Source organism: Streptomyces sp. NPDC054872 (assembly GCF_053610705.1).
Genome location: NZ_JBSGYY010000001.1, coordinates 113,884 through 171,554 on the forward strand (window position 1 = coordinate 113,884; position 57,671 = coordinate 171,554).

Sequence of the window (57,671 nt, forward strand, 5' to 3'; positions counted from 1 at the left end):
ACGGCGACGAATCCATAGCCGCGGGGGACGAAGTAGTTGTCGTAGTACAGCGGGAACTGGACGGGGTTGCCGTCCGCGTCGTACGTCTTCTTCTGGCTCTCGTTGCCGCGTCCGCAGCAGGAGTAGTACGGGCTGGCGTCCATGATCACGGGTATTTTCCGGCCGTGCTGCGCCGGTTCGCGGGGGCGGACGATGTCGACGGCGACCCGGTCGGTCTTCCCGTCGCTGTCGCCGTCGATCTTCGTGTCGACCCAGACGGACTCGCGGATCGCGCTCTCGTACGAGTAGACGGGCTTGCTCTCACGCGGGGCGCTCGGCGCCCCTTGGGCGGCTCCCGGGGTCAGGAGCGTGGACAGCAGGGCGGCGATGGCCGCCGCCGGCAGGGATCTCCAGATCAAGCGCGTGCGTCGCGCACGTATCGGCATGGCGCGGAAGGTACACCGGTCAACTCCTGCGCGACAGAGGGCAGTACCTACGCATGACAGGTTCGTGGGGCGTTTTGGCACATGTCGGCCGAATGGCGATCGTGTGACAGCAGCGACCATGGACATGACGCGTGGCCAACGGGCTCAATATGGTCGGACGCAGTTACGGATCCACCCCCTACGACGCGTACGACTTGGAGCTCTTGTGCACCGCAGACTCATCGCCCCGGGCGCGCTCGCGGCCTCTCTGCTGCTGGCGATCCCGGCATCGGCGGCCGACTTCACCCCTGGGGCGCCGGGTATCGGCGACCCCTATTACCCGGCGAGCGGCAACGGCGGATACGACGTCTCGCACTACGACCTGCGGCTGAAGTACCAGCCGAAGACCGACCTGCTCGAAGGCACGGCGACCATCAACGCCACCACGACGCAGAACCTCTCCCGCTTCAACCTCGACCTCGGCCTGAAGGTCAGCGAGGTGCGCGTCAACGGCAAGAAGGCCGCCTTCAAGAAGTCCGGCGAGCAGGAGCTGGAGATCACTCCGGCGGCCGGCCTGCCCAAGGGCACGCCGATCACCGTGGTCGTCCGTTACGCGGGCAAGCCGTCCGAGGTGAAGATCAACGGCTTCACCGCGTGGGCGCGTACGCCGGACGGCGGTGTGGCAGCGCAGGAGCCGGAGTCGGCCGCCTGGTGGTACCCGTCCAACGACCACCCGCTCGACAAGGCGACCTACGACGTCTCGGTCTCCGTACCCGACGGCTCCCAGGCCATCTCCAACGGCGTTCTCCAGTCGCAGAGTTCGAAGCTCGGCTGGACGCGCTTCAACTGGCGCTCGAACAAGCCGCAGGCCAGCTATCTGACGACGCTCGCCGTCGGCAAGTTCGACATCACGACGGACAAGACCGCGGACGGCCTGCCCGTCCTGAACGCCTACAGCAAGGACCTCGGCGACAACGCCGGTGCCGCGCGGGCCAGCATCGAGCGCTCCACCGAGGTCGCGGAGTGGCTGGAGACGGTCTTCGGCAAGTACCCCTTCAACGCGCTTGGCGGGTACGTCCCGAACGTGACGAGCGGCTTCGCCCTGGAGACGCAGACCCGGCCGTTCTACAGCCCGAGGCAGTTCGCGAACGGCTCCAACGTGTCGGTCGTGGTCCACGAGCTTGCCCACCAGTGGTACGGCGACAGCGTGTCCGTCGACGGCTGGAAGGACATCTGGATCAACGAGGGCTTCGCGCGCTACAGCCAGTGGCTGTGGTCGGAGAAGGAGGGCGAGGGGACGGCGCAGGAGCTGGCGGACTACGTGTACGCCCAGCACCCCGCCGACGACCCCTTCTGGAAGGTCAAGCCGGGTGACCCGGGCCCGGAGAACCAGTTCGACATCGCCGTGTACGACCGCGGGGCGCTGGCCCTGCAGGCGCTGCGCAACGAGATCGGCGAGAAGTCCTTCTCGGCGATTCTGAAGGGGTGGCCGAAGGAGCACGCGTACGGGAACGCGAAGGTGGGTGACTTCGTGAAGTACGCGGAGAAGGTGTCCGGCAAGCCGTTGGCGTCGCTGTTCGACGCCTGGTTGTTCCAGCCTTCGCGGCCGGGCGCTCCGGCCGCGAAGGGGGCGGGGATCGCCCGGTCCTCCTCTGCGGGTTCGGCTGCCAAGCCGAAGTCCTGGAAGTCGATCGCTGCGACCAACGGCGTGCACGACCACGGTCACTGATACCGAGCCGCCGCTTCGCGGCGGATGTTTCCCGCCCACCCGCCCGATTACCCGGCAGCGAGCCAGCTGGGGAGGGCGGGTGGGCGTGGGCCGCGCGCGTCGGATCGGGGTGGATGAGTGGGGAATCAGCCCGTCCGGCGTTTGAGGACGAGCTCGGCGGAGCCGGTGATTTTCCTCCGGTGCGCCCGGGCCCTGCGAGCCATCGGGAGATACCGCAGGCGTTCCGGCAGGCGTGGCACCAGGACGCGTATCACCCGGCCGAAGCGGCGCAGCCTCCGCTCCTGGGCGGCAGTCCACGGCAGGCCTATGGCCGCCCTCGCGTCCGGGGGCATCAGGCCGATCGTGATGAAGCGGCGGAAGCGGGCCAGCGGCGGGAGCAGCAGCGGCCACAGGGCGCGCAGCGCCACCCGCAGAAGATAGGGGCCGCGGTCTGGTGGCGGGACCGGGCGGTCCGTGGCGACGAGGTCGCGGACCACCTCGGTCTCCTCGAGCTCATCGGCGAGGATCTTGGCGTAGTACGGCCAGAACTCCTCGATCGTCTGCGGCATGTCCCGCTCGTGTATCCCGAGTATGCGCCCCACCTGGAGCCACTCCGCGTACAGCTGCCGCGCCTGCTCCTCGGTGAAGGGGCGGCCCAGGTACTTCTGCGCGTGGTGGTAGACGGGGAACCCGGTGGCGTGGACCCACGCGTAGTAGGCGGGCGTCAGCGCGTGGTAGCCACGGCCGTGCGCGTCCGTGCCTTGTATGTGTTTGTGCAGGTCACGCAGCCTGCGCCCTTCCTCGGCCGCGCTCTCGCCGCCGTACACCCAGGTCTGCAGCGACCGCAGCGACCGCTCGCCGCGTCCCCAGGGGTCGGTCCGGAAGACGGAGTACGTGTCGACGCCGGCGCCCACCGCGGGGTGCGCGACCTGCATCGTGAGCGCGGCGGGCAGGGCGAGCAGGGCGCGGACGTCGCCCGCGATGTCCCACAGGATCCCGCCGGGCGGGGGCGGCTCGGGAGTCTGGCGGCGGTCTGGCATCACACGGCTCCCTGAGGTCGGCGGGCCCGCCGGTCGGTGCCCGGTTTGTGTGTGTTCCAGTTCCAGTATGCGACGAGTGTTGACGCGACCGGTGAAACAAGTCAATAGTTCTTGTAACTTTGACACACCAGACAGGGAGAGGGCGTCAAATGGCTTGGCACGGGGGCAGGTTGAGGCCAGTGACGGCCGGTCAGGTACTCGTGGATGCCGCCCGGGTCCGCTACACCGTACTGAGGCCAAGTCGGCCCGCAGTGCCCACACCCCGGCCACACCCCTGGAGTGCCGCATCATGACCACCTTCTCCGTACGTTCCCCCGCCACCGGCGAACCGGTCGGCGAGCACCCGGTGCACGGCGCCGACGACATCGCGAACGCTGTCGCACGCGGCCGGGGCGCCGCCGCCGTCTGGGCGGGCCTCGGCTGGTCGGGCCGGCGTGCGCGGCTGCTCAAGTGGAAGCGGTCGCTCGCCGTGCGGATGGACGAACTCGCGGGGGTCGTCGCCGCCGAGACGGGCAAGCCGGAGCACGACGCGCGCGCCGAGGTGCTGCTCTCCCTGGTCCACCTGGACTGGGCGGCCCGGCACGCCCAGGGCGTGCTGCGGGTGCGGCGGGTTCCGTCGGGGCTGCTCTCCGTCCATCAGCGGTCGCTGCTCGGCTACCGGCCACTGGGCGTCATCGGGGTGATCGGCCCGTGGAACTACCCCGTCTTCACCCCCATGGGATCGATCGGCTACGCACTCGCGGCGGGCAACGCCGTCGTCTACAAGCCGTCCGAACTCACGGCGGGCACCGGGGTGTTGCTCGCAGCGACCTTCGACGACGCCGTGCCCGACTGCGCGGGCCTCTTCCAGACGGTGACCGGGCCCGGATCGACCGGGCAGGCGCTGGCCGAGGCCGGTGTCGACAAGATCGCGTTCACCGGATCACCCGGGACCGCACGGAAGGTGGCCCAGGTGTGCGCGCGGTCGCTGACGCCGCTCCTCGCCGAGTGCGGGGGCAAGGACGCGGTGATCGTGGGCGCGGACGCCGATCTGACGGCAGCGGCCGACGCGGTGGTGTGGGGCGCGATGGCCAACGCCGGGCAGACCTGCGCCGGTGTGGAGCGGGTGTACGCGGTCGAGTCCGTGCACGAGAGGCTCTGCGCGCTGATCGTCGAGAGGGCGCGTTCGCTCAGCGCCGGGGACACCTACGGCCCGATGACGCTGCCCTCCCAACTCGGCGTCGTGGAACGCCACATGAAGGAGGCGCTGGCCGCGGGGGCGCGGGCGCCGCTCGGCGGCCCCGAGGCCGTGCGCGGGCCCTATGTGCATCCGGTCGTCCTGGTGGACGTGCCCGAGGACTCGCCCGCGATGACGGAGGAGACCTTCGGCCCGGTGGTCGCGGTGAACCGCGTACGCGATCTGGACGAAGCGGTGCGGCGGACCAACGCGTCGGCGTACGCCCTGGGCGCGGCGGTCTTCACCGGGTCGCGGAGGTCCGGGCTCGCGGTGGCCGAACAGCTGAACTCCGGTGCCGTGTCGGTGGGTTCGGTGCTCGGTTTCGCCGCCGTGCCCGCGCTGCCCTTCGGCGGTACCGGCGAGTCGGGGTACGGCCGGATACATGGCGCCGAGGGGCTGCGGGCGTTCGCGGTGCCGCGCTCGGTGACGGTGAAGCGGTTCGCGCCGTACGCGGACCTGACGTCGTTCACTACGGCGCGGGAGAAGACGGCACGAGCGGTGGAACTGGGGCGCAGGCTGCACGCACGGCTCTAGGCCGCCCGCCGCACCGGCACGGGCTTCTCACCTGCCGAGCAGCGGAACCAGATAGCGGCGCGCGAAGTCCCGTACGTGATCGTCCTCTTCGAGTGCGAAGCAGCTCACCGGGTTGAGCAGGAAGGAGACCGTGATCCGCACCATCAGCTCGGCCACCGGCGTCGGATCACCTTCCTCCTTCCCCTCGGCCCGCTGCGCGCGGAGCAGCCGGTCCGTGAGGTACCCGCGCATGGCAAGGAAGGCGGGGCCACTCTCCAGCGTCAGGAACGGCAGCATCGTCTCCGGTTCGAGGCGCATCAGGCCACCGATGAGCGGGTGCTCGCGTATGTGCCGCAGGACCACGACGAAGCCCTCGACGATGCGGTCCTCCATCGTCGGGAGCGGGGCGACGACCTCGTCCACCTCCCCCACGAACCGGCGGTACTCGCGCAGCAGGCAGGCGGAGACGAGCGCTTCCTTGTTGCCGATGCGGCGGTACACGGTGACGCGCGAGACCCTGGCGCGCTTGGCGACGTCGTCGACGGTCGAGCGACGCAGGCCGAACGTCATGAACTGCTCGCGCGCCGCGTCGAGTATCTGCTCGGTCAGGGCGTCGGGCGGCGGCGCCGCGTCCAGCGCGCGCTCCATCATCGAATCCATGAGCCCTCCCCGTCGTCCCCACGCACTCAACCACAGCCACGGCGCCAACTCCCCATGGCTACATGGACACTAACGCAATCTCTTTGTAACTATGCCCAGACCAGGAGGGTTCCATGACGCAGCGGCTCAGCCCGGAGCAGCTCGACTTCACCGCCGCGCTCCGCGACTTCGCACAGCGCGAGTGCGGCACCCGGGAGCAGCGCGACGCCCTGACCGCGGAAACCGGCGGCCCGCACTCCGCCGCCCTCTACGCGAAGCTGGCCGAACTGGGGTGGCTTGGCGTGTGTCTCCCCGAGGAGTACGGCGGGTCGGGCGGCGGCATGACGGACGCCTGCCTCTTCCTGCGTGAGACGGCGCGCGGCCTTGTCCCCGCGGGCGGCTTCGTCACCTCCGTCATCACGGCGAAGGCGTACGACAGGTTCGGATCGGCGGCGCAGAAGAAGGCGGCGGTGGGCGGGGCCGTCGCCGGGCAGGTCCTCTCGATCGCGATGTCGGAGCCGGACGCCGGGTCGGACGTGGCGGCGCTGCGGTGCCGGGCCGAACGATCCGACGACTCGGGCGGCGGCGGCTGGTTGATCAACGGGCACAAGACATGGATCTCCAACGCGCACCTGGCCTCGTACATCCTGCTGGTCGCCCGCACGGACGCGAGCGGGCCCAAGCACGAGGGCCTGACCATGTTCCATGTGCCCGCGGACACCCCGGGGATCGAGATCCGGGGCATCTCCACGATGGGCGGCCGCGAGGTCAACGACGTCTATTTCACGGATGTCCGGCTGCCGGCGGACGCGGTGGTGGGTGTCGAGGGCAGGGCGTGGCCGCAGCTGATGGCGGGGCTCAACGCGGAGCGGCTGTTCCTGGCGGCGAACATGCTGGGGCTCGCGGAGCGCATCCTCGACGACACGCTCACCTATGTGCGCGGGCGCGAGCAGTTCGGGCGGCCGGTCGGCTCCTTCCAGGCGCTGCGGCACCGGATCGCGGACCTGGCGACGGAGATCGAGTGCGTACGGCTCCTCGTCCTCGACGTGGCGGCGAGGTGTGACGCCGAGCCGGAGCGCCTCTTCCCGCGCGAGGCATCGATGGCCAAGCTCAAGGCCACCGAGACGGCCAAGCGCGCGGCGCTCGAAGGCATGCAGATGATGGGCGGTTACGGCTACGCGACCGAGTACGACATGGAACGGCATCTGCGGGCCGCGGTGGTGTCGACGGTGTACGGCGGCACCAGCGAGATCCAGCGGGACATCATCGGGAAGAGCTACGGGCTGTGAGCGGGTCCCCCGCCGGCCCGCTCAGCCGGCGGCCGCGTACGCCTCGATGATGAGGTCGGTGACCGCGTCGGGCTCGCGCAGGGTCGGGAAGTGGTCGCTGTCCCGCAGCCGCACGAGCCGGCAGCCCGGGATGCGTGCCGCCATCTGCTCGTTGCAGCGGACCACCTCGGGGTCGTCGTGCTCCCCCAGGGCGAGCACGCACGGAACGTGCAGCTCACCGAGGCGGTCGAAGGCCGGCGGGTCGGGCACGTGGTGGGGGTGGACGGTGAACCAGGACGGGATCACCGCCCTGACGAGCGCCGCCGCGGGGTCGTCCCCGGCCCCCGCGGCGGCCGACGTGCGCCTCACCAGAGCCACGATGCCGTCCATGTCGCCCGCCTCCGCGAGCCTGCCCACCTCGGCGGTGAACTCCGCCATGACGAAGTCCGGGTTGCCGGTGATCCCGGGGACCAGCAGCGCGAGCCCCGCCACCCTGGCGGGGTCGGCGAGCGCCAGGCCGATGGCGGTGGCACCGCCCATGCTGGACCCCGCGAGGAACGCCCGTGCGACGTCGAAGTGGTCGAGGAGCGCGCTCAGGTCCTCGACGAGCGAGAACGACGCGGTGGGTTCGGGAGACCTGCCGTAACCCCGCGCGTCGTAGCGGATGACCCGGCGGCCCTCCGTCAGGCGCGGCAGGATCCCGTCCCAGACGCGGGAGTCGGCGACGCCGGGATGCAGCAGGACCAGCGGCATTCCGTCACCGCCGAAGTCCTGCGCCCACACTTCGCCGTCCTTGACCGGCACCATGAGTTCCATGGTGCGAGCGTGCCGTGGGTCGGGCCCGGTGGCCAGACAGAACTCGGCCTGTCTGCGGGGTCTAGCGGCCCGAAGCCGTCGCCGTCGGGAGCGGCTCTCCCACGATCCTGCTCGCGAGGACCGTCGCAAGGTCGGGGACCTGCGCGCGCAGTTGCGCCTCCGTCGACGCACGTTCCGTCGCGATCGCGGTCCGGCCCGCGGCGGAGATCTCGTCGCGTTCCCGCAAGCCGTCCTCCCGGGCGGCGGCGATCAGGGCGGCGCCTTCCTCCCGGGCCTGCTGCCGCGTCTGCGCGGCCTCGCGGCGGGCCTGGGCCAGCATGTCCTCGCGCTCGTCGCGTATCCGCTCGGCCTCGCGGCGCAGGTCCGCCGCCGGTCCGCCGGTGACGCCCTCGAGGATCGTGGCGCGCTCTTGGAGTACGCGGTTGACGCGGAGGATCATGCGCCTGACGAAGAAGTAGAGGGAGCCGAACAGCACGACTCCGACAGCAAGATTCTCGACGTCCGGGTTGATCGGCCCTAGCGGCATGGGAATGAGCTGCATGCCGCTGATCTACCCGCTCGTGTGTGCCCAACAACGCGCATCCGCACGCCAGTTGAGTGACGCCCGCCACTTCCCGGCCGACCGGTCACCGGCTCAGTCCCCGAAGTCGTACACCGTCACGGCGATGCCGCGCTCCACCAGACGCCGGGTGATCAGCGGCTCGACGCGGGACCACTTGCCGCCCGCGAGCCCGCAGCCGATGCGCGGCATGTGCACGGAGGCGCCGAGTTCGGCCGCCTTGTCGGCGAGCGTGGCCAGGGCGGTGTCGATCGCCTCGTACCGCACGGGGACGCCCTTGCTGCCGGTGCGCATGCCGTGCTGGCCGATCATGTTGGCCACCCAGGTGTAGGGACCGACCTCGACGAACTGGACGGCTCCCAGGCCGAAGTCGTTCTTCGCGCGCTCGCGGTGCCACCGGCGGTACGCGGCCTCCGGCTCGGGCCAGCGGCGCGACACCGCGACGACGAAACCCTTGCCCCAGCCGCCGAGGTCGTTGCAGACATGGCCGATCAGCTTGACGCCCTTGCCGGACGGCGCGGTGGCGTCACCTCGGATGTAAGTGATCTCCGACATGACGCCACCGTAGGCGCTGCCACTGACAGTGGCGATCGACCTGTTGTTGCGTGCGGCTACTTGGTGAGGCTCGCCGCCTCGCGGTCCACCCTGCGGCGGATCCCGTACCAGCCGGCGACCAGCGCCGCGGCGATGATCGGGATGAGGTAGAGCGTCTTGCGGCCGATCTCCGGGTCCTTCCACATCAGGCCGAGCACGGAGAGCAGGAAGACGATCGTGACGATCTCGGTGACCGGGCTGCCGGGGAGCCGGAAGGCGGGCCGGGTGATCACGCCCTCCTTGGCGCGGCGGACGAACGCCAGGTGACAGATCATGATGATCACCCAGGTGCTGATGATGCCGAGGGACGCCACGTTCAGGACGATCTCGAAGGCCTGGCTCGGCATGAGGAAGTTCAGGCCGACGCCGAGCACGCACACCGCGGAGGTGAGCAGGATGCCGCCGTAGGGGACCTGGCTCTTGTTCATCCTGGCGGTGAACTTCGGCGCCGATCCCGCCATCGCCATCGAGCGCAGGATGCGGCCCGTGGAGTACAGGCCCGAGTTCAGTGACGACAGCGCCGCCGTGAGGACGACCAGGTTCATCACGTCACCGGCCGCGGGGACGCCGATCTTGGAGAGGACCGTCACGAACGGGCTCTGGTCGGCCGAGTACACCGATCCCGGCAGGAGCAGCGCGAGCAGGACGACCGAGCCGACGTAGAAGAGGCCCACGCGCCACATGATGGAGTTCACCGCGCGCGGGACGACCTTCTGCGGCTCGGCGGTCTCGCCCGCCGCCACGCCGACCAGCTCGAGGGAGGCGTACGCGAAGACGACACCCTGCATGACGATCACGACCGGCATGATGCCGTTCGGCAGGAAGCCGCCGTTGTCGGTGATGACGCTCAGGCCCGGCGTCTGCCCGCCCACGTCCTGCTGGGTGACCAGCAGGAAGATACCGATCAGCATGAAGGCGACCAGGGCCGCGACCTTGACGATCGCGAACCAGAACTCCATCTCGCCGAAGTACTTCACCGAGATCATGTTGATCACGAGGACGACGGCGAGGGCGATCAGCGCGAGCACCCACTGGGGGATGTCGGTGAAGAAGCTCCAGTAGTGCGTGTAGAGCGCGATCGCGGTGATGTCGGCGATGCCGGTGGTCGACCAGTTGAGGAAGTACATCCAGCCGGCGACGTAGGCGCCCTTCTCGCCGAGGAACTCACGCGCGTAGCTGACGAACGAACCCGACGACGGCCGGTAGATGACCATCTCGCCGAGGGCGCGTACGACGAAGAAGGCGAAGATGCCGCACACGAGGTACGCGACGGCGAGCGCGGGGCCCGCGGAGTGCAGGCGGCCGCCCGCACCGAGAAAGAGTCCAGTTCCGATCGCGCCACCGATGGCGATCATGTTGACGTGACGGGCCTTGAGGTCCTTGCTGTAACCGGCGTCGCCCGCGTCCGCGGGGGCCTGGGACGCATCTGTGCGGGATGCGTCCGCAGCGGCCGTGTCTACGGCTTCCTTGCTCACGTGGGGGGTCTACTCTCTGGTGCCCGGAAAGCTCCGGTGTCCGGATGTGCTCCGGTCCACGACACCCCTGACGTGCGTGGACCGACGCGACACCTTCCCCCAGAGATCGCCCGACATGCGGTGGCGCACGTCACATAGCGGCACTTCTCACATGGTGGGCAGGGGGTGTACACCTCATGATCACAAGGTGTACAGGCCGTGCATCACTGGGAGTACAGCCCGTCGATGGCCTCCGCGTACTTCTCCCGGATGACCCTGCGGCGCAGTTTCAGGGACGGCGTGAGCTCGCCGGTCTCCGGTCCCCACTCCTGCTCCAGGAGCCGGTAGCGCTTGATCTGCTCGGTGCGGTTGAGGCGCGCGTTGGCCGCCTCGACGGCCCGCGCGACCTCGTCCTGTACGGCCTCGCTGGCCATCAGGTCGCCCGTGATCCCGTGCCCCGCGGCCCATACGGGGGCCATCTCGGCGTCCAGGACGAGCAGCGCGACCAGGTAGGAGCGGCCGTCGCCGTGCACGAGGGCCTGGCCGATGAGGGGGTGCTCCTTGAGGGTGTTCTCGACGAGCGCGGGCGACACGTTCTTGCCCGTCGACGTGACGATCAGTTCCTTCTTGCGGTCGGTGAGCCAGAGGAAGCCGTCCTCGTCGATGCGCCCCACGTCGCCGGTGGCGAACCAGCCGTCCGCGTCGCAGGCCGACTCCACACCCCCGTCGGGCAGGAGATAGCCGTCGAAGACCGTCGCGCCGCGCACCAGGATCTCGCCGTCGTCGGTGGTGCGGATCTCCAGGCCGTCCAGGGGCTTGCCCACGGAGCCGAGCCGGAAGGCGTCCGGGGTGTTGATGGTGACGACCCCGGTCGTCTCCGTGAGTCCCCACGCGTCCATGATCACGATGTCGAAGCCCGCCCAGAAGCGCACGACGTCCAGGGGCATCGACGCCGCCGCGCTCGCGGTCCACACCAGGCGGTCGAACCCGGCCAGGGAGAGCAGCGGGCCGATGACCTTCTCCTTGGCCTCGCGATACGCCCTCTCCAGGTCGGCCGGCGGTTCCTCGCCGCGCTCGACGCGGTCCACGCGCGCGCGTGTCGTCTCGTTCGCCGCCTCGATCGACTCCCGCTGCTCCTGCGGCAGCCCGGCGAGCACGGCCTTGACGGACGCGGCCAGCTTCTCCCACACGCGCGGGACCCCGAAGAACTGCGCGGGACGCAGCTCGCGCGCGGTCGCCGCGACGGCGGTCGGATCCGCGCACAGATACACGTGCGAGGCGCGGAACACGGGCAGGTAGATGCCGAGCATGCGCTCCGCGACATGGGCGAAGGGGAGGTAGCTGATGTGCTCCACGAAGTCGGGGAGCTCGACGACGGCGTCCAGGGCCACGCCGTTCAGGACGACGTTGCGGTGCGTGATGCGGACGCCCTTGGGGTCGCCCGTGGTGCCCGACGTGTAGACGACGGTCAGCGGATCGTCGGCCCGGGACTCGCGCCAGGCCTTCTCGAAGCCGTCCGGGTCGAACAGCCGGCTTCCGGTGGCGTGCAGCGAGCCGTACGTGCGGTGCCGGCCCGCTTCCGCCGCCTCGACCACCACCAGGCTCTCGATCGGCGCGTCGGGGTCGGTCAGGAGCGGCTCCCAGCGTTCCAGCTCGCGGGCCCCCTCGATGATCGCGAAGCGAGCTCGGCTGTGCCGGGCGATGTGCGCGATCTGCTCGGGGGCCGATGTGCCGTACACGGTGATGGGGACCGCGCCGATGTGCACGAGGGCAAGATCGCTCAGCCAGTGTTCGGGGCGGTTGCCCATCATCATGAGGACGTGCTCGCCGCGCCGTACGCCGAGTGCCGTGTATCCGGCGGCGAGGACCGCGACCTTGCGGCGTGCCTCGCGCCAGGTCAGTGTCGTCCACTCCCCTTCGGGGGTGGCGCGCCAGGAGAGTGCGGGGCGGTCGCCGTGGTCCTCGGCGTTGCGGAGCAGCAGCGCGGGGAGCGTGATGTCGGCGGGTTCCCCGGGGAGTCGCAGGATCGTGGTCATGACCGCCTCCTGGCGTCATCGACGAAGCAAGTGACTGTGCGGGACGCTTTCACAACAGTGGTGAGACAGCAATACTGTTGCACCTGATCGGTGCACAACCAGGTGCCCGGCCACGGATGTACGACTGGGGAGGCGATGCGCTGCCATGACGATGACGACGGCTTCGGACACGGACGAGCCGACGCTCACGGTCGACGAACTGGCCGCGCGCGCGGGCGTCACCGTCCGCACCATCCGCTTCTACAGCACCAAGGGCCTGCTGCCGCCACCGGTGATCGGCCCGCGCCGGGTCGGGCACTACGGCCAGGAGCATCTGTCCCGGCTCGGGCTCATCGAGGAGCTGCAGCACCAGGGCATGACGCTGGCCGCGATCGAGCGGTACCTGGAACAGCTGCCGCCCGATCTGAGCGCCCACGACCTCGCCATCCACCGCGCGGTGGTCGCTTCCTGGGCCCCCGACTCGGCCGAGGACACCGACCGCGCGGAGCTGGAACGCAGGGCGGGCCGGGCGCTGACGGACGGGGATCTGGACCGGCTCTCGGCGATGGGCGTCGTCGCGCCCGCGGAGGACGCGGGGGCGTACCGCGTCGACCCGGGGCTGCTGCGCCTGGGGGTCCAACTGCTCGACGTACCCATCGCGCACGAGACGATCCTGGCGGCGCGGACGGTCCTGATGGAGCACACCCGCTCGGCCGCCGTCGAGCTCTCCCGGCTCTTCCGCGACGAGGTGTGGAGCCCCTACCGCGACCGGGAGTCGGACCCCGAACACGTGGCCGCGATGCGCTCCCTGTCGGCCCACATGCAGCCGATGGTGGTGCAGGCCCTGGTGACGGCGTTCCAGCGCTCCCTCAAGGAGGAGCTGCGGGAGTGGCTCGCGGAAGGCTGAGCCACTCCCGTCCTCCTGCTGTCAGGCGTCGCTGAACTTCTCGCCCCGGTCGGCCTTCTCGACCAGCAGCGCGGGCGGCGTGAACCGCTCGCCGTAGCGGTCGGCCAGCTCACGGGCGCGGGCCACGAATCCGGGCAGGCCGCCTTCGTAGCCGTTGATGTACTGGAGCACGCCACCGGTCCAGCCGGGGAAGCCGATGCCGAAGATGGAGCCGATGTTGGCGTCCGCGACGGAGGTCAGGACGCCCTCCTCCACCAGGCGCACGGTGTCGAGCGACTCCGAGAAGAGCATCCGCTCCTGCATGTCCTTGAACGGGATCTGGGTGCCCGGCTTGGTGAAGTGCTCGCGCAGGCCCGGCCAGAGCCCGGCGCGCTTGCCGTCCACGTACTCGTAGAAGCCCGCTCCCCCGCTCCTGCCGGGGCGCTCGAACTCGTCGACCATGCGGTCGATGACGGAGTCCGAGGGGTGCCCGGCCCAGGTCCCGCCGGCCTCCTCGACGGCGCGCTTCGTCTCGTTGCGGATCTTGCGGGGCAGGGTGAGGGTCAGCTCGTCCATCAGGGACAGGACCTTCGCCGGGTAGCCCGCCTGGGCGGCGGCCTGCTCGATGGACGCGGGCTCGATGCCCTCGCCGACCATCGCGACACCTTCGTTGATGAAGTGCCCGATCACGCGCGAGGTGAAGAAGCCGCGCGAGTCGTTGACGACGATCGGCGTCTTGTTGATCTGGCGTACGAGGTCGAAGGCGCGGGCGAGCGCCTCGTCCCCGGTGCGCTCGCCCTTGATGATCTCCACGAGCGGCATCTTGTCGACGGGCGAGAAGAAGTGCAGGCCGATGAAGTCGACGGGCCGTGTGACGCCCTCGGCGAGCTGGGTGATCGGCAGCGTCGAGGTGTTGGAGCACAGCAGCGCGTCCGGCTCGATGACGTCCTGGATCTCCTGGAACACCTTGTGCTTGAGCGAGGTGTCCTCGAAGACGGCCTCGATCACGGCGTCGCAGCCCGCGAGGTCCTGCGGGTCCGCGGTCGGCGTGATGCGGGCGAGCAGCGCGTCGGCCTTCTCCTGGGTCGTACGCCCCCGCTGCACCGCCTTGGCGCACAGCTTCTCGGAGTAGGCCTTGCCCTTGGCGGCGGCTTCGGCGGAGACATCCTTCAGGACGACTTCGATGCCGGCGCGGGCGCACGAGTAGGCGATGCCCGCGCCCATCATCCCGGCGCCGAGGACGGCGGCCTTGCGGACCTGGCGCGGCTCGATGCCCTTGGGGCGGTTGGCGCCGGAGTTGACGGCCTGGAGGTCGAAGAAGAACGCCTGGATCATGTTCTTCGCGGTCTGGCCCGTGACCAGCTCGGTGAAGTACCGGGCCTCGATGGTCAGCGCGGTCTCGAAGTCGACCTGCGAGCCCTCGACGGCGGCCGCGAGGATGTTGCGCGGGGCCGGGTAGGGGGCGCCGTTGATCTGCTTCTTGAGGTTGGCCGGGAACGCGGGCAGGTTCGCCGCGAACTTCGGGTTGGCCGGGGTGCCGCCGGGGATCCGGTAGCCCGGCTTGTCCCAGGGCTGCGCCGACTCGGGGTTGGCGTCGATGAAGGCGCGGGCCTTCTCGATCATCTCCTCGCGGGTGGCGGCCACTTCGTGGATGAGCCCGTTCTCCAGGGCGCGCTTCGGGTTGTACTGGGTGCCCTGGAGCAGCACCTTCAGGAGCGCGTCCGCGATGCCCATGAGGCGTACGGTGCGGGTCACGCCGCCGCCCGCCGGGAGCAGGCCGAGGGTGACCTCGGGCAGGCCGATCTTGGAGCCGGGCGCGTCGAGCGCGACGCGGTGGTGGCTGGCCAGGGCGATCTCGTAGCCGCCGCCGAGGGCCGCGCCGTTGATGGCGGCGACGACGGGCTTGCCCAGGGTCTCGATGCGGCGCAGGGAGCTCTTGATGGCGACGCCCGCCTCGAACGCGTCCTGCGCGTTCTCGGGACCGGCCTGCATCATGTCCTTGAGGTCACCGCCCGCGAAGAAGGTCTTCTTGGCGGAGGTGTAGATGATGCCGCGGATGGAGTCCTTCTCGGCCTCCGCGCGCTCGGCGATCGCCGCGATGGAGTCCTTGAACCCCTGGTTCATGGTGTTCGCGGACTGGTTGGGGTCGTCGAGGACGAGGGTGAGGATGCCGGTGGCGTCCATTTCCCAGCGGATGGTGGTGCTTTCTTGCGTCATGACGTTCTCCGTGAAGTCTGTTGTGGGCGGGGGGGGGGCGGGGGGGGGGCCGGGGAGGATGGCTGCGGTACGTGGCCGACTGAACGCCGGTGGGGGCTGGTCGCGCAGTTCCCCGCGCCCCTGAGGCAGCGGCTTCGCCGCGCCTCATGAAGGCGCGCACGCAGTGCGCCCTTCAGGGGCGCGGGGAACTGCGCGACCAGCCACGACGCACCCGCAGTCGGCGTCATAGGGCAGCCCCGGCGGCGCTACACCCGTTCCACGATCGTGGCGATCCCCATGCCTCCGCCGACACACAACGTGGCGAGCCCGTACCGCAGGTCCCGCCGCTCCAACTCGTCCACCAGCGTCCCCAGGATCATCGCCCCGGTCGCGCCCAAGGGATGGCCCAACGCAATCGCTCCGCCGTTGACATTGACCTTGTCCAGGGACAACCCCATGTCCTTCACGAAGCGGAGCACCACCGCCGCGAAGGCCTCGTTGATCTCGACGAGGTCGATGTCGTCGATGGTCAGACCGGCCTTGGCGAGCGCCTTGCGGGCGGCGGGCGCGGGGCCGGTGAGCATGATGGTCGGCTCGGAGCCGGAGACGGCCGCGGAGACGATCCGGGCGCGCGGCGCGAGACCGTACCGCTCGCCGACCTCCTTGCTGCCGATGGCGACGAGCGCGGCGCCGTCCACGATGCCGGAGGAGTTGCCCGCGTGGTGGACGTGGTCGATCTTCTCGACCCAGTGGTACTTCTGCAGCGCGACGGCGTCGAAGCCGCCGAGGTCGCCGATGTCCTTGAAGGACGGCTTGAGCTTGGCGAGCGAGTCGGCGGTGGTGCCGGGGCGCATGAACTCGTCGTGGTCCAGGACGACCAGACCGCTGCGGTCCTTCACCGGCACGACGGACTTCTCGAAGCGGTTGTCCTTCCAGGCGGCCGCGGCACGCTCCTGGGACAGGGCCGCGTACTCGTCGACGTCGCGCCGGGAGTAGCCCTCCACCGTGGCGATGAGGTCGGCGCCGATGCCCTGCGGCACGAAGCCCGTCTCGTAGTTGGTCATCGGATCGGCGAACCAGGCGCCGCCGTCCGAGCCCATCGGGACGCGCGACATCGACTCGACACCGCCCGCGAGGACCAGGTCCTCCCAGCCCGAACGCACCTTCATCGCGGCCATGTTGACCGCTTCGAGACCCGAGGCGCAGAAGCGGTTCTCCTGGACACCCGCGACGGTGTCCGGAAGCCCGGCGGCGATGGCCGCGACGCGCGCGATGTCGGAGCCCTGGTCACCGACGGGGCCCACGACGCCGAGGACGATGTCGTCGACGGCGGCCGGGTCCAGGTCGGGGAACCGCGCGCGGATCTCGTGGATCAGGCCGACGACGAGGTCGATCGGCTTGGTGCCGTGCAGGGCGCCATTGGCCTTGCCGCGTCCGCGCGGGGTGCGGATCGCGTCGTATACGTACGCTTCGGTGGTCAAGACAGCAGCCTTTCGCAAAGAACTGTGCAGGTGAGGGTGGGGAAGGCTCAGGCGAGCAGGGAGCGGCCGATGATCTCCTTCATGATCTCGGTCGTGCCTCCGTAGATCGTCTGGATGCGGCCGTCGGTGAAGGCCTTGGCGACGCGGTACTCGGTCATGTAGCCGTACCCGCCGTGCAGTTGCAGGCAGCGGTCGGCGACGCGCTTTTGCAGCTCGGTGGCCCACCACTTGGCCATCGAGGCGTGTACGGCGTCGAGTTCGCCGTTCGAGTGATCGGCGATGCAGCGGTCGAGGAAGGTGCGGGTGACCGCGCACTCGGTGGCCATCTCGGCGATCTCGAAGCGGATGTGCTGGAGCTTGGAGAGCGGGCGCCCGAAGGCCTCGCGCTCCTTGACGTACGTCGTGGTGATCTCCAGGAGGTACTCGGCGGCGGCGATCCCCGCGACGGCGATGCCCATGCGCTCCTGCGCGAGGTTCGTCATCAGGTGGATGAAGGCGCCGTCGAGCTCGCCGAGGAGGTTCTCCTTGGGGACGCGTACGTCGTTGAAGAACAGCTCGGCGGTGTCCTGGGACTTCTGGCCGATCTTGTCGAGGTTGCGCCCGCGCTCGAAGCCGTCCGTGCCGCGCTCGACGACGAGGAGGGACAGGCCCTTGGCGCCGCCCTCCGGGGAGGTCTTGGCGACGACGATCACCAGGTCGGCGAGGATGCCGTTCGAGATGAACGTCTTGGAGCCGTTGAGCAGCCAGTGGTCGCCCTGGTCGGTGGCGGTGGTGCGGATGCCCTGGAGGTCGGAGCCCGCGCCCGGCTCGGTCATCGCGATGGCCGTGATGATCTCGCCGGAGCAGAAGCCGGGCAGCCAGCGCCGCTTCTGGTCCTCCGTGGCGAGGGAGGTCAGATAGGGGCCGATGATGTCGTTGTGCAGGCCGAGCGCGAGCCCTGACGCGCCCGCGCGGGTGAACTCCTCGGCGAGGACGGCGCTGTAGCGGAAGTCGGTGTTCCCGCCGCCCCCGAACTCCTCGGGCACGGCGAGCCCGAGCAGCCCCTGCTTGCCCGCGGCGAGCCACGCGTCACGGCTGACGATGCCGTCCTTCTCCCACTCCTCGTAGTGGGGCAGCACCTCCTTGGCGAGGAAGGTGCGGACGGTCTCGCGGAACGCCTCGTGTTCGGCGGTAAAGATCTGTCGCTTCACGTACGGCCTCCTGGAGCCCTAGAGCCAGCCCTTGACGGTTTCGATCGACTTGGCCGGCTCGGGGCCGACGGGAATGACGTTGAGCATGGTGACGCCCGCCTCACGGAAGGCCTCGACACGCTCGCGGACGTAGCTCTCGGGTCCGCACAGCGACATGAGTTCGCAGAACTCGTCCGGGACGGCGGCCTCGGCTTCCTTCTTCTTGCCCGAGAGATACAGCTCCTGGATGAGCTTCGCTTCCTTCTCGTAGCCGTACGCGACGGCGAGGTCGTTGTAGAAGTTCTTCCCCGGAGCACCCATGCCGCCTACGTAGAGGGCGATCTGGGGTCGGGCCAGATCCCGTACGGCGGCCGCGTCGTCACCGATGGCGAGCAGTCCGCCCGCGACCGTCTGCAACGGGCCGAGCGCCGGATCGCGCTTCTCCTTGCCCTCGGCGAGCGGGGCGCCCCACACCTGGTGGGCCTTCTCCGGGATGAACAGGGTGGGCAGCCAGCCATCGGCGATCTCGGCGGTCATGCGGACGTTGGCCGGGCCCAGGGACGCTACGTAGAGGGGCACTTCGGAGCGGACCGGCTTGGTGAGGATCTTCAGCGGCTTCCCCAGCTTGCCGCCCTTCTCCGCGGGCAGCGGCATGTCCGTGACACCGTGGTGGTCGATGACCTCGCGGCGCAGGATGCGGCGGGTCAGCTCGATGGCCTCGCGGGTGCGGGCAAGGGGCTTGTCGTACGGCTTCCCGTGCCAGCCCTCGACGACCTGCGGGCCCGATGCGCCGAGCCCGATGATCGCCCGGCCGCCGGAGATCGCGTCGAGTCCGGCGGCGGTCTGGGCGATGAGGGCGGGGGTGCGCGAGTAGACGTTGAGGATCGCGGCGCCGATCTTCATACGCTCGGTGCGCGCGGCCAGGTAGCCCATGATGGTGGGCGAGTCGAAGCCGTACGCCTCCGCCACCCAGACGGCGTCCAGACCGGCGGACTCCAGGGCCGCGACGTCGTCGGCGGCCTGCCGCGGGTCGCCCGCGTAGGCGAGAGGTGCGGAGATCTCCATCAGCTGTCTTCCCTCGTGGTGGTGTCGGAATGCTGGACGAGCGCCGGTACGTCCCAGTCGCGGGCCACGGCCTCGGTGTCCGCGCCCGGTTGGGCGGGGCCGCTCCTGATGTCCGTGGGCGTCGTGGAGAAGCGGGGTGCGGGTGCGGGCTGGGTGATGCCGCCGTGGTCCACGAAGGTGCCGCGGGCGGCGAGGTGGGGGTGTGCGGGGGCCTCGCGCAGCGAGAGCACGGGCGCCACGCACGCGTCGGAGCCCTCGAAGACGGCCGTCCACTCCTCGCGCGTGCGTGACTTGAAGCGGGCGGCGACCGCGTCGCGCAACTCGCCCCAGCGGGCGAGGTCCCCCCGCGCGGGCGCCTCGCCGGTGAGGCCGAGGAGCGCGATGAACTCGTCGTAGAACTGCTGCTCAAGGGCGCCGACGGCCATGTGGCCGCCGTCCGCGGTCTCGTAGTTGCCGTAGAAGGGGCAGCCGCCATCCAGGAGGTTGGCGCCGCGCCGGTCCTGCCAGCCGCCGGCCGCGAGCATGCCGTGGATCATCGACGTGAGGTGCGCGGTGCCGTCGACGATCGCGGCATCCACGACCTGCCCCGCACCGGTCGCACGCGCGTGGTGCAGGGCCGCGAGGATGCCGACGACGAGGTAGAGCGAGCCGCCCGCGTAGTCGCCGACGAGGTTCGCGGGGACGGTGGGCGGCTCGCCGGGGTTGCCGATCATGCCGAGGGTGCCGGTGATCGCGATGTACGCGATGTCGTGCCCGGCGCGCTGGGCGAGCGGCCCCTCCTGGCCCCAGCCGGTCATCCGGCCGTAGACGAGCTTCGGGTTGCGGGCGTGGCAGGCGTCCGGCCCGACGCCGAGGCGCTCGGCCACGCCGGGGCGGTAACCCTCGATGAGGACGTCCGCGCGGTCGACCAGGTCGAGGACGCGGTCCGCGCCGTCCGCCGCCTTGAGGTCGACGATCACGGAGCGTTTGTTGCGGTTGGTGACGTCGTACTCGGGATTGATCGCGAGACCGCCGCCGCCCGGCCGGTCGACGCGTACGACGTCGGCACCCAGGTCGGCGAGGAGCATGGCCGCGAACGGGCCGGGGCCGATGCCCGCGAGCTCGACCACCCGCACCCCTGCGAGCGGTCCGTGAACGCCCTTGTCCGGAACTGCCATGGAGCCCCCAGCGTTATGACACAACTGATGTAACACCAGTGATGCTAAGAACGTGTTCCACTCCGCACAAGACCCTAGCAAGCAAGCGCTTAGACAAATCGGGGGACGGGCCTTGCGCCACGACTCCCTTCGCACGCTAGCCTCGGCCGCCGACATCGGCGTGGGGCGCACGGCAGAGAGGTGCCATGACCAGTCAGAACGGCAACGGCAAGAAGCGTGCGGCGGACCGCACGTACGACATCGTGCTCTTCGGGGCGACCGGTTTCGTCGGCGTGCTCACCGCGGAGTACCTCGCGGCGCACGCCCCCGAAGGGGTGCGCTGGGCGATCGCGGGGCGTGACACCGGGAAACTGGAGCGGCTGCGGGACAAGCTCGCCGAAGCCCACCCGGCCTGTGCGAAGCTCCCCCTCGTCCGCGCCGACGTGGCGGACCCGGCGTCCCTGCGCGAGATGGCAGGGCACGCGCGCGTGGTGGCCACGACCGTCGGCCCCTATCTCGAGTACGGGCAGGAACTCGTCGCCGCGTGCGCCGAGGCGGGCACGGACTACGTGGACCTCACCGGTGAGCCGGAGTTCGTCGACCTGATGTACGTGCGGCACGACGCCCGCGCGCGGGAGACGGGCGCACGCCTCGTGCACTCCTGCGGCTTCGACTCGGTCCCGCACGACCTGGGCGCCTACTTCACGGTGAAGCAGCTCCCGGAGGACGTGCCGCTGCGCGTGGACGGCTTCGTGCGCAGCAACGCGACGTTCTCGGGGGGCACGTTCGCCTCCGCGCTCGCCCAGTTCGCGCGGGGCCCGCAGATGCTGGCCGCCGCACGGGACCGGCGGCGGCACGAGGCGCGCCTGGTGGGCCGCAAGGCGTACGCGCCGCCGAGCGCGCCCCGGTACGCGGGCGAGGTCGGCGCCTGGGCCCTGCCCCTGCCGACGATCGACCCCCAGGTGGTGCAGCGCTCGGCCCGGGCACTCGATCGCTACGGGCCCGACTTCCGCTACCGCCACTACGCGGCGGTGAAGACCCTGCCCTTCGCGGTGGGCGGCGCGGTGGCCGTCAGCGGTCTGGTGGCGGCGGCCCAACTGCCGCCCGCGCGGCGGTGGTTGTCGTCACGTCTGAAGCCGGGCGAGGGGCCGAGCGAGCAGCGGCGCGCGGACAGTTGGTTCTCTGTGCGGTTCGTCGGCGAGGGCGGCGGCAAGCGGGTCTACACGGAGGTCTCGGGCGGCGATCCGGGGTACGACGAGACGGCGAAGATGCTGGGCGAGGCGGCCCTGTGCCTGGCCGTCGACGACGATCTGCCGGACGTGGCCGGGCAGTTGACCACCGCCGTGGCGATGGGCGACGCGCTGACGGCGCGACTGACGGCGGCGGGGCTCAGCTTCCGGGTGGCGGCGACACGGTAGCGGTCGCCTCGCGCAGGGCCGCGCGGCAGAGGGCGTCCGCGCGGCGCGTGGACTCCGGGAGGCGGTAGCGCGGTGTCAGACGCAGCGTGTGGGCACAGGCGTTGTCCAGGCTCACGCGGTGGCCGACGGAGACGAAGACCGGCTTGACGCCCTCGCGGGTGCGCAGGGCGCGGCCGATCTCCTCGGCGCCGTCCAGGAGCGGGGCCGCGCTCGCCCGCGGCGCGTCCGGAGCCTCGTACGTGAACGTGAAGGGGTTCTTGGCCACGCCGATCGTGGGCAGTCCCGTGAGGACGCCGAGGTGGCTCGCGAGGCCGAACCTGCGGGGGTGGGCGATGCCGTAACCGTCGCAGACGACGAGGCCCGGCGCGGCCGTGAGCTCCCCCAGGGCGGCCAGCACGGTGGGAATCTCACGGAAGGCGAGCAGTCCCGGCACGTACGGGAAGGTCACGCGGCCCACCGCGGTGGCCTCCTCGACGACGTCGAGTGTCGCGGCGTCCAGGACGACGACCGCGGCCGCGACGATGTCGCGCTCGTCGTCGTAGGCGACGTCGACGCCCGTGACGTGTCCGGTGCCCGGCTCGGGGCCCGCCTCGTCGAGCACGACCCGGGCGCGGAGCCGGTCCTGGACCGCTCGGGCGGTCGGCTCGTCGGTGGGCCAGTTCGCGGGCGCGTGGCAGGGAGCAGTCGTGTGCGTCGTCATCGTGCGGGCAAGCCTAGGCGGCCGTCCGGCTCACTTGGCCGCCGGGAACTTCCAGATGAACGTCCGGCCGCCCTGCTCGGACCAGTGGACCTCCAGGTCCTTCGCGCCCTTGGGGACCAGATAGGTCTCGCACAGGACGTGCGTCTCGCCCCGCTTCCAGCCCTTGATGGACGACGGGGCCTCGCACCCCGGCGCGTTGTCGGCGGCGCCGACGATCAGGGTGCCGCGCCTGCCGTCCGCCCAGATCGTGGTGGGCTGGCTGGCGCGCGGGCGCTGCGTGAGGGTCGGGCCGGACCTGTGCGTGTACTTCACGTGGGCGATGGCCGGGACCAGGCCCTTGGCCAGCTTGGGTTCCGAGACCATCTTCGCGGTCTCGGCCTCCGTGCCCAGTTCGACCTTCTGCGCGGTGAGGTCGTAGGTGACGAAGACGTCGCCCTCCTTCGCCTCTCCGGTGGCGCTCTCGCCGGTGCCGCGCGCGACCCGCTTCCGGTCCGAGGCATCCTTCTTGCCGCCGTCGTCGCCGCAGGCGGTCAGCGCGAGGGCGAGCACGGCCACCGTCGCGACCACGCGCGAAGTGGTCTTTCTGTACAGCAAAGTGAACTCCCGGCAGAAATGGGGCAGCCGCGCGGCACGAAATGGCCCCATGGAGCGGCAGGTGGAGCCGTCAGCATAAGAGTCGGTCGGGCGAGGGACCGCGACCGCCCCGGGCCACCGCCACGTATGGCGGCGCGCGGCGGTAGCCTCGCGATCATGTTCGTTCTCGAGTTGACCTACACCGCGCCCGTGTCCGCCGTCGACAAGGAGCTCGATGCCCATGTCGCCTGGCTCGACCAGCTGTACGCGCAGGGCGTCTTCATCGCCTCCGGGCGCAAGAACCCGCGCGACGGCGGCGTGATCCTCGCCGTGGCCGACGACCGCGCCGCGATCGAGGAGATCGCGGCGGGCGACCCCTTCGTGCTCGCGGAGGTCTGCGAGTACCGCATCACCGAGTTCATCGCCACGAAGACGGCCCCGGCACTCGCCCCCTACCGGCAGCAGCTGCCCTAGTTCCGCTCCCAGCGCGCGATCCGGCCCTTCTCGCCGGACGCCCAGCAGGCCCGGTCCCGCGTGCAGTCGACGGTGTCGTACGACCCGGGGTCGACCGTCCGCCAGCTGCGCCCGCCGTCCGCCGTGACGTCCGTGCCGGTCGGCCCGACCGCGAGCGCGCCCCGGCGGCTCCCGGGCAGCCAGGCCACCCCTGAGCGGTAGGCGGGCGGGGGCCCGTCGGCCGTGGTCCAGGTGCGGCCGCCGTCGCGGGTGGTGGCCGCGGCCCTGGGTGAAGGCCGGCCCGCGTTGTAGTCGCCGCCGACCGCGATGCCGTGCGCCCGGTCGCGGAAGGCCAGGCCGAAGACACCGCGGGCCGGGTCGCCCGCCGGGATCGGCGTGTCCGTGGCCGTCCAGGTGCGGCCGCGGTCGGCGGAGTGCAGGACACGCGCGCGTGCCCCTCCCCCGGTGGCGAGCCACACGTCGCGGGAACCGGAGCTCACCAGGCACTGGCCGCTCGCCGCGAAGCCCGCCTCGCCCTCCTGGGCGGCGGGCATGCCGTCGCTGGGCAGGACCTTCCAGGAGCGGCCGCCGTCGGCGGTGGACAGGATGCGGTACTTGCCGTCCACCGGGTCGCTCATCGCCAGGCCGTGGTGCCGGTCGAAGAACGTCATGCAGTCGTAGAAGGCCTTGGGGTCGGTGTTGCGGAAGGACTCCGTCCAGGTCGCTCCGCCGTCCGACGTCCGAAAGACCCGTGAGGCCTCGCCCTCGCCGATGGCGAGCACCACCGCGCGGCGGCCGTCGAAGGCCTCGATGTCCCGGAACTCCAGCCCCTCGGCCCCGGGCGGAGAGACGTTCCGCCAGTTCTCGCCGCCGTCCGACGTCCGCAGGACGGTGCCCTTGGCGCCGGCCACCCACGCGGTGTGCCTGCTGACGGCGGCGAGACCGCGGAAGCGCACGTCGGTGCCGCCGGCCTTGAGGTCCCAGCCGCCGCCCCGCTGCGACTGGCTCCCGGCGGCCGCCTGGGCGGGGCCCGGCGCGGCGAGCGCCGTCGCGGCGAGCGCAGCCCCGCACAGTCCCACCGACACCGCACGACCCGTGGACCGCGCCCATCTCGTCTTCCCCAAGGACTTCATGGCGGGCGAAGTTACCACCGGAACGCAGGATTCCTTCCGGGGATTCCGTGAAGAGAGTGAAGAGGACGCGGTGACCGAGGTCACTCCGTGTTCGCGTGCACGGATTCCGTCATTCCGACGTCTATCAAAGTGCCGACCCGAGTCGTCCAGCTGTAGTTGAGGGAGCAGGCGTTGTCCACCAGCATCGAACAAGCCGTAGAGGCCCGCCTCGTCGCCGCCGCACCGCGGATGTCGACCATCCCCGCGACGCTGCACTACGACCCGAACGATCCGTTCGCCGTCCGGATGAGCTTCCCCGCCCCGGCGACCCTGGAGGGCATCGAGGTCTACTGGACCTTCGCCCGCGAGCTGCTCGCCCAGGGCTTGGAGCAGGCGGTGGGCGACGGCGACGTCCGCGTGCGGCCCTATGGCTTCGACCGCACGGTCGTCGAGTTCCACGCCCCCGAGGGCATGGCGATCGTCCACATCCGCACCGGCGAGCTGCGCGGCTTCCTGCAGCGCTCGCTCTCCCTGGTGCCCATGGGTGACGAGCATCTGTACGTCGACCTGGACCGGGACCTCGCCGACCTGATGCGGGACGCCTGCTAGCACCCTGCCACGGGCCGGGCCGACCCTCAGCCGCCTCCGCCGCTCGACCTGGCCGCCTCCGCGGACGACACCGACGACGCCAGGGCCTTGCGCAGCCCGCGCATCAGCTCCGGGAGGTCCGGGGCCGGGCCCCGCCGCGGTCGGTGAGCGCGTCGAGCCGGTCCTGGCATGGGGCCTCCTCATCTGCGCTCACAAAAAATCGTTGACAGCCCGCGGGCCGGTTCCTACGGTGTATAGCGGTTCTGTTGTCGCCGATAGGAGTAGGACGTTGCTCGTCTGAGGTCTGGTGTCACCGCGTCACACGGCTCGGCCGTGTACGTAGCGTGCGACCTCGGCGTACGAGCCGTCCCTGGGCGCAGGGCCCTTTTTTCTGCCCTTCTCCTCGCCTCCTGACGACGCTGCTCCCGTCCCCCTGTCGCACCTCGCGGTGTCCCGAAACGCGTTGCCCCTGACCGCGCTTCATCTCACGCAACCGCGAGGACCACATGTCTACCCACCCCACCTCCATCACGTGCACGTCGCTCGACTTCACCTGGCCGGACGGCACCGGCGTCTTCGACGGTTTCCAGACGGCCTTCGGCACCGGCAGGACCGGCCTCATCGGCGTCAACGGGTCGGGAAAGTCCACCCTGTTGAAGCTCGTCGCCGGTGAGCTCACGCCGACCGACGGCACCGTCCGCGTCGCCGGTGACATCGGGTACCTGCCGCAGAACGTCACCCTCGACACCACGCTGCGCGTCGAGGAGGTGCTCGGTATCGCGTCAACTCGCGCTGCTCTGCACGCCATTGAGTCGGGTGACGTGGCCGAGGAGCACTTCACGGCGGTCGGTGACGACTGGGACGTGGAGGAGCGCGCCGTCGCGGCCCTCGATCAACTCGGCCTCGGCCACATCGGCCTGGACCGCACCACCGGCGAGGTGTCCGGCGGCGAGTCCGTGCTGCTGCGCCTGGCCGCGCTGCTGCTCGGCCGGCCTGACGTGCTCCTGCTCGACGAACCCACCAACAACCTCGATCTGTACGCCCGTCGGCGCCTGTACGCGGCCGTCGAGGCCTGGTCCGGAGTCCTGGTCGTGGTCAGCCACGACCGTGAACTCCTCGACCTGGTCGACCAGATCGCCGATCTGCGGGACGGAGAACTCAAGTGGTACGGAGGCAATCTCTCCGCGTACGAGGAAGCGCTGGCCGCCGAGCAGGAGGCGGCGGAGCGCATGGTGCGCGTCGCCGAGTCCGACCTGAAGAAGCAGAAGCGTGAACTGGCGGACGCACACGTCAAGTTGGCTCGCCGCAAGCGGTACGGCCAGAAGATGTGGGACACCAAGCGCGAGCCCAAGGTCGTCATGAGCGAGCGCAAGCGGCAGGCCCAGGTGTCCGCGGGCAAGCACCGCATCATGCACGAGGAGAAGCTCACCGAGGCGAAGGAGCGTCTGGACGACGCCGTCGAGGCGGTGCGCGACGACGACGAGATCCGCGTCGACCTGCCGTTCACCGCGGTCCCGCCGGGCCGCACGGTGCTCACGCTGCGCGAGCTGACCCTGCGCTACGGAGTCCGTGTGCGGGGCGAGTTCGAGCTGCGCGGCCCCGAGCGGATCGCACTGGTCGGCCGCAACGGCGCGGGCAAGACCACGCTCCTGCGGACCATCGCCGGAGAACTGCCGGCCGTGGAAGGAGAGGCGCTCGCACATGTCCCGCTGCGTTTCCTGCCCCAGCGCCTCGACGTCCTCGACGAGGAGCTGACCGTCGCCGAGAACGTGGCACGCCACGCGCCCGGGGCCACCAACAACAGGATCAGGGCCCGCCTGGCCCGCTTCCTGTTCAAGGGGGCGCGGGCCGATCAGCGGGCGGCGACCCTGTCGGGCGGCGAGCGGTTCCGTGCGGCGCTGGCCGCACTGCTGCTCGCGGAGCCCGCGCCGCAGCTCCTGATGCTCGACGAGCCGACGAACAACCTCGACATGGCGAGCGTGAAACAGCTGGCCACGGCCTTGGAGTCGTATGAGGGGGCGCTGATCGTGGCCAGTCACGACGTGCCGTTCCTGGAGTCGATCGGCATCACGCGGTGGCTGCTTCTCGACGGAGAAATGAAGGAAATCACGACAGAAGCTGTCGGGTATCCCGGCTAGCTTCGCGTGTATGCACCAGTTCATCACCATCACAGGAGCCCGGGAGAACAACCTCAAGGAGGTGGACCTGCGCATTCCGAAGGGTCGGCTCACGGTGTTCACCGGCGTGTCGGGATCGGGGAAGTCGTCGGTCGTGTTCGACACGATCGCGGTCGAGTCGCAGCGCCAGCTGAACGAGACCTTCACGTGGTTCGTCCGCAACCGGCTGCCGAAGTACGAGCGGCCGCACGCGGAGACCATCGAGGAGCTCTCGCCCGCGATCGTCGTCGACCAGCGGCCGATCGGCGGCCACTCGCGCTCCACCGTGGGCACGATGACGGACATCTACTCGGTGATGCGCGTGCTGTTCTCGCGGCACGGCACACCGAGTGCGGGTCCGGCCACCGCGTACTCGTTCAACGACCCGTCGGGCATGTGCCCCCGGTGCCACGGCCTGGGCAAGACCGTGCGGCCCGACTACGACCGCATCCTGGACCCTGCCAAGTCCCTGGCGGACGGCGCGATCCTCTTCCCGCCGTTCGCCGCGGGGACCTGGCAGGGCCAGACGTACACCAACACCCCCGACCTGGACACACACAAGCCGGTGGGCCGATTCGGCGCGCGGGAGCGGGAGTTCCTGATGCGCGGCGGCAAGCAGGGCCGCAAGGTCAACGTCGACAACACCGGCGGCGCGCGGGACATCGACTACGAAGGGCTCGCGGACCGCTTCGAGCGGCTCTACCTCAACCGCGACCTGTCGACGCTCTCCCAGAAGACGCGCGACCTCGTGCAGCGCTTCCTCGTCGAGGGTGAATGCGACCTCTGCGCGGGGGCACGGCTCAACGCGGCGGCGCTCGCGACCCGTATCGACGGCCTGAGCATCGCCGACTGCTCGCGCATGGAGGTCACCGACCTCATCCCCGCGCTCGCGCGCATCGACGACCCGGTGGCGGGACCCGTCGCGTCGGCGGCCGTGGCGGCGCTCGAACGGATCGAGGCGATCGGCCTCGGCTACCTCAGCCTCGGCCGCGAGACGTCCACGCTCTCCGGCGGCGAGGGACAGCGCCTGAAGACGGTGCGGCACCTCGGCTCCAGCCTGACCGGCATGACGTACATCTTCGACGAGCCGAGCGTCGGCCTGCACCCGCGTGACGTGGGGCGGCTCAACGACCTGCTGCTGCGCCTGCGCGACAAGGGGAACACCGTCCTGGTCGTCGAGCACGACCCGGACGTGATCGCCGTCGCCGACCACGTCGTCGACATGGGCCCCGCGGCGGGCACGGGCGGTGGTCTGGTCGTCTTCGAGGGGACACCGCAGGAGCTGCGCCGCGCCGACACGCTCACGGGCCGGCACCTGCGGCGCTCGACGGGTGTCAAGGCGAGCCCGCGCGAGGCGATCGGCGGACGGTGGGTCAAGGGCGCCGATCTGCACAACCTCAAGGACGTCAGCGTGTGCGTGCCGACGGGGGTGCTCACGGCGGTGACGGGCGTCGCGGGGTCGGGCAAGAGCACCCTGGTGTCGCGGGCGTTCGTCGCCGAGCACCCGGACGCCGTGGTCGTCGACCAGTCGGGCATCGGCATCTCCGGCCGGTCGACCCCGGCGACGTACCTCGGGATCATGGACTCGCTGCGCAAGCTGTTCGCGCGCGAGACCGGCCGGGAGGCCGCGCTCTTCAGCTTCAACTCGGCTGGCGCGTGCGGGAGTTGCCAGGGCCGCGGGATCATCTACAGCGACCTGGCCTTCATGGATCCGGTGACGACGACCTGCGAGGCGTGCGAGGGGCGGCGCTTCAAGGAGGAGGTGCTCCGGCTGACCGTCGGCGGCAGCTCCATCGCCGACGTCCTCGACATGACGGCCGAGCGCGCCCTCGACTTCCTCGCCGCCGTCGACGACACGGCGATGCGGCGCAGGCTGCGGGCCCTGCACGACGTGGGGCTCACCTACCTGACGCTCGGGCAGCCGCTGAGCACCCTGTCGGGCGGTGAGCGGCAGCGCATCAAGCTCGCCACGCAGCTGCACCGCACCGGCACGACGTACGTCCTCGACGAGCCGACGACCGGTCTGCACATGGCGGACGTGGACGGTCTGCTCGCCCTCCTGGACCGGCTCGTGGACGCGGGGAACACCGTGCTGGTCGTCGAGCACAACCTGGAGGTCGTCAAGCACGCGGACTGGGTGATCGACCTCGGCCCCGACGGCGGCAAGCACGGCGGCCGGATCGTCTTCGAGGGGACGCCGGGACAGCTCGTCGACGCGGCCGGATCGTTCACCGCCGATCATCTGCGACGAGCCCTGGGCCTGGACCCCTCGCACGCTGCATGATGTGCGGAAAGACCCCGGCCCGGCGCTCACCGGACGGGGGCGCCCCCGCCGTTCCACCCCTACGGAGAGCATCCCGTGCCCAGCAGGAAAGCGCTGATCCGCCGGCCAGGACCGCGCCTCGCCGAAGGCCTGGTCACCCATGTCGAGCGGACCCCGGTCGATGTGGGGCTCGCCCTCGAACAGTGGGAGGCCTACGCCGACGCGCTGCGGGCGCACGGCTGGGAGACGGTCGAGGTGGAACCGGCCGACGACTGCCCGGACGCGGTCTTCGTCGAGGACACGGTCGTCGTCTTCCGCAACGTGGCGCTGATCGCCCGCCCCGGCGCCGAGTCGCGGCGGGCGGAGACGGCCGCCGTGGAGGAGGCCGTGGCCCGGCTCGGCGCCTCCGTGAACTGGGTGTGGGAGCCGGGCACGCTGGACGGCGGCGACATCCTCAAGGTCGGCGACACGATCTACGTGGGGCGTGGCGGGCGCACGAACGCCGCAGGGGTGCGGCAGCTGCGGGCGGTCTTCGAGCCGCTCGGGGCGCGGGTCGTGGCCGTACCCGTCAGCAAGGTCCTGCATCTGAAGTCGGCGGTGACGGCGCTGCCGGACGGCACGGTCATCGGCCATCCGCCCCTTGTGGACTCCCCCTCGCTCTTCCCGCGCTTCCTGCCCGTGCCGGAGGAGTCCGGGGCCCACGTGGTGCTGCTCGGTGGCGCGAAACTGCTGCTCGCGGCGAGTGCGCCGAAGAGCGCGGAGCTGCTCGCGGACCTCGGTTTCGAACCGGTGGTGGTCGATATCAGCGAGTTCGAGAAGCTTGAAGGCTGTGTGACATGCCTCTCAGTGCGCCTCAGGGAGCTGTACGCCTGAGCAGTCCTGGGGCGGGCGGGGCACGAGGGACTCCTGGGCCCCTCTGTCTCAGCCACTTTACGGAGGGCTTAACCTACGGCAACGTAACCTACGAGACCGTAGGTAGGTAGCACCCGCTCGTGCTACCGCGTAACCCCTACGCACGTAATCCGTAAAAAATCTCCCGTCCCCCCTGGAGCCCCCGTGACGATCACCTCTCCTCATCTCGGCAGCACGGACGACTGGACCGATGCCCGGTTGCTGTTCGCCCTGGAAGAAGTGGTCGAGAAGGAGCTCAACCGCCACCTGAAGGTGGCGAAGGACTGGATGCCGCACGAGTACGTCCCGTTCTCCGACGCCCGGAACTTCCCCGGTTACTTCGAGGACGGCGAGGCCTGGGAGCCCGAGCAGTCCAAGGTGACGGACATCGGCAAGATCGCCCTCGTCGTCAACCTCCTGACCGAGGACAACCTGCCCAGCTACCACCACGAGATCGCCTCCCTCTTCGGCCGCGACGGCGCCTGGGGCACCTGGGTGCACCGCTGGACCGCCGAGGAGGGCCGCCACGGCATCGTGATGCGCGACTACCTCCTGGCCTCGCGCGCCGTGGACCCGGACAAGCTCGAGCAGTTCCGCATGGCGCACATGGCCGAGGGCTTCGAGTCCGACAACCGGCACTCGATGCTGCACTCGGTCGCGTACGTGGCCTTCCAGGAGCTCGCGACCCGCGTCTCGCACCGCAACACCGGCCACCAGTCGGGCGACCCGGTCTGCGACCGCATGCTGGCGCGCATCGCCACCGACGAGAACCTCCACATGGTCTTCTACCGCAACCTCCTGGGCGCGGCCTTCGAGCTCGCCCCCGACCTGACGATGCAGTCCGTGCGTGACGTCGTGGTCAACTTCCGGATGCCCGGCCACGGCATGCCCGGCTTCGAGCGCGCCGCCGCCCAGATGGCGATCGGCGAGATCTACAACATGCGCATCCACCACGACGACGTGATCCAGCCCGTCCTGCGCTACCTGAAGGTCCTGGAGATCGACGGGCTCGGCCCCGAGGGTCTCAAGGCGCAGGAAGAGCTCGGCCTGTACATGAACGGCCTGGACACCGAGGCCTCCAAGTTCGACGAGAAGCTCGCCGCCCGCAAGGCGCGAATGGCGGCTCGGGGCAAGTAGGCCCCCTGGCCCGCGGGCTGCCGGGTGGGCGGGTTTTTTCCCGCCCACCCACCTGATCGCCCCGCGGTCACTCGTACGACGTGCACACCGCCAGCGCGGCGTCCCGTACGTCCGGGACCCCGTGGGCCCGCAGTGACGCCAGCAGGTCACGCCACGGGGCCGCCCAGCCGTCCCGCTCCCCGCAGGATTCCACCGCCGCCACCGCGAAGAGGCCGGACGCGTGGCTGCCGTCCCCGGCAAGGCCGCGGGCCACCGCGAGGAGCGGAGCCACCTCGCCCGACAGCTCCGTGTCGGAGAGGCGCGCGCCCAGCGTCGACGCCGTCCGCACGGCGAGCGCGGGCCGCCCCTCGTGCAGCCGGGCCAGTCGCGACAGCGTGGCCGCCACCTCCGCGGGCTCAGCGTCCAGCGCCACGGCGCCGGCGAGCACCTCGGCGGCCTGCGGCACGAAATCCCCGTACCCGGCGAGCAGCTCGGCCGCCCGCAGGGCCGCGGTCCGGTACACCTCACCCTCGTCGGCCAGCGTCCGGGCCACGTATTCGATCCGCCGCCGCGCGGGCAGATCCCGGTCCGGTGACTCGGGCACATCAAGGCCCGCCAGCGCCGCGAGGGCGCCGCACAACGCCTCGGTGCCTCGGGGCGCGGTCGCCGCCGCCGTCACGAGCCCCCGCGCGGCCACCTGCCAGGTGACCCGCCGGCCGAGGTCCGCGGTCGCGTGCGCGAGGACCGAGGCCGCGTCCGGCGACCACGGGGCCCACCGCGCCAGGGCGGCCAGCGCCCGGCCCGCCGCCTCGTCGTCATCGGCCCCGACCGCCTCGTGCACCAGGCGCGCGTACCGCTCCCGATGCTCCTGCGCCAGGTCGAGCGGCCGGACCCGGAGCACCGCCGTTCGCAGCGCCGCCTCCCCTCCGGCCGCGTCCCTCAGGAGCTCCCACACCCGCTCCTCGCCGAGCAGCCCGCCCGCGAAGGCGACGCACGCCGCGCGTACGTACCGATGGGCGTCCGGCCTCTCCCAGGCGTCACCGAGCAGCGCCGCCGCCTCCGGCGCGGGCAGCCGTACGGCGGCGAGACGCGCGGCCTCCTTGCGACTCGTGACCTTTTTGCCGGGCCCGCACAGCACGTCGCGCAACAGCACCGCGAGCCGGGACGGCGCGAGGTGCCGCGACGCCCGCGTCGCCGCGTACATCGCGACCCGCGCCCGCTCGCCACCCGCGTACGCGAGCAGGTCGGGCAGCGCGCCCCCGGGCCGCGCGGTGTGGGCGAGGGCGCCGATGGCCGCCTCGGCGAGCACGGTGTCGGACGATCCGGTCCAGCGGTGTACGAGCTCCTCCCCCGCGCCGGGGATGCGGGCGCCGCACGCGATCGCCGCCGCGCGGTCCCACTTCCGGAGCCCCGTGTCACCGGCTGCTTGCTCCAACTGCCGTGCCAGCGCTTCTTGTTGACGCGGCAGCCAGCGGCGCATCTCCCGGGCGCCGGCCGGCACGGTCCAGGCCGCGCCCTTGGTCAGGAACCGCCCGTAGGGCGGCGTGGCGGAAAGGAGTGGGTCGAGCAGGTCCGTGCGGCGGGAGCACAGCACGGTGTGGACCGGGGTGAGTACACCGGTCGACTGCTCGTGCGCCAGGACGCGGGCGACGCGTTCGTCACGGGTCGCCGGCGGCCGCAACCACAGGTCGACCGCTCTCGACACCGTGGCGTTGCCGCCGAAGCGGATGGCCTGCCAGAGGAGTTCCTGCAGTTCCCGCATTCCCGCGGCACGCCGGCCGACCGCGCGGGCCAGCGCGAAGGTGAGGCTGTAGTCGGCCTTCTCCGCGCCCGCCTCGATCCATGGCCGCAGCGCCTCGAACACCTCGTGCTCCTGGCCGCGGCGCAGGGTGTGGTCCAGGCGTCCGAGGTCGGCGCCGCCGGTGTTACCGGAGATGCGGACGAGTGTGCGCAGCGACCAGTTCACCAACTCCCGCCGCCCGTCCGCCGCGTGCTCCCGCAGGACGGCGACCGCCAGGCGGCTGAGGCTGCCGCGGGTGGCGTGCGAGGAGTCGCGGGCGGCGACGGCGTCGGCCGAGATCCGGTCGAGGAACGGTTCGGCGTCGGCCCCGAAGAGGGCGGGGCGGGTCTCGGCGAGCGCGGTCAGGGCGGCGGCCCGGACGGGGTCCTGTTCGTTCGCGAGCCTGGTCATCTCGCTGAGCGCGGCGGTGACTTGGTCGGTGTCGCCGGAGCGGGCGGCATTGCGGACGAGCAGCGGCCAGGCCTGCGCGCGGTCGTCGGCCGCGGGTCGCCGGGTGGCCGCCACGAGCCGGTCGCGCACCTCGGCACAGGGCAGGAAGGACTCGGCGAGCAGTACCGCGCTCCAGTGTTCGCCGTGCCGCTCGGCCCGTGCCGCCATCCGTCGCGCCTCCTCGGCCACGGCGCTGCGGGGCAGGGCGCCGAGGATGGCCCCGTCGACGGTGACGCTCCCCGCGCCGCGCCCCTCGACGGCGCGCGCGTGGACCGCGGCCCGTTCGGCGGGCGGGTGGGCGAGCATCAGCCGGGCGAGGTCGGCGGAGTCGTCGGCGACGGTTCGGGTGTAGGTGTGGAGTTCGGGCGCGCCGGAGCGGGCGAGCTTGCGCAGCACGGGGGCGGTGAGCGCACCACTGCGCCGCAGCGTCCACCCCCAGGGCCCGGAGAGGATCGCGAGGACACGACCCGGCGCGGCGTCGGCCAACACACCCAGACGCGGGCGGAGTTGCCGGGGGAACACGCTGGGCGCGTACCGTTCCAGCAGGTCGAGCACCCGGGTCGGTTCTGCCTCCGTGACGGCCGCGACGGCCGCCGCGTACCGCTGCCACCACGCGTCCCGCAGCGCTTCGGGCAGCGCGTCCAGTTCACGTCCCGCGACGTCGAGCAGGGCTCCCGCGTGCCGTCGGGCCAGCGAGCGCCAGCCCCGTACGGCGTGGAACAGCCCGGGCAGCAGCCGTTCGACCACGGGGCCCGAGCAACCGGGGAGCAGTCCGGCCGCCTCGGCGTCACCCCAGTGCCGGCGCAGCGGGCCGATGACGCGATCGGCGAGCGCGGTGCGGCGCCCGGCGACGATCGCCCGCAGCAACTGCCTCCGTACCACTTCGGGGGCGTCGTCGAGCGCGGCCTCGAAAGCGGCGTCCGGCACCCCGTGGCTCTCCGCGACCCGCAGCGCGTGCCCCCGGACGAAGGGGTCGGGGTCGACGATCCGCGCCCCGGTCCACTCGGCGTCGCCACCGGCACAGGCCAGCAGGACCGCCACCCCGCGTTCGTACGGGCCGCCGCGCTCGAGCTCCTCGATGACGGACCGCAGCGCCCCGCGCCCCGCGAAGTCCCGGGCGCTGTCGGCGATCTCCCGCACCCGCCGCGGATGGGGCAGGGGGTCGAGGTCGGAGAGCAGATATTGGGCGGCGGTCTTCTCGTGCGGGGCCATGCGCGGATTCTGCCCGGCGGGACCGGCTCGGGGACAGCGAATGGCGAAGGGGGCGGGGCGGCTGGAATCGAACCAGCGTGTTCCGGTTTTGGAGACCGGCGCGACAGCCCCTGCGCTACGCCCCGCCTTGAGGTGAATCGTATCCCCGGTGCGGTCCGGGGGATGGGGAATCGGGGTTGTGAGGGGGGCCGCCTCGCGGGCTCAACGGTGAACGCTGCGTACCGCCGCCACGTCCTGTGGAGTCGCCGGTGCCGGGATGTGTGCGCTGAGGGCGGCGAGACGGCGTTTGATGCTCGCCGCGATGCCCTGGCCGAGGACGAACCGGGTGTTCGTGTGCGCGTGCGCCGCGGTGTCGAGCAGGCGGTGGGCCTCGCGACTGCGCAGGCCGGTGTGGCTGAGCACCAGGTGCGCCATGCGGTGTTCGACCGCGGCGAGGCTTTCCGCGATGGCTCCGGCCGCCGTGTCGTCGATGTGGTTGTCCGCGGCCCCGAGCGTCCCCGCGGCACGCACCCGGCCGAGGTCGAGCAGCCGCACCCCGGCGGTCACGGAGGCCGCGACGAGGCGGGCGGCGGCCCGCGGGCCGATGCCGTTGCCGGCGAGACTCAGGCGGTCGAGCCCTCGCGGCTCCGCGCGCTCCAGCGCCTCCGCGATCAGGAACGCTCCCTCGTCGCCCAACCCCGCCGCCGATACGTACAGTTCACGCACTCCGCCCCGCGTGATCAGCTCGGCCAGCGCGGCCGCTCCCGACGGCCCGAGCGGGTTGCCGCCCAGGAAGACCCGCTCGACACCCCGCCCAGCACCGGCCGCCGCGAGCAGGGCGTCGGCGAGGACCGCCGTACCGGCCGCGTCCAGGCCGGTCTGGACGAGGTCGAGGGTGCGCAACGTGCGTACGGATTCAATCAGTTCGGTCGCGGCCGTTCCCGCGCCCGGGCCCAGCGGATTGCGTTTGAGCCAGAGTCCGGTCACGACCTGCGGCGAGGCCCGCAGCTGGTCCGCGATGCGGCAGGCGCCACCGGCGGTGATGCCGTTGCAGCCCAGGTAGAGCGTCTCGACGCCGGTGGGGCCCGCCTCACCGGTCGCGGCCGCCGCCGCGACGGCCGCTCCGTCGTCGCCCAGGCCGTCCGTGCCGAGCAGCAAGTGCCGTACGGGGTAACCCTTTTCGGAGCGATCGGCTCGTAGCGCCTCGGCGACCAGCGCGGCGCCCTTCGCTCCGATCGACTGCTTGCACAGGTCGAGCCGCCCGTCCGGAAGCGCCGTACCGGCCGCGAAGTCGAGACGCTCGCTCGCCGTCCTGCCCTCTCGCAACCAGGCGATGAGCGGCGCCAGTTCGGCGATGTGGCGGGGCTCGACGCGGGGCACTCCGGCGAACCGTGGTGCCTCGCCGGGGTCGTTCACCACGCCGCCTCCCGGTAGTCCTTGAGGAAGACTCCCGAGACCGGCGCGCCCGCCTCGCCGCGCACGATCGGGTCGTAGATACGGGCCGCGCCGTCCACCACGTCGAGGGGCGTGCGGAAGCCCGCGCCGGCGATGCGGTCCTTCTTCGGTGCCGGGTTCTCGTCGGTGATCCAGCCGGTGTCGACGGCGCACATGTGCACGCCGTGTTCGGCGAGTTCGGCGGCGCTCGTGCGTGTGAGCATGTTCAGGGCGGCCTTGGCCATGTTCGTGTGCGGATGCCCGGCCGTCTTGTTGCGCACCGCGAAGCGGCCCTCGACCGCGGTGACGTTGACGATGTACGTCAGGGGGCGCGGCGAGGCGAGCAGCAGGGGCAGCAACCGGTCGCAGAGCAGGGCGGGGGCCAGCGCGTTGACCAGCTGGGTCTCCAGGACCTCGGCCGGGTCCAGGTCACCGAGCCGGGCCGACCAGGAGTTCTCCGGCGAGGGATCGCGCAGCAGGCCCGCCTCGTCGGCCGCGCGCAGGGCGATGGTCCCGATCGGGAGGCCGGTCTCGCCCAGGGCGTCCGCCCCGCTCAGGACGCCGGACTCACTCAGGGCGTCCGCCTCGCTCAGGACGAGGGCGAGCGCGCCCCGCGTCGCGGCGGAGCCCTCCTGGAGGGCCATCGGGCTGAATCCGGGCGCGCCACGGGCCCCGGCGGGCAGTCGTGCCGACTCCCCCGCGGTGAGCGCCGCGTATGACTCGGGCGGCCTGCGCACCGTCTGCGCCGCGTTGTTGACCAGGATGTCCAGCGGTTCGCCCTCCTGCCGCAACTCATCGCACAAGCCGAGCACTTGACGCGGATCACGCAGGTCGACGGCGAGCACGGTGAGTCGGTCGAGCCACTTCTCGCTGCCCGGCACGGCACGGAAGCGCCGCTGCGTGTCGTGCGGGAAGCGGCTGGTGACCAGGAGTTCCACGCCGTCGCGCAGCATCATCAGGGCCAACTGGAAGCCGATCTTCACACGGCCACCGGTGAGCAGCGCACGACGCCCGCTCAGATCGGTGGCGAGCCCGCGCCGGGCCCGATTGTGGGCGGCGCAGTCGGGGCAGAGCCGGTGGTAGAAGGAGTCGACCTGTCGATACGACGCCTTGCAGACATAACAGGGCCGGGGCCGCCGGAAGACACCCGCGACGCCTGCGGCAGCGCCCACGTCACCCGCAGCCTCATCGGCGACCAACGGCGCGTCCTCACGGCGGTCGTCGGCCCCGGTCGCGGTGGCGGCCATCACGGCCGCGTCGGCAGCGGACAGTTCGGCTCCGCGCGCCTTGCGCCTGCGCAATCGCCCGTCGCGGGCAAAGGACGCGGCGACCTGCTCGGCGCGCAGCCGCGCGGGGTCGTCGACCGGCAGCGCGCGGAGCCTGCCGACCACGTCGTGGAAGACCGCGAGGTCGGCCTCGCTGATCACCTCGCCGGTCCCGCCGCTCCCACTCATCCGTCCCGCCCCGCCCGTGCCGTCCGCTCGTGGTCCCGACCGGATTCGAACCGGCGTATCCGCCATGCCATGGCGGTGAGTCTGCCTCTGCTCTACAGGACCCCGCACACGCGCGGACCAGGAGTGTTCGGTCCGCCCGCGCTCCCGGATCGTAACCGCACAAGACCCCCGTGCCGAACCGATTTACGACCGCCCGCCCCGGTGCAACGGTGGGCAAGGGGGTGGAACCCATGGCACAGACCCATGAATGGATGTTCTACGAGGTCATGTGGCGCGGCTGGACGGGACGGGCTCAGGTGCCCTACCCCGTTCCGTGGTGGGCCCAGGCGGCCTTCCGGCGCTGGAGCGACGACTTCGACTCGGGCACGTACGAATCCAAGGAGGCCGCCTTCGCCTCCAACGCCCTGTACCGCTACTGGCACATGGTGGGCGTCAAGGACCACCGGCAGGAGTCCCTGATCGGACAGGCGGGCGAGATCGAGCCGGTCTACGACAAGTACTGCCTGTCCTTCTTCTTCTACTCGCCGTCGACCGGCGCCGTCCGGCTCCCGCAGCTGACGGACGCCGGGGCCCTCGGCCAGCGCATGGAGGCACCCCATCTGCCGGTGGTCCTGACGACGTTCCGCACCGCCGACGGCACCGAGTTCGTGCAGCGCACCTTCGGGACGGTGATCGGCCCGCGGCAGCGGGACCTCGTCGTGACCCGCCTGACCGTGGGCAGCGCGACCGGGCAGCCGCGCGAGGGCTGGCTGTGCGCGGCCGTCATGCCCGCGGGGCCGAGCGGCTTCCAGCGGCATGACCGCAACGGCCGCCAGATCACCGACCGGCGCCTGACGTTCCTGCGCCATCTGCCCGAGGAGGGCCGGGTGGAGACGAACTCGGGCTGGGGCCCGGTGTTCGACACGCCCCCCGAGCAGTACGGCGTGTACGGCAACCCGGACTTCACGTACGACCCGGGCTCCTATCTGACCCGCAATCCGTTCCACGACCTGGTCACGGGCGGCAAGCTGAACGGCGCCCTGCAGGCGCAGGACCAGATCGCCGGGCTGTGCAGCGCGGCGTTCGCCTGGCCCTACCGGATCACCGACGACGAGCTGTTCGAACTCGACGTGCGGCTTCCTGTCGACCTCTACAGCGGGCCCGCCGATCTGGCGGAGATCAGGGCCACGCCCGCCGCCGACCTGGAGGAGGCCAACCGGGTGTTCTGGACGGGCAAGCTGATCGACCAGGGTGTGCAGCCACAACTGCCCCAGCCGGTGTCGCACTTGGCCGATCAGTTCCGCCAGTGCCGCTCGCAGCTCCTGATCCTCTCGGACCACGGCGAGATCCACCCGGGGCCGACGGTGTACGACTCCTTCTGGATCCGTGACTCCTCCGTCGAGGCCACCGCGTGCTCGCTGGTCGGCGACGCGTCGCTGGCAGAGCGCCAGTTGGGCACGCACTACCCGCTCAAGTTCAACCGCGGCTCGGGCCGCATCGGGCCGTGCGCGGAGTACGGCTTCTACGGCGGGCCGCACGAGAAGGACGACCGCGAGTGGGACAGCAACGGCCAGGCGCTGTGGGCGATCGGCCGATTCGACCGGACTCATGGCCGCTCCACCGCGTTCGGCGCCAAGCTCTACTCGCCCTACGTCATCGACGGCGCCCGATGGCTGCGGGACAACCGCGACCAGAACGGCCTGCTGCACAGCGGCTGGAGTGCCGAGCACCTCGGCGAGCGCCACAAACCGCACTACTGGGACGACTTGTGGGGCCTGGCGGGACTCTACGAGGCAGCTCGGCTCGCGGAGCGCCTCGGGTCTCCCGACGTACCCGAACTCTGGGGTGCCTTCGACGACTTGAAGCGCGCCACTGCCGCCTCGATCCGCTGGGTTCTCGAGGAGCAGCGCAGGCAGGGCGCGTGGGAGACGTACATCCCGACCGGGCCCGCCGACGTCGGGCGGCTCGACTCGACGATGATCGGCACGGCGGCGTTCTTCCACCCGCTGCGGCTGCACATGGGCAGCAAGCTGGGCGAGGACATCGACCGGGCGGCCCGCTGGACGCTCGACACGATGTACGCGCACTTCGTGACCGGCGGGTATCGCCACGAATCGGCCTGGAACACGTACGGCCCCTATCTGACGACCCAGTTGGCGCACGCCTGTCTGCTGGCCGGTGACACGGCGCGGATGGACGCGCTGCTCGGCTGGATCGTCGGCGCGTCGCTGCCGCGGACCGAGGAGCGAGCGGTGGCGCTCGGCGCGTGGAACGAGCAGCACGCCTTCCCCATCGCCTCCGACTACCGCGAAGTCCCCGACCGGCACTGGTACATGGGGGACATCCCGCACGGCTGGGCGGCGGCGGAGTATCTGCTCCTGATCCGCGACATCCTCTTCTTCGAGGCCGACGAGGACCGCGACCCGCATCTCTACATCGCTCCGGGCATACGCCCCCACTGGGTGCCGGACGGCGCCACGGTGGCCGTCGACGACGCCCCGAACCTGTTCGGCGCGCCATTCGGCTACCGCCTCACCCATGACGCGGGCGGGCGGGAGGTGACCGTGGACATCACGCGGGCGCCGAAGCGGGTGCGGTACGTCTATCCGTGCCGGTTCGGCCCGGTGCGGGCGGTCACGGCGGACGGCCGCGGCCTGACGGTGACGGGGGACGACGTGCACATTCCGGCGGGCACGAGGAGGTTCACGGTCACCTATGCCTGAGGTCCGCCCTACCTGAGGTCCGCACGGCCGCGTACGCCTGACGCGTGCGCGGCCGTCTGCCCGTGAGGGGTCAGGTGCGTCTGAGGCTGAGCCGCTCCTTCTCCGAGAGGCCGCCCCAGACGCCGAACCGCTCGTCGTGGGCCAGGGCGTATTCGAGACACGCGGGACGCATCTCGCAGAGCCGGCAGATGTACTTGGCCTCGCGCACCGAGCTGCCCGGTTCAGGGAAGAAGAACTCGGATCCGGTCTGGGCGCACAGGGCCTGCTCCTGCCAGGCGAGTTCCGGCTCGGCTGTCATGTCGATCTGCATGCGGCCGATGCTGGCAGGGCGCGCGAAACAGCAGATCAACGAACGATCAACGCCGCGCCGTGTGCCGTTTCAGGCGCCTTCTGCTTGCCCGCGTGGATGGTGGCGAAACGTGCACGCCCGCGTTCATGTGCCGGAGTTGGGGCCGAAGATCGGACGTCACTCTGCCTCGGCCCCCCGTCCGCTGTTCTCGACCCGTGTTCTCAACCCGTGGTCTCAACCCGTGGTCTCAACCCGCGCCCGGCGCCTCCGGCTGCATCAGCGCGAACCGCGCCCCCGAGGGATCGGCGAGCTTGGCGAAGCTGCCGACGCCCGCGAGGTCCATGCGCGGCGTCCGCACCGTGCCCCCGGCAGGCTCGACCTGGGCGAGCACCGCGTCGATGTCGGTCACCTGGAAGTACGGGGTCCAGTACGGTCCCGCCTCGGCCTCGTCCGGGGCGGCGGACAGCGGCCACAGGCCGGCGAACATGTCGTCCGCGGTGCCGCCCGCGGGGTGCACCATCGTGTACGAACCGCCCTCGAAGGCCTGGGTGGTGGCGCCCCAGCCGAACACGGCGGCGTAGAACTCCTGGGCCGCCGTGACGTCCGGGGTGTAGAGCTCGGTCCAGCACATGCTGTTCGGGGCGTCGACCAGGTCGAGGCCCTTGTTCGTGCCCGGCTGCCACACCGCGAAGCCGACGCCCTGGGCGTCGCTCAGGACGGCCATGCGGCCCAGGTCGCCTACGTCCATCGCCTCGTACACCGTGCTGCCGCCGGCCTGCTCGACCGCCTTCACCGTCGCGTCGGCGTCCGTCGTCCTGAAATAGATCGTCCAGGCCGGAGGCGCCTGGTCGGCGGGAACGGTCATGGCGCCCGCCACGGTCTTGCCGTCAGTCTGGAACATGCCATATCCACCGAATTCCGGGCCGCCGGACAGGAACTCCCATCCGAACAGTGCGCGGTAGAAGGCATGGGCGCCTTCAAGATCCGGGGTGCCGAGGTCCACCCACGTGGGAGCGCCCACGACATAACGGGTATTGAGCATGATCGACTCCTTTGTCGTATCTCTCTGCCGTCCTCCTGAGTCTGGCACCCGGCACTGACAGTGGGCGGGCTCTGCCACCTTGTGAAAGAAACGAGATTCTGAGAGCGCTCTCAGTCACAACTCTTGACGACCGAATGGGCCGCCGCGACAGTGGTCGCACCACGCGGCCACCACCCCCCACACGGCCGTATGCCATCCCCCCACACATCCCGGGAGACCTTCCGTGATTTCGCGTCGAGTGTTCCTGTCCACTGCCGCCGGTGCCGCCGGAGCCCTCACCTATCCCGTCTGGGGCAGCGCCCTCAGCCCCGGCGCCAAGGCAGCCCCGGCGACCTGTGAACTCGCCCTCCAGAACAAGTCGTTGCCCGGTGAGGTGCGCGCCTACGTCACCGGACACGAGCAGGGCACCGACCGCTGGGTCCTGCTCAAGCCGGACGGGGGCGTCTACCGGGCCGACTCGCCGTCGGCCCCACAGACTCCGCTGCCGGTCGACTGCGCGATCCCGCTGGGCGCGGCGGGCTCGGCGCCGAAAGTACTGACGCTGCCTCAGATGTACGGCGCGCGCGTCTACTTCGTGCGCGACGACAAGCTGGACTTCTTCCTGAACCCGGGCCCTTCGCTGGTCGAGCCCGCCTTCGCCACCAAGGAGGACGCCAACTACGGGCGCACCTGGTCGTTCTGCGAATTCACCTTCAACAGTTCGCAGTTGTACGCCAACATCAGCTACGTGGATCTCGTCACGGCCCTGCCCATCGGCCTGACCCTGGAGGGCGACGGCACGCACACGGTGGCTCCGCTGCCGGACGGCGCCGTCGACAAGATAGCCGCCGACCTCGTGGCCCAGGGCGAGAAGGACGGGCAGCCCTGGGGTGATCTGGTGATCCGCGGGGACGGCGGGGACGTGCTCCGGGTCATCTCGCCGCAGAACCTCATGGCGCCCTTCTTCGACCGCCCCGCCGAGATGCCGTTCCGGGACGTGTGGAACAGCTACATCGACCAAGCGTGGGAGAAGTACCGCAGCACCGACCTGAAGATCGACCTCCAGGGCGGCCGTGGCGTGTTCACGGGCCGCGTGAGCGGCGACACGCTGACGTTCAACGGCGGGCACACCTTCCCGAAGCCGACGTCGAAGGACATCTTCACCTGCAACCACGGGCCCTTCACCAACAACCCCGGGGACTCCGACGACAAGAAGGGCCTGCTCGCCCGGCTCGCGGCGGGCTTCAACCGCAGCATCATGCTGTCGCACCCGGAGCAGCCGAACGGGGCCGGCGCGGGCGACTACTACAAGGGGGACGTGACCAACCACTGGGCCCGTGTGGTCCACGCGAACTCGCCCATCGGCTACGCGTTCCCCTACGACGACGTCCGTCCGGACGGCGAGCCCGATGTGTCCGGGGCAGCGCACGACGGCAACCCGCGCCGGTTCACGGTGAGCGTCGGCTCCTGACATCTGCACCCCCACCGCCGCCCCGGCGGGCCCACCCCCCACGCATACGCCGCCCCGTCGCGCACTGGTCGCGACGGGGCGGCGTGCCGTCCGGCAGGGATCGCCCGCCGGTCCGGAGACCTACTTGCAGTTGTTGCCGGCGGCCGGGTTGAGCAGACCGACGACGTTCAGCGAGTTGCCGCAGGCGTTGACCGGAACGTCCACGGGAACCTGGAGGACGTTGCCGCTGAGGACGCCCGGCGAGTTATGGGCCGAGCCCTCGGCGTAGGCGCCGGAGCCGGGGCCGGGGTCGGCGGCGGCGGCCGTACCGGCACCGCCGATGACGGTGACCGCGGCGAAGGCCGCTGCTGCCAGGATCGCGCACTTGCGCATGGTGTTACCTCCGGATGAGTGGAAGTGCTGAAGCGAGCCTCACCCGGCCACGACGCGACAAAAACGCGGGTGGACCGTGCGGGGGAACGAGGGCACTCGTTCGTGGGACGGAGGGGCTTGCGGGCCTGGGCTACAGGGAGGGGGGGTGGGCTCGCGGGGGCGGCGGGGCAGGGGATCAGGGGGGCAGAGGGCCAGCGGATCAGAGGGTCGGCGGGTCAGAGGGTCGGCGGGTCAGAGGGTCGCGGCACAGCCGGTCAGCGGGCTAGCCGGTCAACGGGACAGCGGGGCGGCGGGTCGGCGGGTCGGCGGGACAGCCGGTCAGCGGGGCGGCGGGTCGGCGGGTCGGCGGGACAGCCGGTCAACGGGACAGCGGGGCAGCCAGTCAACGGGTCGACGGGACAACCGGTCAGCGAGCCAGCCGGCCAGCCGGTCGGCGGGTCGGCGGGTCGGCGGGTCGGCGGGCCAGCCGGCCAGCGAGTGGACGGGCCAGCCGGACAGCGGGGCAGCAGGTCGACGGGGCAGCGAGACAGCGGGCCAGCCGGACAGCGGGGCAGCAGGTCGACGGGGCAGCGAGACAGCGGGCCAGCCGGACAGCGGACCAGCGAGACAGCGGGACAGCCGGCCAGCGAGGCCAGCGGAGTGAAGCCCCCCCCGGAGCCCCCGCGACGTGCCTACGCCGACGTCCTTCGGATCAGCTTTGTCGGCAGGACCACGCTTTCCGGGGGCAGGTCGCCGCGTGTCAGCAGCATGCGGGCCATGAGGCGGCCCATCTCCTCGATGTCCTGGCGCACCGTCGTCAGCGGTGGGTCCATCTGTTCGGCCACCGCCAGCATGTCGTCGAAGCCCACCACCGCGACGTCCTCCGGCACCCGCCTCCCCCGCTCCCGGAGCACCCGCAGCGCTCCCGACGCCGTCAGGTCGTTTGCGGCGAAGACCGCGTCCACGTCGGGGACCCGGTCCAAGAGCTCACGCATCGCCCGCTCACCTCCCGCCGGGGTGAAATCGCCGTGCGCGACGAGCCTCTCCCCCGCCTCCGGCAACACGTCGCGGAAGCCGTCGAGGCGGTCCACGGCCGATGTCTGGTCGAGCGCGCCGGTGATGTGCGCGATCCGGGTGCGTCCCAGCGAGACGAGGTGGCGGACCGCCTCCCTCGCCCCGCCGCGGTTGTCGCAGTCGACGTACGGAGTCGTCACCGTCCCGTCCGGCCACCCGGGTCGGCCGCCGAAGACCGTAGGAACCCCCGCGCCCTGGATGATGCCGGGCAGCGGATCGTCCAGGTGCAGGGAGAAGACGAGGGCGCCGTCCACATGGCCGCCGGCCAGGTAGCGGCCGACCCGCTCGTGATCGTCCCGCCCCTCCGTGAGCAGCAGCACCAACTGGACGTCACGCGACGTCAACTCCTTGCTGATGCCCCGGAGTTGCAGCGCGAAGAAGGGGTCGGCGAAGACCCGGGTCTCCGGCTCGGCGATCACCACGGCGACCGCGTCATGCCGACGGGTCACCAGACTGCGGGCGGCGCGGTTCGGGACGTAGCCGAGTTCGTCGACCGCCTGCCTGACCTTCTCGGCCAGCACCTCACGTACGCCCGTGTCGCCGTTGACGACACGGGACACCGTGGCCCGCGAGACTCCGGCTCGGGCGGCCACGGCCTCCAGGGTGGGGCGCGGGGCGGCGCTCGACGGCTCGGTCACGTGGGGCTCCTCGGGGGCGGCTGGCTGGTGCGCCGGTCAGGATACGACCGGCGGGCGGGGCGGGGAGATGTCCCCCGCTCTCGTCACCCGCGCGCGTCCGCCCTGATCAGCTCGGCCGCCTTCTCCGCGAGCGCCACCGTGGGTGCGTGCGTGTGCCCGCGCGTGATCCGCGGCATGACCGAGGCGTCCACGACCCGCAGCGCCGACGTGCCCCGCACCCGTAGCGCCGGGTCGGTGACGGAGGCGTCGTCGAGGCCCATCCGGCAGGTGCCGACCGGGTGGTAGAGGGTCTCGGAGGCCCCGCGGATCGTCCGGGCGAGCGTCGCGTCGTCGACCGTGCCCGGATGCGGCGCCAGCGGCCCCGACGTGTACGGGCCGAGGGCGGGTCCCGCGAGCAGTTCCTCGGCGCGGCGCACCCCGGCGACGAGCGTGCGGATGTCGGCCTCGGCCGACAGATATCCGGGGTCGATGAGCGGCGCGTTGCCGACGCCCGGGCCCCTCGGCGTGATCCGGCCCGTGCTCTCCGGCTGGAGCAGCACGACACCGATCGTGACGCCGTGTTCGGTGGGCGGGGTCAGGCCGTGCTGGACGAAGGGGACGGGGGCGTAGACCAACTCGATGTCGGGGGCGGTCAGTTCCGGCCGCGTCTTGATGAAGGCGACGGCCTCGCCGACGTTCGACGTGAGCGGGCCGTGCCCGCCGAGCAGGAAGCGGCCGACATTGGCGAGGGAGTCCGCGCCGGTCAGCGTGACGGGCTCCGGGCAGCGCATGGTGACCGCGTAGGCGAGATGGTCCTGGAGGTTGCGGCCCACCCCACGGGACTCGATGCGTGGTTCGATGCCCGCCTTCGCGAGGTCGTCCGGGTCGCCGACGCCGGAGGCCTGGAGAAGCTGCGGGGAGCCGATCGCGCCCGCGCACAGCAGCACCTCGCGGCGGGCTATCAGTTTCCCGGGGACGCCGTCGGCGATGACCCCGGCCACGCGCGTCCCGTCGAACTCCAGCCTGCGGACCCGCGCTTCGGTCAGGACGTCCAGGTTGCGGCGCCGCCTGGCCGGTTTCAGGTAGCCGTCCGCGGCACTCCACCGGCGCCCGCGGCGCTGGTTGACCGGGGTGAGCGCGAAGCCGCTGTGGTCCGGCTCGTTCAGCTCCGTCAGCTCGCGCAGGCCCGCGTCGCGGCAGGCGTCGAGGAACGCGCCGGTGGTCGGATTGACGGCGCGGGGCGGTGAGATCCAGAGCGGCCCGTCACTGCCGTACACGCTGCCGGCGCCCGCCACGCCGGAGCGACCCGCCCCGCGGGAGCCACCTGTTCCTCGGGAGCCGCCGGTTCCGCGGGAGCCGCCCGTCCCACCGGAGCCGCCCGTCCATCGCTCCGCTCGCCGGAAGTACGGTTCCAACGCGTCGTAGGACCACTCGGGCCCCGCCGCCTCGCCCCAGGCGTCGTAGTCGTCGCGGTGGCCGCGCACCCACATCATGGCGTTCATCGAGGACGAGCCGCCCAGCGTGTGACCGCGCGGCCAGTACAGTTCGCGGCCGTCCAGCGCGGGCTGCTTCACGGTGGAGTAGTCCCAGTCGTAGGGCGTCTTGAACAGCTTCGGGAAAGCCGCGGGGATGCGGATCTCGGGCTTCCGGTCGCGTGGCCCCGACTCGACGAGCGCCACCCGCACCGCGGGGTCCTCGGAGAGCCGCGCGGCGAGGACGCATCCCGCGGAACCGGCACCGACGATGACGTAGTCGTACACGCTGTCCTTGCTCAACTCGACTCCCTTGAATGGCAGTTCACGAGGGGATGCGCACAGGGGACGTACGGGTGCTGCGCATGGATGACGCGTACAAGGAGTACACCCAAGGTGGACCTCTGGGTAAAGGGATGGCGCGAGGATCGGCCGGTCCTACACGATCTCCACATGACGAACAGAAAGGGCGACACCGGACCCAGCACCCGGCCGACCGCTGAGCGCGCTCGAACCGGCTCTCTGCCCCGTACTCAGGACACGCCGCTCACCCCGTACGCACGACTGCCCCGCCGCTTTCACGAGCGCCACATCGCGCACAGCACCGTCGACGCCTTCGGACAGGCCCACTGGCTGCTCACCCCGCGGGCGCCGGGCCCCGGACGTGGCGCGATGAAGCCGTACGACGCGGTGGTCGTCACCGTCGACACCGACGGCAGGGACCACGCGACGGAACTCAGCGCGCTGCGGGCACGCTTCCCGCAGGTCGACGCGCTGCCCGACGGCGGCTTCGTCGTGGCCGACGCGCGCAGCCGCCGGTCCGAGCAGCACGTGCAGATCTTCGACGCGCTCGGCCGGGAGTCCTGGGCCTTCCGCGTCGGGGACGGCATCGAGACCCTCCTGTCCGATCGGGCCGGGCGGCTCTGGGTCGGCTACTTCGACGAAGGGGTCTTCGGGGACGACGAGCTCAGCCATCCGGGCCTGCGCTGCTGGAGTGCCGAGGGCGAGCCCGTGTGGGCGTACGAGGCGGCGGAGGGCGCGAGCCAGATCTACGACTGCTACGCCCTCAACGTGGCCGAGGACTCCGTCTGGGTCTGCGCCTACGACGACTTCTCCCTCCTGGAGGTCCGCCCCGGCAGCGCGGTCCGGCAGCGCGCGAACGACCGTGCGGGAGCCACCGCGCTCGCCGTGCACCACGGCCGGGTGACGTTCTTCGGCGGGTACGACGGCGAGCGTGACCGCCTCGTGCACGCCGAGCTGCGACACGAGGAGGTCCGGCTGTACGGCTCCGGACGCCTTGTCGCACCCGACGGAGGCACGCTCGGGCCCTGCAGGACCGTCAGCCGTGGCCCGCGGATCTACGTGCAGGAGGAGCCGTACACCGAGTGGACCGTGCTCGACATCGGCACGCTCGGCGTGTGACGCTCCGGCCGCCGCCGCCGAGGGTCTCGACCCGTTCGCGCCGGGCTCTGGCGCGGAGGGCCGGGCCGTGGAGGGGCTCGTCGATCTTCTGGAGAATGACCCGGAGATGGTGGTCCGCCGTCACGCCGCGACCGCGCTGCGATGGATGCAGTACAACCCGCAAGACGCTCGTCGAACGCCTGGAAGCCCTGCGCGACTCGGGCTGGGCGGACCAGGAGGCGCCGGGGCCACGGTCCCAAGGCCCCCAGGTCACGACTCCCTCATCAAGGCCCTGCGCGACCTCTAGCCGTGATCATGCCCGGACGCGCCGGACTTGGCCTCGCCGGAGTCACCCGACTTGCCGGAGTCGCCCGACCCGCCGGACTTCTTCGCTGCCGAAGGGTGATGCGGCTCGTAGTCCGGGATGGTGCCGTCCGCCTTCTTCACCAAGAAGTACCCCGCCATCCCCATGTCGGAGTGGCTCTGCACATGGCAGTGGTACATCCAGGCGCCCGCTCCCACCCCCTCACCCGCGATGACCTGGAAGCCGAAGGAGTCGCCCGGCCCAGTGATCTTGTCGTCGAGGACCTGGCTCGGGTCGTCGGGGCCGGTCAGCAGGCCCGTGCGGTTGTCCGCCCAGCGGTGACCGTGGACGTGGAACGTGTGGTAGTACTCGCCGTGCGTGATCGAGATGAACTCGACCCGATCACCCACCGTGGCCTCGAAGTTGGGGCTGTCGTGGCCCGCCTTGTTGTTGATCGTCATGTCGTTGAAGACGATCGTGAACGTCTTGTCCGGCAGCAGATCGCCCTTGCGGCGCACGACCAGCGCGCCGTAGAGCCCCTTGCGCACGCCGCCCGTCCCGTGATCGGTGCCGACGACGTGGTCGTGGTAGTGCCAGTAGCCCGCCGTGCCCGGCCGCCAGGTGCCGTCCTTGCGGCGGCCCGGGGCGTGGGTGCGCCAGGTGTAGGTGCGCTTGCCGCCCGGCTCGACATGGCTCTTGGTGTGTCTGGTGCCGTCGCTGGAGATCTCGTAGTCCATGCCGTGCACGTGCAGGCTGGCGTCGACGTCCATCGTGTTCTCGAACTCGATGTGCAGGGTGTCGCCCTCGTTCAGCTCGATGAGCGGGCCGGGGATGGACGCCTTGCCCTTCTCCAGGCCGTACCCCATCTGCCCGTCCGGCAGCTTCTCGGCGTACATCTTGATGCGGCGCACCTCGCCGCCCGCGGGGGCGGTCTTCGGCCCTTCGGCCGTGCTCGCCTCGGGCGCGGCGGCCAGCGACAACGATGTCACACCGGCTGTCGCGGCCACGCCGCCCACGAGCATCCGCCGGTTGAAGCTGCGTCGGTCCATGCCGAACTCCCCACTGCGGTACGGAGACTGACGGGGCGCAGGTGGGCCCCGAGACGGCCACACGGTATCGGGGGGATCTTCGTTTATCCACACGCAGGACAAAGTTCGCGGTATTCCGTCCGTACCTATTGGCGCGTGGCAAAAAGAGGTCTAGCTTCGTCCGCGCCTGTTGCTGTGACCGACGAGGGGTGGGTGTACTCATGCGGCTCACACCGCATCAAGAGCCCTTGGCTGTAAGAGGGTTGAGCAGAGCCAGACGCAGACCGAACCGCAACGACCGGAACCGGAGCCGCACACGCCGCGCCTGGGCCGCCGCCCTGATCTCCGGGGTCATGGTCACCGGCGCGCTCTCCACACAGGCCGCCACCGCGCGGCCCTATCCCGAGCCACCGTTGACAACGATGTCCCTGCCGTCGCCGCCCGGCCAGGCGAACGTGCGTGTCCTCGTCTTCCACGGGTCGGCGGCGGACGGCGACGAGTCGCCGGTCGTGAACGCCGGCATCGAGGCCATCGAGAAGATCGGGCAGTCCGGCCCGACCGCCCAGCGGTTCAAGATCGAGGCGACGGACGACCCGGCGGTCTTCACGAACGAGGCCAAGCTCGGCAAGTTCAACGCGATCGCCTTCCTGACCGGCGGCGGTGACGTCCTCGACCCCGAGCAGGAGGCGGGCCTCGAGGCATACATGGAGGCCGGCGGCGGCTTCCTCGGCATCCACGACGCGGCGCGCGCCGAGCCGTACTCGACCTGGTTCACCGGCCTGATCGGTGCCCGCCCGGCCGATTCGAGCCCGACGAACGTACAGCGCGCCACCGTCGAGGTCGGCGACCGGGAGAATCCGGCCACCAAGGACCTGCCCCTCGAGTGGAAGCGTCCCGACCAGTGGCTGAACTGGACCAAGAACCCGACCGGCGAGGTCCACACCGTGGCCCGCGTCCGGGAGTCCACGTACCAGCCCGGTGAGAGCAAGAACGGCGCGGACCACCCGATCTCCTGGTGCCGTGACTACGACGGCGGGCGCGCCTTCTACACCGGCATGGGCGGTACGGCGGCCTCGTACGACGAGACGGACTTCCGCCAGCACCTGCGCGGCGCCCTGAACTGGACGACCCGCATCTCCCGCGCCGACTGCAAGTCGACCATCACCGCCAACTACAAGGCCTCGCGCCTGACCCAGCCCAACCAGCCGGGCCAGAACGACCAGATCGGCGAGCCGCACGGCCTGGTCACCGCGCCCGACGGCCGCGTCTTCTACATCGGCCGCGGCGGCGCCGACTCCTCCCAGCCGGTCGTCACCGACTGGAACAACCCGGACATCGGCAAGGGCAAGGGCGAGATCCACGTCTATGACCCCAAGACGAAGAAGACGACCCTCGCCGGAGCGCTCACCATCTTCGGCAACAAAGGCGGCGGCGATGAGCTGATCAAGGTCGAAGAAGGCCTGCTCGGCATCGAGCTGGATCCGAAGTTCGAGCAGAACGGCTGGGTGTACCTGCACTACACACCCCACTCGAAGATCAACCGCGAGACGCACATGGCCGAGCGCTACGTCTCACGCTTCACGCTCGACCAGACCACGAACAAGCTGGACCTCGCCAGCGAGAAGGTCCTGCTCAAGTGGCCGGTGCAGATCCACAGTTGCTGCCACGCGGGTGGCGGCATGGCCTGGGACTCCAAGAACAACCTCTACATCGCGACCGGTGACAACAACTCGTCGGGCTTCAGCAACGGATACTCGGGCAACAACCCGGAGCCCAACTTCAAGGGTGTCTCCTTCGCCGACGCGCGCCGCACCGCGGGCAACACGAACAACCTCAACGGCAAGATCCTGCGCATCCACCCGGAGGACGACGGGACGTACACGCTTCCCTCTGGCAACCTCTTCACCGGCAAGGAGCCGGACGAGGGCGGCGGCAAGACGCGTGGCGAGATCTATGTGATGGGCGTCAGGAACCCCGCGCGCATCTCCATCGACAAGAAGACCGACACGCTCTACGCGGGCTGGGTCGGCCCGGACGCGGGCGCGCCGTCGACCACGTGGGGCCCGGCGAAGTACGACACGTTCGCCGCCATCACCCACGCCTCCAACCGCGGCTGGCCGTACTGCATGGGCAACAACCAGCCCTACCGTGACCGCAATCTGCCGGACCCGACGAAGCCGCTCGGCTGGTACGACTGCAAGAACCTCAAGAACGAGTCGCCCAACAACGACGGTCTGGTCAACATCCCGCCGGCCGAGCCCAACAACATCTGGTACTCGCCACAGGGCGGCGGCGTCGACTACCCGCGCGACGCGAAGGGCGTCCCGAGCTACAAGACGGAGGAGCAGAAGATTCTCCTGCCGTGGCTCAAGGGTGGCGGCCAGGCCACGATGAACGGCCCGGTCTACCGCTTCGACGCGTCCAACACCAGCGCGGACAAGTGGCCTTCGTACTGGGACGGCAAGTGGTTCGTCGGTGACTTCTACGACGCCGACCAGCCCCGGCACGCGGTCCTGACCGATCCGAAGACGGTCGGCAGCGGCGGCCTGCCCACGCACGCCGAGTCCCTGAAGAAGATCATTCCGATCGGCAACGACGGCATCAAGAACCTCATGGACTGGAAGTTCGCTCCCGACGGCTCGCTGTACGTACTCGACTACGGCCGTGGTTTCTTCACCTCGGACTCCAAGTCGGCGCTGTGGCGCGTCACTTATTCGGGCGGAGCGGCCACGCCGGCCGCCAAGGACCTCGCAAGGAAGGCCGGATGATGCGGGCGGTACGCAAGCGAAGACTCTGGACGGCGCTTCTCGCGTCGCTCCTGATGGTGCTCGGCCTGACCTCCACGGCGGCGAGCCAGCCCGACAACCCGGGCCGTGCCGCGGCCCAGACCTTGACCTGGACCGCGGACAACGCGATCGACAAGTACGCCTCCGCGCCCGCCACGGCGGTCGCGGGCGCGACGACGATCGTCTTCGAGAACAGTGAGGCGACCGGCAACAACACCGGCATGCCGCACACGCTGACGTTCGACGTCTCGGACCCCGAGTACAACAACGACGTACCGCTGAACATCCTGGCAAACCCGAACGACGACCAGGGCGGCAAGCACACGGCCGAGGTCACCCTGACGCCCGGCCGGTACCGCTACCACTGCACGATCCCCGGCCACGGCTCGATGCAGGGCATCCTCGTGGTGACCGAGGGCGGCGGCGAGGACACCACCGCTCCCGAGACGGCCGCCAAGGTCGAGGGGCAGACCAACGCGGATGGCGCGTACGTCGGTTCCGCCACCGTCGCGGTGACGGCGACCGACGCGGGTTCGGGCGTCGACAAGACCGAGTTCGCGGTCGGCGCGGACGGCGCCTGGCAGCCGTACACGGCGCCCGTGGTCGTCGACCAGGTCGGCACCCACAAGATCCGCTATCGCGCGAGCGACAAGGCGGGCAACGTGGCGGCGGAGAAATCCGTCGACTTCACGGTGGTCCCGCCGTCGACCGACGACAAGACGCCACCGGAGACGTCGGCCACCGTGACCGGCGAGAAGAACGACAAGGGCGAGTACCTCGGGATGGCCACCGTCACCGTGACGGCGTCCGACACCGGATCCGGCGTCAACAAGATCGAGTACGCGGTCGGCGACGGCGGCGAGTGGACGGCGTACACCGCGCCGGTCATGGTCCACGCGGCGGGCGCGCACAAGATCCGCTACCGGGCCTCCGACAAGGCGGGCAACCAGGCTGCGGAGAAGTCCGTCGAGTTCACCGTGGTCACGCCGCCGGTCGAGGACAAGACGCCGCCGGAGACCTCCGCGAAGGTCGACGGGACCAAGAACTCGGACGGCGCGTACGTCGGCAAGGCGAAGGTCTCGGTCAGCGCGACCGACGCCGACTCCGGTGTCGACAAGGTCGAGTACTCCCTGGACGGCGGCCCGTATCTCGCGTACGCCGACCCGGTGGTCGTCGACCGCGTGGGCCGGCACACGGTGGCCTACCGCGCGAGCGACAAGGCGGGCAACACCTCGGCGGCCAAGGACGTCTCCTTCACCGTCGCGGAGGGCGGCGGGGTCCCGGCCCCCAACTGCGCCGAGTTCGACGAGCGGCTCACGGTCATCGTCGGCACGGTCGACACGGGCATCCCGAACCGCGTCACCAACAACCGGTGCCGCATCAACGAGATGATCGAGGACGAGAAGGAGTGGACCTCCCACGCGCTCTTCCTGAAGCACGTCAAGAGCGTCACGGACAAGCTCCTGAAGGCCGGTGAGATCGACCAGCGCGAGTACAACAAGATCAACAAGGCCGCCAAGCAGTCCGGCATCGGCAAGCCCGGCCAGACCGAGGGTTACCGCAAGATCTTCGACGGCACCCAGGAGTCCCTGAACAAGTGGGAGCAGGTCGGCGGCGGCAAGTTCGGCCTGAACCCCGACGGTTCGATCACCAGCAGCACCACCGTCGAGGGCATGGGCATGCTGTGGTTCCCCGAGCGCAAGTACGGCGACTTCTCGCTGAAGCTGCAGTGGCGGGACGACGCGCCGGGCAACGGAAACGCCAACGGCGGCGCCTTCGTGCGCTTCCCGCAGGTCCACGACCACCCGGAGGAGTCACGTCCGGAGTGGGTCGCCATCAAGTACGGGCACGAGGTGCAGATGCTCGACCGGCCTGACGGCGACATGTACAAGACGGGGTCGATCTACGGCTTCGACCGGGTGGGTCTCGGCGGCGCCGGGGTCACCCCGAAGGGCACGTGGAACGACTACGAGATCAAGGTGGTGGACCAGCACTACTCGATCTACCGCAACGGCGTCCTGATCAACGAGTTCGACAACACGGGCGGCCAGGTCTTCACGCCGCCGCGTGGCGACGACCCGGGCACGGACGGACGGCGTTACTCGTCCGGCTATGTCGGGCTCCAGGTGCACGGGGTCACGGATGTGATCTCGTACCGGGACATCAGGATCAAGGAGCTGTGATCGCCTCCTGACAGGTCCGGTCTTCCCCTGACCGGACCGGCTTCGGCCCCCGCACCCCGTCAGCATTCCTGGGGCGCGGGGGCCGTCGGCTTTCCCCGTGGCGTCAGTCCTCGTGCCTGGCCCGGCTCGGCTGAACCCGCTTGGGCTCGCCCGGCATCTTCGGGTACTCCGGCGGATAGGGCAGGTCGCCGCTGCCGTGGTCCCGTTCGTCCCGGGCGGCGAGTTCGAGGAGCGCGTCCAGGGTGAAGGCGTGCTTCTCCATGTCCGCGTGCACGTCGCCGAGCCGGGTGAACCGCTCCGGCATCGTGCCGATGTCGAAGTCCTCGGGCACCGCGTCGTCGATCTCGTCCCAGCTCAGCGGCGCCGAGACGGGGGCGTTCGGCCGGGGGCGCACCGAGTAGGCGGAGGCGATGGTGCGGTCGCGGGCGGCCTGGTTGTAGTCGACGAAGATCCGCTCGCCCCGCTCCTCCTTCCACCACGCGGTGGTGACCTGGTCCGGCATGCGGCGCTCCAGCTCGCGGCCACAGGCGATCACGGCACGCCGCACCCCGGTGAAGTCCCACCGCGGTTCGATCGGCACGAAGACGTGCAGGCCGCGACCGCCGGACGTCTTGGGCCAGCCCTGGAGGCCGTACTCGTCGAGAACGGCACGCAGCTCGTGCGCGGCGCGGACCGCGTCGGCGTAGTCCGTGCCGGGCTGGGGGTCGAGGTCGATGCGGAGTTCGTCGGGGTGGTCGGTGTCGCCGCGCCGCACCGGCCAGGGGTGGAAGGTCAGCGTGTTGAACTGGGCGGCCCAGACGACCGCGCCGACTTCCGTGGGGCACATCTCCTCGGCGGTGCGGCCGCTGGGGAAGGCGATGGTGGCCGTGGGGATCCAGTCGGGGTGGCTCTTGGGGACGCGTTTTTGGTAGAAGAACTCGCCGGCGACGCCGTCCGGGAAGCGCTGGAGCGTCGTGGGGCGGTCCCGCAGGGCGCGCACGATCCCGTCGCCGACCGCGATGAAGTAGCGGGCGACGTCCAGCTTGGTGAAGCCCCGCTCCGGAAAGACGACCTTGTCCGGACTGGAGAGCCGCACCGAACGCCCGCCCGCGTCGAGCTCCACCGCTTTACCACCCATGCCGCCACGCTAGGCGTAACTGAGGCAAGTCGCATACCGGGCGCAAAGTGTCGTATGGGCCCAGAATCGGAGCATGGATCTGCCGGTGATGCCCCCCGTCAAGCCCATGCTCGCCAAACCCGTGGCGAGGATCCCGCCGGGCATGCAGTACGAGGCCAAGTGGGACGGCTTTCGCGCGATCGTCTTCCGGGACGGCGCCGACCTGGAGCTCGGCAGCCGTACGGGCAAGCCGCTGACCCGCTACTTCCCGGAGCTGGCCGAGGCCCTGCGCGACCGGCTGCCCGGCCGCTGCGTCCTGGACGGCGAGATCGTGATCGCCCGGGACGGCCACCTGGACTTCGACGCCCTCACGGAACGCATTCACCCGGCCGCGTCCCGGGTGCGCACCCTCGCCGAGCGGACCCCGGCGTCCTTCGTGGCCTTCGACCTCCTGGCGGCCGGCGACGAGAACCTCCTGGACACGCCCCTCACCGAGCGCCGCACACGGCTGGCCGAGGCCCTGGAAGGCGTGAGCGCCCCCGTCCACCTCGCGCCTTCGACCCTGGACGCGGAGCTGGCCCAGGAGTGGTTCGAGCAGTACGAGGGGGCGGGCCTGGACGGTGTCATCGCCAAGCCGCTCGACCTGCGGTACCGGCAGAACGAACGCCTCATGTTCAAGATCAAGCATGAGCGCACGGCGGACTGCGTGGTCGCCGGCTACCGCTTCCACAAGAGCGGCCCCGTGGTCGGCTCGATCCTCCTCGGCCTGTACGACGACGCGGGCACCCTGCAGCACGTCGGCGTCTGCGCCGCGTTCTCCATGCGGCGGCGCGCGGAGCGGATCGACGAGCTCGAAGCGCTGCGTCTCGAGTCGGCGGAGGACCACCCCTGGGCCGCCTGGGGGGACGAGTCCGCGCACGAGACGTCCCGGATGCCGGGCGCGCCGAGCCGCTGGACGGGCAAGAAGGACCTCTCCTGGGTGCCGCTGCGCCCCGAGCGCGTCTGCGAGGTGGCGTACGACCACATGGAGAACGGGCAGCGCTTCCGGCACACCGCGCGCTTTCGCACCTGGCGACCGGACCGCACCCCCGACAGCTGTACGTTCGCCCAGCTGGAGGAGCCGGTCCGGTACGACCTGGCGGATGTGCTGCGCTGACGCCACCCCCTAACCGGCGTACTGGCTCTCCGGGCGTGCGAGGCCGTAGTGGTCGCGCAGCGTCGTGCCCGCGTACGCGGTGCGGAAGAGACCGCGCTCGCGCAGGATCGGCACGACGTGGTCGGCGAAGAGATCGAAGTCGCCGGGCAGCCCCGGCGGCATCACGTTGAACCCGTCCGCGGCGCCCTGCTCGAACCACTCCTGGATCTGGTCGGCCACCTGCTCCGGCGTGCCCGCGATGACACGGTGCCCGCGGGCCCCGGCCAGGCGGTGCAACAGGGCCCGTACGGTGGGCTGTTCGCGGTCGATGATGTCGAGGATGACCTGGAAGCGGCTGCCGTTGCCGCGTTCACCGCCGGTCTCGATGAGCTCACGCGGCACGGGACCGTCCAGTTGCTCGGCGGTCAGGCGCAGCCCCAGCATGCGGTGCAGGAGCTGCAAGGAGTACTCGGGCTGGGTGAGTTCGTTGTACTCGTCCTGCAGGGCGCGCGCCTCGGCCTCCGTGGAGCCGATGAAGGGGCTGATGCCGGGCAGGACGAGCACCTTGCCCGGGTCGCGCCCGAGCCCCGCGGCCCGCTTCTTGAGGTCGGCGTAGAAGTCCTGTCCGTTGCGGAGGGTCTGGTGCGCGGTGAACACCGCCTCCGCGTACCGGGCGGCGAAGGCGCGGCCGTCTTCCGACGAGCCCGCCTGTACGTAGACGGGGCGGCCCTGCGGTGTGCGCGGCGTGTTGAGCGGGCCCCGCACCTTGAGGCGCGGCCCCTCGTGGTCGATGGCGTGGATGCGGTCGGTGTCCGCGAAGAGCCCGGTCTTCTGGTCGACGACGAGCGCGTCGTCCTCCCAGCTGTCCCAGAGCTTGGTGACGACGTCGAGGAACTCCCTTGCCCTGTCGTACCGTTCGGCGTGCACGGGGTGCGCGTCGAGGCCGAAGTTCAGGGCGGCCTGCGGGGCTCCGGTGGTGACGATGTTCCAGCCCGCGCGCCCC

The 57,671-nt window shown here is 70.9% G+C and carries 45 protein-coding genes and 2 tRNA genes (2 of these 47 only partly in view); 17 read left to right on the forward strand and 30 right to left on the reverse strand.

The genetic code is table 11. The features are described from left to right. Positions 1–425, reverse strand: the 5' end (the start) of a protein-coding gene (locus ACWGIH_RS00490; protein WP_453447346.1) for a Xaa-Pro dipeptidyl-peptidase. Its footprint begins 1,537 nt before the window's first position; only the first 425 of its 1,962 coding nucleotides appear in the window; its start codon is at positions 423–425; its stop codon lies off the left edge, out of view. Between the two features lie 205 nt (positions 426–630). Here ACWGIH_RS00490 and ACWGIH_RS00495 point away from each other — a divergent pair, with 205 nt between their 5' ends. After that, positions 631–2,133 (forward strand): M1 family metallopeptidase, encoded by a 1,503-nt coding sequence (locus ACWGIH_RS00495; protein WP_453447344.1) that lies wholly within the window; start codon positions 631–633, stop codon positions 2,131–2,133. A 125-nt stretch (positions 2,134–2,258) separates the two neighbouring features. Here the strand turns inward: ACWGIH_RS00495 and ACWGIH_RS00500 are convergent, their stop codons facing one another. After that, positions 2,259–3,152, reverse strand: a complete 894-nt coding sequence (locus tag ACWGIH_RS00500; protein WP_453447343.1) for an oxygenase MpaB family protein — start codon at positions 3,150–3,152, stop codon at positions 2,259–2,261. A 289-nt stretch (positions 3,153–3,441) separates the two neighbouring features. On the opposite strand from ACWGIH_RS00500, the gene ACWGIH_RS00505 reads away from it, so the two are divergent. Then, positions 3,442–4,902: an aldehyde dehydrogenase family protein gene (locus ACWGIH_RS00505; RefSeq protein WP_453447342.1), complete on the forward strand. Its 1,461-nt coding sequence runs from the start codon at positions 3,442–3,444 to the stop codon at positions 4,900–4,902. Positions 4,903–4,929: 27 nt separating this feature from the next. Here the strand turns inward: ACWGIH_RS00505 and ACWGIH_RS00510 are convergent, their stop codons facing one another. After that, the gene (locus tag ACWGIH_RS00510) at positions 4,930–5,541 is read right to left on the reverse strand and encodes a TetR/AcrR family transcriptional regulator (RefSeq protein ID WP_453447341.1); all 612 of its coding nucleotides are present in this window, start codon (positions 5,539–5,541) and stop codon (positions 4,930–4,932) included. Positions 5,542–5,654: 113 nt separating this feature from the next. Between ACWGIH_RS00510 and ACWGIH_RS00515 the strand changes: the two genes are divergently transcribed. Next, on the forward strand, positions 5,655–6,809 hold the full coding sequence (locus tag ACWGIH_RS00515) for an acyl-CoA dehydrogenase family protein (RefSeq protein ID WP_453447339.1): 1,155 nt from the start codon (positions 5,655–5,657) through the stop codon (positions 6,807–6,809). A gap of 21 nt (positions 6,810–6,830) precedes the next feature. On the opposite strand, the gene ACWGIH_RS00520 is transcribed toward ACWGIH_RS00515, so the two are convergent. The 5 genes from ACWGIH_RS00520 to ACWGIH_RS00540 form a co-directional block, all read right to left on the reverse strand. Next, positions 6,831–7,604: an alpha/beta fold hydrolase gene (locus ACWGIH_RS00520; RefSeq protein ID WP_453447338.1), complete on the reverse strand. Its 774-nt coding sequence runs from the start codon at positions 7,602–7,604 to the stop codon at positions 6,831–6,833. Between the two features lie 61 nt (positions 7,605–7,665). Beyond that, positions 7,666–8,145 carry a F0F1 ATP synthase subunit B family protein gene (locus ACWGIH_RS00525; RefSeq protein WP_453447337.1) on the reverse strand — a complete coding sequence of 160 codons (480 nt, stop codon included), beginning with the start codon at positions 8,143–8,145 and terminating at the stop codon, positions 7,666–7,668. A gap of 93 nt (positions 8,146–8,238) precedes the next feature. Continuing rightward, positions 8,239–8,718 (reverse strand): macro domain-containing protein, encoded by a 480-nt coding sequence (locus ACWGIH_RS00530; RefSeq protein WP_453447335.1) that lies wholly within the window; start codon positions 8,716–8,718, stop codon positions 8,239–8,241. A gap of 56 nt (positions 8,719–8,774) precedes the next feature. Then, entirely contained in the window at positions 8,775–10,232 is a 1,458-nt protein-coding gene (locus ACWGIH_RS00535; RefSeq protein ID WP_453447334.1) for an amino acid permease, read from the reverse strand. Between the two features lie 203 nt (positions 10,233–10,435). Then, positions 10,436–12,247, reverse strand: a complete 1,812-nt coding sequence (locus tag ACWGIH_RS00540) for an AMP-dependent synthetase/ligase (RefSeq protein ID WP_453447332.1) — start codon at positions 12,245–12,247, stop codon at positions 10,436–10,438. Between the two features lie 151 nt (positions 12,248–12,398). On the opposite strand from ACWGIH_RS00540, the gene ACWGIH_RS00545 reads away from it, so the two are divergent. Next, the gene (locus ACWGIH_RS00545; protein WP_453447473.1) at positions 12,399–13,133 is read left to right on the forward strand and encodes a MerR family transcriptional regulator; all 735 of its coding nucleotides are present in this window, start codon (positions 12,399–12,401) and stop codon (positions 13,131–13,133) included. A 21-nt stretch (positions 13,134–13,154) separates the two neighbouring features. Here ACWGIH_RS00545 and ACWGIH_RS00550 read toward each other — a convergent pair whose 3' ends face one another. The 5 genes from ACWGIH_RS00550 to ACWGIH_RS00570 form a co-directional block, all read right to left on the reverse strand. After that, positions 13,155–15,329, reverse strand: a complete 2,175-nt coding sequence (locus ACWGIH_RS00550; protein WP_453447331.1) for a 3-hydroxyacyl-CoA dehydrogenase NAD-binding domain-containing protein — start codon at positions 15,327–15,329, stop codon at positions 13,155–13,157. Positions 15,330–15,574: 245 nt separating this feature from the next. Beyond that, complete coding sequence (locus ACWGIH_RS00555; protein WP_453444043.1) at positions 15,575–16,789, reverse strand: acetyl-CoA C-acetyltransferase; 1,215 nt, start codon at positions 16,787–16,789, stop codon at positions 15,575–15,577. A gap of 47 nt (positions 16,790–16,836) precedes the next feature. Further along, entirely contained in the window at positions 16,837–17,979 is a 1,143-nt protein-coding gene (locus ACWGIH_RS00560; RefSeq protein WP_453444041.1) for an acyl-CoA dehydrogenase family protein, read from the reverse strand. Between the two features lie 18 nt (positions 17,980–17,997). Then, complete coding sequence (locus tag ACWGIH_RS00565) at positions 17,998–19,023, reverse strand: LLM class F420-dependent oxidoreductase (protein ID WP_453444039.1); 1,026 nt, start codon at positions 19,021–19,023, stop codon at positions 17,998–18,000. Then, on the reverse strand, positions 19,023–20,180 hold the full coding sequence (locus ACWGIH_RS00570; RefSeq protein ID WP_453444037.1) for a CaiB/BaiF CoA transferase family protein: 1,158 nt from the start codon (positions 20,178–20,180) through the stop codon (positions 19,023–19,025). The genes ACWGIH_RS00565 and ACWGIH_RS00570 overlap by 1 nt, the downstream gene beginning before the upstream one ends. 185 nt (positions 20,181–20,365) lie before the next feature. Here ACWGIH_RS00570 and ACWGIH_RS00575 point away from each other — a divergent pair, with 185 nt between their 5' ends. After that, a complete protein-coding gene (locus tag ACWGIH_RS00575) occupies positions 20,366–21,577 on the forward strand; it encodes a saccharopine dehydrogenase family protein (protein ID WP_453444035.1) in 1,212 nt (403 codons plus the stop codon). Here the strand turns inward: ACWGIH_RS00575 and ACWGIH_RS00580 are convergent. Then, positions 21,549–22,277: an endonuclease V gene (locus ACWGIH_RS00580; protein WP_453444033.1), complete on the reverse strand. Its 729-nt coding sequence runs from the start codon at positions 22,275–22,277 to the stop codon at positions 21,549–21,551. The genes ACWGIH_RS00575 and ACWGIH_RS00580 overlap by 29 nt on opposite strands. Before the next feature lie 30 nt (positions 22,278–22,307). Continuing rightward, positions 22,308–22,871: a hypothetical protein gene (locus ACWGIH_RS00585; RefSeq protein WP_453444031.1), complete on the reverse strand. Its 564-nt coding sequence runs from the start codon at positions 22,869–22,871 to the stop codon at positions 22,308–22,310. Positions 22,872–23,027: 156 nt separating this feature from the next. Between ACWGIH_RS00585 and ACWGIH_RS00590 the strand changes: the two genes are divergently transcribed. After that, positions 23,028–23,324, forward strand: coding sequence for a YciI family protein (locus ACWGIH_RS00590; protein WP_453444029.1), 297 nt, complete (start codon positions 23,028–23,030; stop codon positions 23,322–23,324). Here the strand turns inward: ACWGIH_RS00590 and ACWGIH_RS00595 are convergent. Continuing rightward, positions 23,321–24,436 carry a WD40/YVTN/BNR-like repeat-containing protein gene (locus tag ACWGIH_RS00595; protein ID WP_453444028.1) on the reverse strand — a complete coding sequence of 372 codons (1,116 nt, stop codon included), beginning with the start codon at positions 24,434–24,436 and terminating at the stop codon, positions 23,321–23,323. The genes ACWGIH_RS00590 and ACWGIH_RS00595 overlap by 4 nt on opposite strands. A gap of 171 nt (positions 24,437–24,607) precedes the next feature. Here ACWGIH_RS00595 and ACWGIH_RS00600 point away from each other — a divergent pair, with 171 nt between their 5' ends. After that, positions 24,608–25,024 (forward strand): SsgA family sporulation/cell division regulator, encoded by a 417-nt coding sequence (locus tag ACWGIH_RS00600; RefSeq protein ID WP_453444026.1) that lies wholly within the window; start codon positions 24,608–24,610, stop codon positions 25,022–25,024. Positions 25,025–25,050: 26 nt separating this feature from the next. On the opposite strand, the gene ACWGIH_RS00605 is transcribed toward ACWGIH_RS00600, so the two are convergent. Further along, positions 25,051–25,194 (reverse strand): hypothetical protein, encoded by a 144-nt coding sequence (locus ACWGIH_RS00605; protein WP_453444024.1) that lies wholly within the window; start codon positions 25,192–25,194, stop codon positions 25,051–25,053. Positions 25,195–25,509: 315 nt separating this feature from the next. On the opposite strand from ACWGIH_RS00605, the gene ACWGIH_RS00610 reads away from it, so the two are divergent. The 4 genes from ACWGIH_RS00610 to ACWGIH_RS00625 all read left to right on the forward strand — a co-directional run bounded on the left by ACWGIH_RS00610 (position 25,510) and on the right by ACWGIH_RS00625 (position 31,450). Then, complete coding sequence (locus tag ACWGIH_RS00610; RefSeq protein ID WP_453444022.1) at positions 25,510–27,141, forward strand: ABC-F family ATP-binding cassette domain-containing protein; 1,632 nt, start codon at positions 25,510–25,512, stop codon at positions 27,139–27,141. Positions 27,142–27,151: 10 nt separating this feature from the next. Further along, positions 27,152–29,443 (forward strand): ATP-binding cassette domain-containing protein, encoded by a 2,292-nt coding sequence (locus tag ACWGIH_RS00615; RefSeq protein WP_453444021.1) that lies wholly within the window; start codon positions 27,152–27,154, stop codon positions 29,441–29,443. 75 nt (positions 29,444–29,518) lie between these two features. Continuing rightward, positions 29,519–30,295 (forward strand): dimethylargininase, encoded by a 777-nt coding sequence (gene ddaH / locus ACWGIH_RS00620; protein WP_453444019.1) that lies wholly within the window; start codon positions 29,519–29,521, stop codon positions 30,293–30,295. 183 nt (positions 30,296–30,478) lie between these two features. After that, a complete protein-coding gene (locus tag ACWGIH_RS00625; RefSeq protein ID WP_453444017.1) occupies positions 30,479–31,450 on the forward strand; it encodes an acyl-ACP desaturase in 972 nt (323 codons plus the stop codon). A gap of 67 nt (positions 31,451–31,517) precedes the next feature. On the opposite strand, the gene ACWGIH_RS00630 is transcribed toward ACWGIH_RS00625, so the two are convergent. The 5 genes from ACWGIH_RS00630 to ACWGIH_RS00650 form a co-directional block, all read right to left on the reverse strand. After that, complete coding sequence (locus ACWGIH_RS00630) at positions 31,518–34,871, reverse strand: hypothetical protein (RefSeq protein WP_453444015.1); 3,354 nt, start codon at positions 34,869–34,871, stop codon at positions 31,518–31,520. Positions 34,872–34,923: 52 nt separating this feature from the next. After that, positions 34,924–34,996, reverse strand: a tRNA-Trp gene (locus ACWGIH_RS00635). A gap of 76 nt (positions 34,997–35,072) precedes the next feature. Continuing rightward, positions 35,073–36,269, reverse strand: a complete 1,197-nt coding sequence (locus tag ACWGIH_RS00640) for a ribonuclease inhibitor (protein WP_453444013.1) — start codon at positions 36,267–36,269, stop codon at positions 35,073–35,075. Then, complete coding sequence (locus tag ACWGIH_RS00645) at positions 36,263–37,738, reverse strand: SDR family NAD(P)-dependent oxidoreductase (RefSeq protein ID WP_453444011.1); 1,476 nt, start codon at positions 37,736–37,738, stop codon at positions 36,263–36,265. Before ACWGIH_RS00645 ends, ACWGIH_RS00640 begins: the two co-directional genes overlap by 7 nt. A gap of 30 nt (positions 37,739–37,768) precedes the next feature. Beyond that, positions 37,769–37,840, reverse strand: a tRNA-Ala gene (locus tag ACWGIH_RS00650). Between the two features lie 128 nt (positions 37,841–37,968). On the opposite strand from ACWGIH_RS00650, the gene ACWGIH_RS00655 reads away from it, so the two are divergent. Next, a complete protein-coding gene (locus tag ACWGIH_RS00655; protein WP_453444009.1) occupies positions 37,969–40,440 on the forward strand; it encodes a hypothetical protein in 2,472 nt (823 codons plus the stop codon). 70 nt (positions 40,441–40,510) lie between these two features. On the opposite strand, the gene ACWGIH_RS00660 is transcribed toward ACWGIH_RS00655, so the two are convergent. Together ACWGIH_RS00660 and ACWGIH_RS00665 are read right to left on the reverse strand one after the other, a co-directional pair. Then, complete coding sequence (locus tag ACWGIH_RS00660; RefSeq protein ID WP_363314455.1) at positions 40,511–40,750, reverse strand: WhiB family transcriptional regulator; 240 nt, start codon at positions 40,748–40,750, stop codon at positions 40,511–40,513. 226 nt (positions 40,751–40,976) lie between these two features. Continuing rightward, positions 40,977–41,771, reverse strand: a complete 795-nt coding sequence (locus tag ACWGIH_RS00665; protein ID WP_453444006.1) for a VOC family protein — start codon at positions 41,769–41,771, stop codon at positions 40,977–40,979. A gap of 223 nt (positions 41,772–41,994) precedes the next feature. On the opposite strand from ACWGIH_RS00665, the gene ACWGIH_RS00670 reads away from it, so the two are divergent. Further along, positions 41,995–43,221, forward strand: a complete 1,227-nt coding sequence (locus tag ACWGIH_RS00670; RefSeq protein ID WP_453444004.1) for a glycoside hydrolase family 64 protein — start codon at positions 41,995–41,997, stop codon at positions 43,219–43,221. Positions 43,222–43,341: 120 nt separating this feature from the next. Here ACWGIH_RS00670 and ACWGIH_RS00675 read toward each other — a convergent pair whose 3' ends face one another. From ACWGIH_RS00675 to ACWGIH_RS00685, 3 genes are all read right to left on the reverse strand, one after another. Further along, complete coding sequence (locus tag ACWGIH_RS00675) at positions 43,342–43,593, reverse strand: chaplin (RefSeq protein ID WP_453444002.1); 252 nt, start codon at positions 43,591–43,593, stop codon at positions 43,342–43,344. Positions 43,594–44,264: 671 nt separating this feature from the next. Next, positions 44,265–45,284 (reverse strand): LacI family DNA-binding transcriptional regulator, encoded by a 1,020-nt coding sequence (locus ACWGIH_RS00680; protein ID WP_453444000.1) that lies wholly within the window; start codon positions 45,282–45,284, stop codon positions 44,265–44,267. An 83-nt stretch (positions 45,285–45,367) separates the two neighbouring features. Beyond that, the gene (locus ACWGIH_RS00685; RefSeq protein WP_453443998.1) at positions 45,368–47,038 is read right to left on the reverse strand and encodes a GMC family oxidoreductase; all 1,671 of its coding nucleotides are present in this window, start codon (positions 47,036–47,038) and stop codon (positions 45,368–45,370) included. Between the two features lie 150 nt (positions 47,039–47,188). Here ACWGIH_RS00685 and ACWGIH_RS00690 point away from each other — a divergent pair, with 150 nt between their 5' ends. After that, positions 47,189–48,157 carry a hypothetical protein gene (locus ACWGIH_RS00690; protein ID WP_453443996.1) on the forward strand — a complete coding sequence of 323 codons (969 nt, stop codon included), beginning with the start codon at positions 47,189–47,191 and terminating at the stop codon, positions 48,155–48,157. 282 nt (positions 48,158–48,439) lie between these two features. On the opposite strand, the gene ACWGIH_RS00695 is transcribed toward ACWGIH_RS00690, so the two are convergent. Continuing rightward, positions 48,440–49,489: a multicopper oxidase domain-containing protein gene (locus tag ACWGIH_RS00695; protein WP_453443994.1), complete on the reverse strand. Its 1,050-nt coding sequence runs from the start codon at positions 49,487–49,489 to the stop codon at positions 48,440–48,442. A gap of 200 nt (positions 49,490–49,689) precedes the next feature. Here ACWGIH_RS00695 and ACWGIH_RS00700 point away from each other — a divergent pair, with 200 nt between their 5' ends. After that, entirely contained in the window at positions 49,690–52,236 is a 2,547-nt protein-coding gene (locus ACWGIH_RS00700) for a ThuA domain-containing protein (RefSeq protein ID WP_453443992.1), read from the forward strand. Beyond that, positions 52,236–54,437 carry an OmpL47-type beta-barrel domain-containing protein gene (locus tag ACWGIH_RS00705; RefSeq protein ID WP_453444055.1) on the forward strand — a complete coding sequence of 734 codons (2,202 nt, stop codon included), beginning with the start codon at positions 52,236–52,238 and terminating at the stop codon, positions 54,435–54,437. The genes ACWGIH_RS00700 and ACWGIH_RS00705 overlap by 1 nt, the downstream gene beginning before the upstream one ends. Before the next feature lie 103 nt (positions 54,438–54,540). On the opposite strand, the gene ligD is transcribed toward ACWGIH_RS00705, so the two are convergent. After that, on the reverse strand, positions 54,541–55,554 hold the full coding sequence (ligD, locus tag ACWGIH_RS00710) for a non-homologous end-joining DNA ligase (protein ID WP_453443990.1): 1,014 nt from the start codon (positions 55,552–55,554) through the stop codon (positions 54,541–54,543). 73 nt (positions 55,555–55,627) lie between these two features. Between ligD and ACWGIH_RS00715 the strand changes: the two genes are divergently transcribed. Next, positions 55,628–56,689, forward strand: coding sequence for an ATP-dependent DNA ligase (locus ACWGIH_RS00715; protein WP_453443988.1), 1,062 nt, complete (start codon positions 55,628–55,630; stop codon positions 56,687–56,689). 9 nt (positions 56,690–56,698) lie between these two features. On the opposite strand, the gene ACWGIH_RS00720 is transcribed toward ACWGIH_RS00715, so the two are convergent. Continuing rightward, on the reverse strand, positions 56,699–57,671 hold the 3' portion of the coding sequence (locus tag ACWGIH_RS00720; RefSeq protein WP_453443987.1) for an LLM class flavin-dependent oxidoreductase. It continues 350 nt past the right edge of the window; only the last 973 of its 1,323 coding nucleotides appear in the window; its start codon lies beyond the right edge, outside the window; the stop codon is at positions 56,699–56,701.

What these genes read in the sequence shown, in the direction of transcription:
- ACWGIH_RS00500 (WP_453447343.1), bottom strand. Translation starts at nt 3,152, where the DNA reads ATGCCAGACCGCCGCCAGACTCCCGAGCCGCCCCCGCCCGGCGGGATC.
- ACWGIH_RS00505 (WP_453447342.1), top strand. Translation starts at nt 3,442, where the DNA reads ATGACCACCTTCTCCGTACGTTCCCCCGCCACCGGCGAACCGGTCGGC.
- ACWGIH_RS00510 (WP_453447341.1), bottom strand. Translation starts at nt 5,541, where the DNA reads ATGGATTCGATGATGGAGCGCGCGCTGGACGCGGCGCCGCCGCCCGAC.
- ACWGIH_RS00515 (WP_453447339.1), top strand. Translation starts at nt 5,655, where the DNA reads ATGACGCAGCGGCTCAGCCCGGAGCAGCTCGACTTCACCGCCGCGCTC.
- ACWGIH_RS00520 (WP_453447338.1), bottom strand. Translation starts at nt 7,604, where the DNA reads ATGGAACTCATGGTGCCGGTCAAGGACGGCGAAGTGTGGGCGCAGGAC.
- ACWGIH_RS00525 (WP_453447337.1), bottom strand. Translation starts at nt 8,145, where the DNA reads ATGCAGCTCATTCCCATGCCGCTAGGGCCGATCAACCCGGACGTCGAG.
- ACWGIH_RS00530 (WP_453447335.1), bottom strand. Translation starts at nt 8,718, where the DNA reads ATGTCGGAGATCACTTACATCCGAGGTGACGCCACCGCGCCGTCCGGC.
- ACWGIH_RS00540 (WP_453447332.1), bottom strand. Translation starts at nt 12,247, where the DNA reads ATGACCACGATCCTGCGACTCCCCGGGGAACCCGCCGACATCACGCTC.
- ACWGIH_RS00545 (WP_453447473.1), top strand. Translation starts at nt 12,399, where the DNA reads ATGACGACGGCTTCGGACACGGACGAGCCGACGCTCACGGTCGACGAA.
- ACWGIH_RS00550 (WP_453447331.1), bottom strand. Translation starts at nt 15,329, where the DNA reads ATGACGCAAGAAAGCACCACCATCCGCTGGGAAATGGACGCCACCGGC.
- ACWGIH_RS00565 (WP_453444039.1), bottom strand. Translation starts at nt 19,023, where the DNA reads ATGGAGATCTCCGCACCTCTCGCCTACGCGGGCGACCCGCGGCAGGCC.
- ACWGIH_RS00570 (WP_453444037.1), bottom strand. Translation starts at nt 20,180, where the DNA reads ATGGCAGTTCCGGACAAGGGCGTTCACGGACCGCTCGCAGGGGTGCGG.
- ACWGIH_RS00575 (WP_453444035.1), top strand. Translation starts at nt 20,366, where the DNA reads ATGACCAGTCAGAACGGCAACGGCAAGAAGCGTGCGGCGGACCGCACG.
- ACWGIH_RS00580 (WP_453444033.1), bottom strand. Translation starts at nt 22,277, where the DNA reads ATGACGACGCACACGACTGCTCCCTGCCACGCGCCCGCGAACTGGCCC.
- ACWGIH_RS00590 (WP_453444029.1), top strand. Translation starts at nt 23,028, where the DNA reads ATGTTCGTTCTCGAGTTGACCTACACCGCGCCCGTGTCCGCCGTCGAC.
- ACWGIH_RS00595 (WP_453444028.1), bottom strand. Translation starts at nt 24,436, where the DNA reads ATGAAGTCCTTGGGGAAGACGAGATGGGCGCGGTCCACGGGTCGTGCG.
- ACWGIH_RS00605 (WP_453444024.1), bottom strand. Translation starts at nt 25,194, where the DNA reads ATGCCAGGACCGGCTCGACGCGCTCACCGACCGCGGCGGGGCCCGGCC.
- ACWGIH_RS00610 (WP_453444022.1), top strand. Translation starts at nt 25,510, where the DNA reads ATGTCTACCCACCCCACCTCCATCACGTGCACGTCGCTCGACTTCACC.
- ACWGIH_RS00615 (WP_453444021.1), top strand. Translation starts at nt 27,152, where the DNA reads ATGCACCAGTTCATCACCATCACAGGAGCCCGGGAGAACAACCTCAAG.
- ACWGIH_RS00630 (WP_453444015.1), bottom strand. Translation starts at nt 34,871, where the DNA reads ATGGCCCCGCACGAGAAGACCGCCGCCCAATATCTGCTCTCCGACCTC.
- ACWGIH_RS00645 (WP_453444011.1), bottom strand. Translation starts at nt 37,738, where the DNA reads ATGAGTGGGAGCGGCGGGACCGGCGAGGTGATCAGCGAGGCCGACCTC.
- ACWGIH_RS00655 (WP_453444009.1), top strand. Translation starts at nt 37,969, where the DNA reads ATGGCACAGACCCATGAATGGATGTTCTACGAGGTCATGTGGCGCGGC.
- ACWGIH_RS00660 (WP_363314455.1), bottom strand. Translation starts at nt 40,750, where the DNA reads ATGCAGATCGACATGACAGCCGAGCCGGAACTCGCCTGGCAGGAGCAG.
- ACWGIH_RS00665 (WP_453444006.1), bottom strand. Translation starts at nt 41,771, where the DNA reads ATGCTCAATACCCGTTATGTCGTGGGCGCTCCCACGTGGGTGGACCTC.
- ACWGIH_RS00675 (WP_453444002.1), bottom strand. Translation starts at nt 43,593, where the DNA reads ATGCGCAAGTGCGCGATCCTGGCAGCAGCGGCCTTCGCCGCGGTCACC.
- ACWGIH_RS00690 (WP_453443996.1), top strand. Translation starts at nt 47,189, where the DNA reads ATGACGAACAGAAAGGGCGACACCGGACCCAGCACCCGGCCGACCGCT.
- ACWGIH_RS00695 (WP_453443994.1), bottom strand. Translation starts at nt 49,489, where the DNA reads ATGGACCGACGCAGCTTCAACCGGCGGATGCTCGTGGGCGGCGTGGCC.
- ACWGIH_RS00700 (WP_453443992.1), top strand. Translation starts at nt 49,690, where the DNA reads ATGCGGCTCACACCGCATCAAGAGCCCTTGGCTGTAAGAGGGTTGAGC.
- ACWGIH_RS00705 (WP_453444055.1), top strand. Translation starts at nt 52,236, where the DNA reads ATGCGGGCGGTACGCAAGCGAAGACTCTGGACGGCGCTTCTCGCGTCG.
- ligD (WP_453443990.1), bottom strand. Translation starts at nt 55,554, where the DNA reads ATGGGTGGTAAAGCGGTGGAGCTCGACGCGGGCGGGCGTTCGGTGCGG.
- ACWGIH_RS00715 (WP_453443988.1), top strand. Translation starts at nt 55,628, where the DNA reads ATGGATCTGCCGGTGATGCCCCCCGTCAAGCCCATGCTCGCCAAACCC.